This is a genomic window from Rhodoferax sp. TS-BS-61-7, assembly GCF_002943465.1.
Taxonomy (GTDB): Bacteria; Pseudomonadota; Gammaproteobacteria; order Burkholderiales; family Burkholderiaceae_C; genus Allorhodoferax.
The window spans coordinates 511,936-568,869 of sequence record NZ_PTQY01000002.1 but is presented as its reverse complement, the minus strand read 5'-3'; the positions used below and the strand labels follow the sequence as shown (position 1 = coordinate 568,869).

Here is a 56,934-nt window from a genome sequence, read left to right as displayed (position 1 = left end):
TCCCCTGCCCTGTCACCTGGCGCGCGGGCGGGCGCCGCGCCAATTTTCATGGTCAACGCAATACGTTTGCGCGCCACGTCCACTTCCACCACCTGCACCTTGACGATGTCGCCGGTCTTGACCACCTCACGCGCATCGTTGACGAACTTGTGCGCCAGCTGGCTCACGTGGACCAGACCGTCCTGGTGCACACCCAGGTCGATAAACGCGCCGAACTGGGCCACGTTGCTGACGGTGCCTTCCAGAATCATTCCCTCTTTCAGGTCGGCAATGTCTTCCACACCGTCGTTGAAGCGGGCCACCTTGAAGTCCGGGCGCGGGTCACGGCCGGGTTTTTCCAGCTCGGTGAAGATGTCCTTGACGGTGATCACGCCAAACTGCTCGTTGGCGAACAGCTCGGGGCGCAGGGTTTTGAGCATGTCAGCCCGACCCATGATCTCGGCCACCGGCTTGCCGGACTTGGCAATGATTTGCTCCACCACCGGGTAGGTTTCGGGGTGCACGCCGGTCATGTCCAGCGGGTTGCTCCCACCGCGGATGCGCAGGAAGCCCGCGCTCTGCTCGAAGGTCTTGGCACCCAGGCCGGTCACCTTCATCAGGTCCTGGCGACTGCCAAACGCGCCATTGGCCTCACGCCAGCGCACCACGGCCTTGGCCACGGTGCTGGAGAGGCCGGACACGCGGCTCAATAGCGGCACGCTGGCCGTGTTCAGATCCACACCGACCGAGTTCACGCAATCTTCGACCACCGTGTCCAGCGTCTTGGCCAGTTCACTCTGGTTCACATCGTGCTGGTACTGGCCCACGCCAATGCTCTTGGGGTCAATCTTCACGAGTTCGGCCAGCGGGTCTTGCAGGCGGCGTGCGATGGAGGCCGCGCCACGCAGGCTCACGTCTACATCGGGCATCTCTTGCGAGGCAAATTCGCTGGCGGAGTACACCGAGGCGCCAGCTTCGGACACCACAACCTTCTCCACCTTGATCTCTGGTGCACCGGCTTGCACAGCCATCTTGGCCAGCAGCTTGATCAGGTCGCCGGCCAGCTTGTCGGTCTCGCGGCTCGCCGTGCCGTTGCCAATCGCAATCAGGTTCACGCCGTGTTTGGCGCAGAGCTTGCCCAGCGTGTGCAGAGAGCCTTCCCAGTCCTTGCGCGGCTCGTGCGGGAACACGGTGGCGGTTTCCACCAGTTTGCCGGTGGAATCGACCACGGCCACTTTCACGCCAGTCCGGATGCCAGGGTCCAGGCCCATCACGACACGCGGGCCCGCGGGCGCCGCCAGCAACAGGTCGCGCAGGTTGTCGGCGAACACCTTGATGGCTACCTTCTCCGCGTCTTCACGCAGCTTGGCAAACAGGTCGCGTTCGGTGGACAGACTCAGCTTCACCTTCCAGGTCCAACCCACGCATTTGCGGATCAGGTCGTCGGCCGCGCGGCCCTGGTGGCTCCAGCCCAGCTTCAGGGCAATGCGGCCTTCGGCCAGAGAGACCGCTGGCGTTGCTACTTTTTTAGGAGCTGCTAGCGCAGTAGCCACGGGGGCTAGAGGCATATTTGACTCTGGAAGTACCAGTTTGGCGTCCAGAATGTCCAGCGAACGCCCGCGGAACACGGCCAGCGCACGGTGGCTGGGCACGCGGCCAATGGGCTCATCGTAGTCAAAGTAATCGCGGAACTTGGACACATCGGCGTTGTTTTCGTCCTTGCCCTCGGCCAGCTTGCTTTGCAGCAGGCCTTCATGCCACAGCCAGGCGCGCAAGTCCTGCACCAGCACTGGATCTTCGGCCCAGCGTTCACTCAGCAGATCGCGCACACCATCCAGCACCGCAAACACGGTGGAAAAATCGGGCTGCTTGTCGGCGATCTGCTCAGGCGTGAGCGGAGGCTTGATGTAGGCCTGCGCCGCATCCGCGGGCACCAGCGTGGGGTTGGCAAACAGCGCATCTGCCAGCGGCTCCAGCCCGGCTTCCTTGGCCAGTTGGCCCTTGGTGCGGCGCTTGAGCTTGAACGGCAGGTAAATGTCTTCCACTTCCTGCTTCGTGGCAGCGTTGTGGATGGCGGCCATCAGCGTGGGCGTGAGCTTGCCCTGCTCGTCAATCGCTTTGCACACGGCTTCTTTGCGGTCGCGCAGCTCGCGCAGGTAGGACAGGCGGGTTTCCAGCTCGCGCAGCTGGATGTCGTCCAGCCCGCCGGTCACTTCCTTGCGGTAGCGGGCGATAAAGGGCACGGTCGCGCCCTCGTCCAGCAGGGCCACGGCGGACTCGACTTGTTGCGGGCGAACCTGAATTTCTTGCGCGATTTGCGCGATGATTTTCTGCATTGCGAAAAATGGGCTGAGCCAGTGCGGCCAGCGGGGAATCAATCAAGGGCGGGAGTGTGCCACAGCCTGCCGGGCGTAAACTGCGCCCATGCTCTGGCTCCGTTCCCTGTTTGTAAGTGCCTGTTGCTGCCTGTGGGCGCTGGGTGCCAATGGCTCCGCGTGGGCCATTGACTTGCGCGTGGGCATGGGCCTGACCAAGCCGCCTTACGTCTTGGAGTCCGGCAAGGAAGGCATCGAGGTGGAGATTGCCGAGCAGGCGCTGGCCGCCGCGGGGTACAAGATGGTCGGGCTGCAGTTCCCCCCGGCGCGGGGCCTGGCCATGCAACGGGCCGGCCAGCTCGATGTGCTGCTGACCGTGGACGAAGGCATAGGCGGCAACGATTATTTTTCCGAGCCCTACATCGTCTACCAGAACGTGGCCATCACGCTGGCCTCGCGCAACCTCCAGATCAAACGCATCGAAGACCTGGCCAACCACTCGGTGGCGGCGTTCCAGAACGCAGAAGTCATTCTGGGTGAGCGTTTCAAAGCCCTGGTGCTCAACCACACCAACTACAAAGAGTATTCGCAGCAAATCATCCAGAACAATCTGCTCTACACCCAGCGTGTGGACGTGGTGGTGGGCGACCGGCGCATTTTTCGTTACCTCAGCACCCAGCTGGACCCCAAAGTGGATGTGAGCCAGCCCATCACCATCCACGCCATCTTTCCGCCCAACCCGCGCAAGGCGGTGTTCAAGGATTCGGTCATCCGCGACCGGTTTAACCTGGGCCTCAAAACCATTCAGAGCAACGGCGTGTACGACGCCATTCTGAAAAAGTACGCGGGCCAGCTGTAACCCTGCGCCTGCAGCACCACATCCACAAGGGAGTTTATGGAGCAGTTCGATCTCATCGTCATTGGGGGCGGCTCTGGCGGTGTGCGCGCCGCCCGCATTGCAGCCAACCATGGCGCCCGTGTGGCCCTGGCCGAGGAATACCGCATGGGCGGCACCTGCGTGATCCGTGGTTGTGTACCCAAGAAGCTCATGGTCTACGCATCGCGCTTCGCGCAGGAGTTTGAAGAGGCCGCCGGTTTTGGCTGGACGCTGGATGCGCCGCGTTTTGACTGGGCCACGCTCAAGACCCGGCGCGATGCCGAGGTGGCCCGCCTGGAAGGCATTTACCGCAGCAACCTGGGCAATGCCGGCGTGCAGATTCTGCAAGGCCGGGCCACGCTGGTGGACCGCAACACCGTGCAGCTGTCCAACGGTATGCACTACCAGGCCAAACACATTTTGATAGCAACCGGCGCACAGCCGGCGAGGGGGCCGGACATTCCGGGGCATGAACTGGCGATTGACTCCAATGGTTTCTTTGACCTGGAGGCCCTGCCCCGCCGTGTGGTGGTGCAAGGTGCGGGTTACATCGCGCTGGAGCTGGCCTGTGTGCTGCAATTGCTGGGCGCCGAGGTGACCGTGGTGGTGCGTGGCGAGCAAATCTTGCGCGGCTTTGACGACGAGATGCGCCGGCATCTGGCGGCCGAGATGGCGCACAGCGGCCTGCAGTTCCGCTTTGGCCGCGAGGTGCAGTCCATTGCCCGTGCGGATGGGGCCCTTCAGGTGCAACTGGACAACGGCGACACCGTGGCGGTGGACTGTGTGCTGCGGGCGCTGGGCCGTCGGCCCAACACCCAGGGCCTGGGGCTAGAGGACGTGGGTATCACGCTGGATGCCCATGGTGCCATTCCGGTGGACGACTTCAGCCAGACGGCTGTACCCGGCATTTACGCTGTGGGGGACGTGACCAATCGCGTCAACCTCACGCCCATGGCCATCCGCGAAGGCCATGCCTTTGCCGACACCGTGTTTGGCGGCACACCGCGCCGTGTGGACCACACGCTGATTCCCACGGCCGTGTTCACCACACCCGAGGCCGGTGTGGTGGGGCTGACCGAAGAACAGGCGCTCAAAAGCCACCAGCGGCTGGATGTGTACCGCGCAAGCTTCCGTCCGCTCAAGGCCACACTCTCTGGCCACACTGGCAAGATGCTGCTCAAACTGCTGGTAGACCGCGACACCGACCGCGTGCTGGGTTTCCACGCCGTGGGGCCCGACACGGGCGAGATGGCGCAGCTGGTGGGGGTTGCCCTGCAGCTGCAGGCCACCAAGGCCGCGCTGGATGCTACGCTCGCGGTCCACCCCACGGCCGCCGAAGAGCTGGTCACCATGCGCACACCTGCTGTGCGCCACAACTTGTAAGAACCCCTGACCATGTCTCTCTCTCATATCCACTGGACCGAAGCCGGCCAAGCCTGCTCCGCCCTGTGGCGCTCCGAGCGCGGTGCCGCACCGCCCAAACGCGTGGTGCTGGCCGACGACACCACCACGGCCGACGACGCCTACCACCTGGCCTGCGAAGGCACGGCCCTGCTCTGGCGCGGCGATTTTCAGAACGCCCGCCAGTTGCTGCAAGCCTTGGCCCGCCGCATTGACAAGACCCCGCAGCGCAAACAACGCGCCGCCAAAGGTGCGGCCATCCACAAGCCGCCTGCGTCCCCTGCCGACAGCTTTAACCTGCACCGCCAAGCGCAGGCGCAGCGCGCCCGCGTGTTGGCCATGGTGCTGCTGCCCTTCAACGCCGACTACAGCATCCCGCTGCGCCGCGCGCCCGATGCGCGCAAAGCCTGCACCGAGGCCTGGGGCCCGGTGGTGGCGGAAGACGGCGCCTGCGTGGCCAGCCTGCGCGACCTGCTGGGCATGACCAGCGCGCACGAATGGCGCAAAAAGGGGGTGGAGATTCCCGCCCTGGGTGCCGCCCCCCACAACCGCATCCACCCGCACTACGGCGTGTTCTCCCCCGTGCGCGGTGAATACATTGATTTGGTTGCCACCACCCCACTGCCCAAGGGCAACGCCCTGCTGGCCTTTGACATTGGCACCGGCACCGGCGTGCTGGCAGCCCTGCTGGCACGCCGTGGCGTGGCCAGCTTGGTCGCTACCGACCAAGATCCACGCGCCCTGGCCTGTGCCCGAGCCAATATCGACCAGCTGGGCGTGGCAGCTCAGGTGACGCTGCTGCAGGCCAATCTATTCCCCGAAGGCCAGGCTTCGCTGGTGGTATGCAACCCGCCCTGGCTGCCCGCCCGGCCCAGCTCGCCCATTGAATACGCGGTGTACGACGAAAACAGCCAGATGCTGCTGGGCTTTTTGAATGGCTTGGCAGCCCACCTGGCACCCGGTGGCGAGGGCTGGCTCATCCTGTCCGACCTGGCCGAACACCTGGGCCTGCGCAGCCGCGAGGAACTGCTGGCTGCTTTTGCCGCAGCCGGGCTGCAGGTGCTGGGCCGGCGCGATGCCAAGCCCCTGCACCCCAAAGCTACGGAGGGCACTGACGCCCTGCACGCTGCGCGCGCGGCAGAAGTCACCTCGCTGTGGCGCCTGGGACCTTTGCGCTGAACTGCCCTATTCCCTTCTTGCGGCACAGATGCCGCAAGCTTGTTACGCTTCGCCCTCTTTTGAAGGAACCCTGCCCATGACCGACGCCCTCTACACCGCCTCCATCCCCGTTTTCAAACAAATGCTGCAAGCCCTGAGCGGTGTGTTGCATAAGGCTGAAGAACACGCCACGGCCAAAAAGATCGACCCCAACGCCCTGCTGCAAGCGCGCCTGTACCCCGACATGTTTCCGTTGTTGCGCCAGGTGATGATTGCCACCGACTTTGCCAAGGGCGCCTGCGCCCGCCTGGCCGGTGTGGACGTGCCGGTGATGCCCGACAGCGAGCTGACCTTTGCCGAGCTGCAAACCCGCATTGCCACGGTGGTGACCTTCATCAGCGGGTTGGACGCCAGCCTGTTCGACAAGCCCCACAGCCGTGAGATCGTCATCCAGGCCGGCACGCCACGTGAACGCCGTTTTGACGCCTCCACCTACCTGCTCCACTACGGCCTGCCCCAGTTTTTCTTCCACGTGACCACGGCCTATGCACTGCTGCGCCACAACGGCGTGGAAGTAGGCAAAAAAGACTACATGGGCGTGAAGTAATTGCTATTGGTTTAGTAGCTACTCGCGCAGCATCCACGGGGGCTACAGCCACTTTGGATGCATAAAAACAAAAAGGCCCTCAGTTGAGGGCCTTTTGCATGGGGGCACCCGGTGCGGGGTGCCTGGGCTTAGCTGTGACGCTTGCCGGGATTCTTTTTGCTGCGGGTTGCAACACCACGCTCCAGGCTCACGCGTTGGCCACGGCCGGCGGTGGGCAGGGTGTAGCCAGGGACGGGCTTGGGAGCGGGAGTGGCTTTGCGGTCGGCTTCGGTAACGATTTTGTTGCCCATGGAACTATCCTGTTGGTTGGTGTGAAAACACGTATTTTCTCACTTTTTTGAAGCCCCCCGGCGTTTGCCACAATCCAGCCATGCAGGCCTTCTATTCCGACCAGTTTGTACTCCCCTTGCCCGAGGGCCACCGCTTCCCCATGGCCAAGTACCGCATGCTGCGCGACCAGCTGGCACAGCACCTGCCGGAGGTGCGGCTGACCGAGGCACCTGCCGCTACGCGCGGTGAGTTGGCGCTGGTGCACACGCAGGCCTATATCGACGCGATTCTGGAAGGCACGGCTGCGCCCGCTGTGCTGCGCGAGATTGGTTTTCCCTGGAGCCCGGCCATGGCCGAGCGCGCGCGCCGCAGCGTGGGCGCTACGGTGGCCGCCGCCCGCGTGGCACTGGCGGACGGCATTGCCGCCAACCTGGCCGGCGGCACGCACCACGCCTATGCCGACAAGGGCGGCGGCTTTTGTGTGTTTAACGATGTGGCCGTGGCGGCCCGTGTGCTGCAGGCCGAATGGGGCCGTACCCGCCTGCCTGACGGGCGCCAGCGCCCTGCCCTGCAGGTGGCGGTGATTGACCTGGACGTGCACCAGGGCAACGGCACAGCGCATATTTTTCAGAACGACGACTCGGTGTTCACGCTGTCACTGCATGGCGACAAGAACTTTCCGTTTCGCAAAGAGGCCGGCAACATTGACGTTCCGCTGCCCGATGGCTGCGGCGATGCGGACTACCTGGCAGCGCTGGAGCAGGCCCTCATCACGCTGGACGGCCATTGCCAGCCCGGCGTGGTGTTTTACCTGGCCGGGGCCGACCCGCACGAGGGCGACCGCCTGGGCCGCCTCAAAATCACGGCCGACGGGCTGGAGGCGCGCGACCGGCGTGTGATGGACTGGTGCTGGCAGCGCCGGATTCCGCTGGTGTTCACCATGGCGGGGGGCTACGGCGTGAAGATCGAAGACACGGTGGAGGTGCAGCGCACCACCTACCAGGTGGCGCTGGGTTACTGGCAACAATGGCAACGCCGGCAGGCCCAGGCCGCCCGGGCGGCCTGATACCTCTCAGACCATCTTGGCCAGGTGCTGGGCGCGCCAAGTGATGAAGTCGGGCAGCGGAATCGGCTTGCTCATGTAGTAGCCCTGCGCTTCGTCGCAGTCCAGCTCGCGCAGCTTGTCCAGGATCATCTGGTTCTCTACGCCTTCGGCCACCACGCTCAGGCCCAGGTTGTGCGCCAGGTCGATGGTGGAACGCACGATTTTTGCGTCGCTCTCATCGTTCTCCATGCCCATCACAAACGATTTGTCGATCTTCAGCTCATTGACCGGCAGGCGCTTCAGGTAGGCCAGTGACGAGTAACCGGTGCCAAAGTCGTCGATGGACAGCTTGAAGCCGCGGTCGGCCAGGCGGTTCAGCGTGGCCTCGGCGCGCTGCGGGTCGTCCATGATGGCGCTCTCGGTGATCTCCAGGCAAAACGCGTCGGTGGGGGCGTTGTACTTGGCCATCATCGCATCCAGCTTGGCCGGAAAATCCTGGTCCAGCAGGTCGCGCGTAGAGAGGTTGATAGCCACGCGCAGCGGCCGGCCGTCACTCTGGAGCTGGGGCAAGGCACGGGCCACTTCTTCAAACATCCACAGCGTGAGTTGGCGCACAAACCCGGTTTGCTCGGCAAACGGGATGAACTGCATGGGCGGCACCAGGCCACGTGTGGGGTGCTGCCAGCGCACCAGCGCCTCGGCGGCCAGCACCGTGTTGTCAGCCAGGTTGAGCTTGGGCTGCAGGTACAGGCGCAACTGGCCTTCGTCCACCGCGTGGCGCAGCTCGGTCAGCAGCGACAGGGTTTGGGTGCTGGACGAGTCCAGCGCCGGGTCGTAGACCTGGATGCCAGTGGTTTTTTGTTTGGCCACGTACATGGCAATCTCGGCCCGGCTCAGCAGCATGTCCACGTCTTGCGCGTGCGCCGGCCACGAGGCCACACCAATGCCCGCGCTGAAGTCCACCGTCTGGTCCTCCAGGGTCAGCGGTTGGTCAAACGACGCAGCAATCTTTTTGGCCACGGCCACCGCCTCTTCGGCCGTGCTGCCTTCAATCAACACCGCAAACTCATCCCCGCCCATGCGCGCCACCACGCCCACGTCAGCGGTGATCAGTGCGCTCAGCCGCTGCGCCACGGCTACCAGCAGGCCGTCGCCAAAGGCATAACCCAGCACATCGTTCACGTGTTTAAAACGGTCCAGGTTCAGCAACACCACGGCCACGGGTGGTGCGCTGCTTTCCAGCGCAATGCTGGCGCGAATAGACTGCTGCAGCAGATCACGGAACTGGGTGCGGTTGGGCAACTCCGTCAGGCGGTCCCAGTAGGCCAGCTGCAAAATCTCGCCCTGCTGCTTGCGGATGCTGGTGCGCATGTGGTCAAACGCGCGCGCCAGGTCGCCAATCTCGTCTTTGTGGCGCAGTGCGGGCAACTGGTGGTGGTACTCCCCGCGGCTGAGCTGTTCCGCTGCCCCCACCAGAGACCGCAGCGGCGTGGTGATGCGGCGCGCCAGCGCGGCGCTGCCCACCACAAACAGGCCCAGGCCCAGCGCAGTAATGCCCAGCAAGGCAAATTGCACCTGCAGGTAGGGGGCCACCACCTCGTCCAGTGAGCGCAATAAGTAGGTCTCCACTGCCTTCACGTCGGCGCGCTCGGTGCTGTGGCGCACCACCAACGTGCCTTCAGGGACTTGCAACTCGGCCCCCTGCCCCAATTGGGCCAACGCCCCTTGCTCTTTGGCTGGCAGACTGGTCAACACCAGGCCACCCTGCGGCTTGACCAGTGCAATGTGGATGCCCGAGAGGCCAAACATGTCGTTGGCCTGGGACTGTTCGATGGGGAAACCCATGAGTACCCAGCCAATGGTCAGCGGCGCCTTCAGCGGCACCATGACAAACTGGTACAGCGTGCCATTGATGAGCTGCAACTGGGAGCCTTGCTCGGTTTGGCTGAGCTGGGCGGCCAGCTGCTGCAGCAAGGGCGTCATGGCCTCTTGTCCGCCCATTTCGAACCCGGCCGCCTGCAGGGCAAACGCGGTGTCCAGCAACGCGGTAATGGGCGCGCCGATACGCGCACCGCTGTTTTCCAGCGCGGAGCGCAGGGTTTCGGTGTCGCCACTGCTCAGCGCGGACCGAAAACCAAAGTCTGCCGCGAGCACCGCCGCGCCCTGGCGCAGCTTCTGGGCGTTTTGGTCCAGCAGGCGCCACCACACCTTGTCGCCAATCGCCAGCTCCTGGGCCAGCTGGGCGCGCACATTGCTGTTGATGCTGGTGCGCACCACGCTATACACGGCAATCTGCACCAGCAGCAGCAAGGCGACCGAAAAAACGACGAACTTGGTGCCAATGCCCCATTGGGCGTAGAGGCGAAACAGGCTGGGTTTCAAATGCTGCTCCCCGCGAGCTTGACCAGCACGGGTGCTGCTGCAGCGCCTACTGCCTGGGCCTGCTCGGCTGCAGGGGCGCCAGTGGGCAGCGATGCGTGCCAGGTGCGCAGCTTGTAGTTGCCATTGGGCACGTTGTCCAGCGTGAGGCGGCCAGCGGCATCGGTGCGGCCAAAGTACGGCGTGTCTACCACCAGCACCCAGGCCACCATGTTGTCGTGGATGTTGCAGCCCAGCACCGCTACCCCCACCTTGTCGAAGGTGACCGGGTTGGCGGGCACCCCGGCGTAGAGCTTGAGCTCAAAGGTTTTGGCGGGTGAGAAGGAATAGACGTGGTGGCGCACCGTGTCCTGGTTGGGGAACAGCACCGAGGTGCCGGGGGTGACCACGGTGACGGCGGGCTTGAACTGCCGGGCCACTTGCGCCACTTCTACACCTTTGAGTGGCTTGGCCGCAGCCTTGGCCTCGGCGGACTCCAAAAACACAATTGCCTCGGGCAGGGGCTTGCCATTTTTGTCCTGCACTTGCAGCTGCAGTGTGCCGCTCCAGGCAGGCAGTAGCAGTCCCATGGCGCCAACGACAGCGACAAGCCTGCGCGAGGTTTTGTGACAACGCATGCGGCACTCCAGATGAAAAAGCGTCTGTGCCCAACGGGTGGGGCACTGGGGTACGACTCTAACCCAAGCCGGAGGTTCCGCGGTCCTGGTGGGTCAGCCGCGCAGCGCCTTTTTCAGCTCCACACCGAGCTCGGGTTTGTGGGCAAACGGGTCGGTCGGGTTGCGCGCCATCAGCACGTCTTCCAGCCGCGTCTGCACCGAACCAATTGCCTTGGGGTGGCTGTAGATGTAGAACTGGTTGGCGGCGATGGCGTCGAAAACCCTCTGCGCCACCTCGGCCGCCGTTACCTTGCCGCTGCCCACGGCCTTGTCAGTCATGGCCTGGCCGATGAGCTGGCTGCGCGTGGGTTGGGCGGGCGCGGCGTCCGCATCCGGGCGGTTGCGCTGGCTCTGGCTGATGCCGGTGGGCACAAAAAACGGGCACAACACGCTGGCACTGATCTGGTCGGTCACCAACGCCAGATCCTGGTACAGGGTTTCGCTCAGCGCCACCACGGCGTGTTTGCTCACGTTGTAAATGCCCATGTTGGGCGCGTTCAGCAGGCCGGCCATGCTGGCGGTGTTGACGATGTGTCCCGTCCAGCCCGGGTCTTTGGCCGCGGCCTCCAGCATCATGGGCGTGAACACACGCACGCCATGGGCCACGCCCATGACGTTGACGCCCAGCACCCATTCCCAGTCTTTGGCCGTGTTTTCCCAGATCAAACCGCCCGCGCCCACCCCCGCGTTGTTGAACACAAAATGCGGCGCGCCAAAACGGGCCAGCGTGGCGGCGCCCAACGCCTCCACCTGCTCGGCCTTGGACACATCCACCTTCATGGCGAGCACGGGCGCGCCCGCGGCTTGCATTTCGGCCACCGTCTTGTCCAGTGCGTCTTGCTGCACGTCGGCCAGCATCAGGTTCATGCCCAGCTTGGCGCCAATACGCGCGCATTCCAGGCCAAAGCCTGAGCCGGCGCCAGTGAGAACGGCGGTTTTGCCTTGGAAATTGCTAATCACGGGAAATGTCTCCTCTGTAAATTTTTGTTGGGATCAGACGGGCTGGCGCACCATTTCGAGGTGGTCAATGCCGTCTTCGACATAGGGTTTGCCCACATCGGCAAAGCCGTGGCGCTCGTAAAAACTCTTCAGGTGGGCCTGCGCGCCAATGCGAATCGGCTGTGCGCCCCAGTGCTGCTGGAGCGCGCGGACGGCCTCGGCCATCAGCACATGGCCCAGGCCACCGCCGCGTGCGCTTTGGCGCGTGACCACGCGCCCAATGCTGGCCTCGTCAAACGTGATGCCCTTGGGGAAGCAGCGCACATAGGCCACGAGCTCTTGAGCCCCCTTGCCAGCGAGGGCGCCGGGGAGTTCGGGTGGCAGTGGGCTCTGCGTAGGTAAAGGAGGAGCCCGCAACGCGGGCGGGGGACACGGAGCAGAGTCCGCTGACGCCCGAACTCCTAGCAAGTGCATGGCCTGGTCGTCCAGCCCATCCATATCCTGAAACACGCAGTTCTGCTCCACCACAAACACCTCACTGCGCAGACGCAGCACTTCGTACAGCTGCTCGCGGCTCAGCGCGTCAAAGGGCAGCCACTGCCAGGTAATCGTGTCGCTCATGCCGGTTGGGCCGCTTTCAACACATAACCAATGCGCGGGAAGTGCACGCGCACGGTGCCTGCGCGTTCGTCGGTTCGCTGCAGCGTGAAGCGGGTGCGCGTGGCAGCCACCAGCGTGCCGGGTGTGGGTTCTTGCCCAAAGAGTTCGGCGGCAATCGTCACTTCGCTGCCCAGGGCAATGCCGTGTTCGTCCTGGAAGGTCGTGTCCGCATCATGGGCAAATGGGGCGCTAGCGCCCGTGGATGCTGCGCAAGCAGCTATCGCTTCTGTAGCAGATAGTTTCTCGAAACTGCCATGGCCCAATGCCGCCATGCGGTCCATCCAGGCCAGCACGGCGGGTGTGGCGTTCAGGATGTCGGCCATCACCGGCACGCGTTTGCGGCTGAACCACAGCGGGTGGTAGGCCGCAAAGTCGGCCACGCAGGGCGTGCCACCCAATAAAAAGTCTTGCCCTTCCAGCATATTGGCCAGGCGGCGCAGGTAACTCTTGTAGGCGGCGGTGGCATCGGCCGGGCGCAAGCGCGTCATGCCGGTGGACATGGCGGCGCGGTCCGCGCCAAAGGCCTTGGCCGCCTCCACAGGCGCGCCTTCAAACATGCTGGCTGCGCCCTTGGGTTGCAGGTTGTAGGCCATGGCGGCCCAGAACAGCGTGGTGTCAGCCCACTGCGCCAGCACGCGGGCCACGCCCTTGTGCGATTCGGGGTACAGCGTGGGCGTGGGCTGGATGTGTTCCAGCACATCACAAATCAGCGCGCTGTCGCAGTAGATGTCGTTGCCAATCTGCAAAAACGGCGTCTTGCGATAGCCGCCGGTCAGCGCCACCACGTCGGGCTTGGGCAGGATGGCGGGAATGATGACGGACTTCCAGGCCAGTTGTTTGTAGCCCAGCACCAAGCGCACTTTTTCCGAAAAAGGAGATGTGGGGTAGTGGTGGAGGATGAGGTCGGTCGGTGTGTTGCTCATGGCATAGCCCTTTCAATAATGCTGTCAAAGTCCACCGCGGCGCCCAGGGTGCCAAAGGTGTGGCCCCAGTTGCCCGCGAGGCGGGAATCACAAAATGCGTTAAACACGGCGGCGGGCGCGCTCTGCTGCAGCAGCGCAGCCTGCACAGCCAGCGCCACGTCTTGCGCCAGGCGGCGCGCTTCCATTTCGGTGGCCATGTGCTCTACCCGGCTGGGCAGGGCGGCAGCCAGGCGGTCCAGCGCGGGGTGGGCGCCCTGGGCCGGTGCCAGCTCGCGCACCAGCGCGGCGGCTACATCGCCCTTGCGCAGCGCGCGCAGCAGGTCCAGCGCCATGATGTTGCCAGCGCCCTCCCAAATGGAGTTGAGCGGCATCTCACGGTAGATGCGGGCCATGGTGCCCTCGCCGCCCTCCTCCACATAACCATTGCCGCCCAGGCATTCCATCGCCTCTTGCGCAAAGGCCGCGCCGCGCTTGCAGATCCAGAACTTGGCAATCGGCGTGAGCAGCCGGCCCATCAGCACTTCGTGGGCGTCATTTTTATGGTCAAAAGAGCGCGCAAGCCTTATGGAAATTGCGCAAGCAGCTTCGCTTTCGATAGCAAGATCAGCCAGCACATTGCGCATCAGCGGCTGGTCCATCAACCGTTTGCCAAAGGCCTGGCGCTGCGCCGTGTGGTGCAGCGCAATGCTCAGCGCCTGGCGCATCAGCCCGCTGGTGCCCAGGGCGCAGTCCAGCCGCGTCATGGTGCCCATTTCCAGAATCTGCGGCACGCCACGGGCCTCTTCACCGACCAGCCAGGCGGTGGCGTTGAGGAATTCAACCTCCGAACTCGCGTTGGCCTTGTTGCCCAGCTTGTCTTTGAGGCGCTGGATGCGGATGGCGTTGGTGCTTCCGTCCTGCAACACACGCGGCACAAAGAAGCACGACAGCCCGGCCGGGGTTTGCGCCAGCACCAAAAATGCATCGCACATAGGCGCCGAGAAAAACCACTTGTGGCCCACCAGGGTGTAGCGTTGGCCCCAGGCGTCCTGCCCGTCGGGGAACGCTTGTGTGGTGTTGGCCCGCACGTCGGAGCCGCCCTGCTTCTCCGTCATGCCCATGCCCATGGTCAGGCCGGCTTTCTGGCTGAAGGGCTTGAAGGCCGGATCGTAGGCGCGCGCCGTCAAGCCCGGCGCCCAGTCTTTGAAGATGGCAGCGTTGCCAGGCAGTGCGGCCATCACCGCATAGGTCATGGAGATGGGGCACAGGATGGACGGCTCAGCCTCGGTGAACAGCATGAAAGCGGCCGCTCTGCGGGTATGCGCCCCCACGCTTGTCACTGCGTGTACTGAGCTGCCCCCCGAGGGGGCCCTCGCGCCTTGGGACGGCCCGGCGGCGCTCACGCCGTGAGCGTCTTCAGCCCAAGCACTGCCGTGCAGGCCCGCCTGCGCGGCGGCGGTCATCAGCGCGTGGTAGCTGGGGTGAAACTCCACCTGGTCCACACGGCGGCCCGTGCGGTCGTGGCTGTGCAGCACGGGCGTGTGCACATTGGCCAGGCGGGCGTGGGTTTGCATCTCGGCGCTGCCCATCTGCGCGCCCAGGGCGTGCAGGCTGGCGGTGTCCAGTGTGGGGGCGTTGAACTTGAGCGCGCTCTGCAGGGCTTGGTGGCTGGCAAACAGGTTGCGGCCCACCAAGGGCTCGGCCTGGTTGAACACCGTGTGGGTGTTGAGGTACTGCAGTGTCGTGGTGCTCATGCCATGCTCCTGTTAAACGCTATTCTTTTGATAGCTGCTTGCGCATATTCCACCTGGGCTAGCGCCTTGTTTTGCCTAAAAATCAGTCGGTAGACAGGCCACCGGGCTGCAGGTTCAGTGGGTTCACGCTGCGCCCCCCCGTGGCCAGGCGCTTCACGTATTTGAAGGTGCCCGTGGCATGGGCGCAAGGTTTGCCCGCCGCATCCAACACGGTGGCCTGGGTGAAGGCCATGGTGGCGGTGCGGTGCATCAGTTCACCCTTGGCCACCAGTGGCCCGTCGGCACTGGGCACGGCGGGCTGCATAAAGCTGGTTTTCATCTCGATGGTGACCACGCCCATTTCGGGCGCCACACTGCGTGCCGCAGTGGCCATGGTCACGTCCAGCAGCGTCATCAGCGCGCCGCCGTGGGTCACGTTAAAGGAGTTGAGGTGCTCGGCCTTGGGCGCGTACCGGATCTCGGAGTGCCCGTCGGCAAACAGCGTGAGATCAAACCCCAGGTGGGTGACAAAGGGAATCTCGACACCAAAGCCCACGGCCTGCTCCCACGAATCGGCCATCTTTCTAGCCACCTGTGACGACGGACACGCCGCCGTCTACCGCCAGCCACTGGCCGGTGATGTGTTTGCCTGCGTCCGATGCGTAGAGCAGCGCCAGGCCCTTCAGGTCTTCATCATCGCCAATGCGCTTGAGCGGCGCGTGGGCGGCCATCTTGTCTTCACCCAGGGTTTCAATCAGCACGGCAGCCATCTTGGTCTTGAAGAAGCCAGGGCAAATAGCATTCACATTGATGCCGTACACACCCCACTCCGCCGCCAGAGCACGGGTGAAGTTGATGACCGCGCCCTTGGAGGTGTTGTAGGCAATGGTTTTCATGGCCGTGGGGTTGCCACCCAAACCGGCGATGGAGGCGATGTTGATGATGCGACCGCTCTTGCGGGGAATCATGCTTTTCTTGGCAATGATCTGGCTCAGCAAAAAGTAGCCGCGCACGTTCAGGTTCATCACCTTGTCCCAGGCCTCTACGGGGTGGTCTTCGGCCGGCGCACCCCAGGAGGCACCGGCGTTGTTGATCAAAATATCCACATCACCCATGCGCTGCAGGGTCTCGTCGGCCAGGCGGTGGATTTCGCTTTCTTTGGCGCAGTCGGCGGCAATCCAGCGCGCGTCAATGCCGGCGGCCTGCAGTTCGGCAGTGGCCTCTTCCAGATCGGCCGCCTTGCGCGAGCTGAGCATGATTTTGGCGCCGGCTTCACCCAGGGCGTGGGCCATTTGCAGGCCCAGGCCACGCGAGCCGCCAGTGATCAGGGCGGTCTTGCCAGTCAGGTCGAATAGTTTCTGGATGGTGCGTGTCATGCGTGTCTACCTTGTTGGAATGGAGGGAAAAAACGATTGTCCGTTTCACCGCGCCACAACCATGTCTCCAGCGCGATATGTACGCCGCTCAGTCCTCTTCGCGCAGGCGCGAACGCACGTAAATCAGCACCACGCCGACCACCACGGCCAGGCAGCCCAGCTGGTAAAACAGGCTGGCGTCTTGTGCTTCCTGCTGGTCGATAAACAGGCCCAGCACGATGGACAACAGCCCACCGTAAATCAGCACCCAGATCGTGCGTTCGACACGCAGCAGGCGGGCATTGGTGGTGCCGTTGTATTTTTTGAAAAAGGCCATCAGAAAGCTCCTTCGGGAAATGATGCGCAGGTCAGATCCCGCGATTGCACCACACCCAGCCAGGCCCCGATTTTTGGCAGCTCGTAATGGAAGAAAAATTGCGCCGCACCCACATGGCCCTGGGTCGCCAGTTGCTCTTGTTTGGGGTCGTTGTCCAGCGCGCAGGCCGCCACATCCAGCCAGATCCAGGCCAGCACCGTGTGGCCAAACGCCTGCAGGTAGGGCACGGCATTGGCCAGTGCCTCGCCGGGCACGCCGGTGGCCCAGGCCTGCTGCGTGGCGGTGCCCACGTCTTGCAGCGCCTTGCCCAGCGCCCTGGCATGTGCTGCCAGCGCGGGTATTCCACTGCAGCGGTGCACCGTAGCCATCACGCGGTTGCTCAGCAGCGTCAGGCCCTTGCCCTCCTCCATCAGCACCTTGCGACCCAGCAGGTCCATGCCCTGGATGCCGTGCGTGCCTTCGTGGATCATGTTCAGGCGGTTGTCGCGCCAGTACTGCTCCACCGGAAAGTCGCGCGTGTAGCCGTAGCCGCCGTGCACCTGGATGGCCAGGCTGTTGGCCTCCAGACACCATTCGCTGGGCCAGCTCTTCGCAATCGGGGTCAGCACTTCCAGCAGCAGGCGCGCCTCTTCGGCCTGGGCGCCACCCGCGGTGTGGTGCTCGTCCACTAGGCGCGCGCAGTACAGCTCCAGCGCAAGCGCGCCTTCGCAGTACGACTTTTGCGCCAGCAACATGCGCTTCACATCGGCGTGTTCAATGATGCGGGTCTGCGGCGCGGCAGCGTCTTTGCCCGCGCCGGTGATGGGCCGGCCCTGGGGGCGGTTCTTGGCGTAGTCCAGCGCAGCGTAGTAACCCGCCATGCCCAGCATGGTGGCCGCAATACCCACGCCAATGCGGGCCTCGTTCATCATGTGGAACATGCAGGCCAGGCCCTTGCCGGGCTGCCCTACCAGGTAACCCACGGCCCCCGCCTGTCCATCCACGGGGAACTTGCCTTCGCCAAAGTTCAGCAGCGTGTTGGTGGTGCCACGCCAGCCCAGCTTGTGGTTCAGGCCGGCCAGCGCCACATCGTTGCGCACACCGGTCAGTTCGCCCTGCGTGTTCACCATCTTTTTGGGCACGATGAACAGCGAAATGCCGCGCGTGCCGGGCACCAGCTTGCCGTTTTCATCGGGAATCTTGGCCAACACCAAGTGGATGATGTTCTCGTTGATCTCGTGTTCGCCCGACGAAATCCACATCTTGTTGCCCTTGAGGCGGTAGCGTGGGCCCAGCGGGTCGTTGGCAAAGTCCACACCGTCGGGCACGGCCTTGGTCGCCACGTCCGACAGGCTGGACCCCGCTTGCGGCTCCGACAGGCACATGGTGCCCGACCAACGACCGGAAAACTCGTTCTTCGCAAACACCTCTTTTTGCAGCGCCGTGCCGTGTGTCATCAACAAGTTGGCATTGCCCGTGGTCAGCATGCCGGTGCCAATACTGACGGACGCGCAGGCAAAAAAGGCGTTGGCCGCCGCCTCCACGCTATAGGGCAACTGCATGCCGCCCATCTCGTAGTCTTGCGCGGCCGACAACATGCCGGATTCGGCATAGGCCTTCTGCGCATCGTGCGTGGCCTGTGGCAACACCACCCGCAGGCTGCCATCGGGTTCGGTCACCGTGCGCGGCTCTTCCACATCGGCCAAACGGTTGAACGGCGCGTACTTCTCGCGCGCAATACGTTCGCAGGTGTCCAGCACCGCGTCAAAAGTCTCGCGGTTGTGGTCCGCAAAACGTTCGCGTGCGGTGAGCGCTGTGGTGTCCAACCAGTCGTTGAGCAGGAAGTCGAGGGTGGTGCGTAGGGTCATAAAGCTATTTTCCTGCAATGCTGCATGCTGCCTAGCTGTGGGTGTCCGCTTGGTGACGGGGTGCAGGAGTTCAGTTATAAATTAGTACAAACAACAAGCACGGGAGGAACTTTGAACGAAATCTTCATGAAACGCTTTGGAGAGCTTGATACAGCACACACAAAAATTGTGTTCAAGGCTCACGGTACGGGTAGTGGGTATGCTGAATCGGGGCAGTGGGAAGGCTGGGCAACAAGTGCGGAGAGTCTTATCCGCGCATCATTTGGAGAAGAGACGCCTCACTACAAAAACTTCCGTGTAGCCTACGAAAATTGTCGAGGATATGACGATGAAGTGCACAAACTAATTGCTCTATTTCGTAGCGCGAAGGATGACTTCGAGGGCGGCTACGTATTCAATGTAGAGCTGCGGATTTCCGGAGAAGTATTCGGTGATTTCGTTGCCTTAGCTCGACAATCTCTGGTTGAAGGGCAAAAAGACGTTGCCGCAGTTTTGGCATGCGCCGCGCTCGAAGATGCGATCAAGCGGCTTGCCAGCGCCAACAGCATTACCGCCGACGGTAAAACCATGACTGAGATCGTGAACTCGCTCAAGTCAGCAGGTTTAGTTTCGGGGGCGCAGAAATCTCTGCTTGAGGCAATGCCACGCATTCGAAATATGGCAATGCACGCAGAGTGGTCCAAAATTACCGAACCAGATGTGAGTAGCGTGCTGGGTTATGTGGAGCAACTGTTGCTTTCCAAGTTCAGTGGTGGCTAGCCCATCGCTCAAACCAACTTGCATTGGCTGAGTGCTGTCTTCGATGAGAGAAAAAAAGGCCGCCGTGTACGGTGGCCTTTTTTTGAGTAAACGCTTGAAATCTCAGCACCTCAAACACCCCAGCAGCACCCATAACGCCACCGATACACATCGTTGCCATGACCTTCTTGGTGCCACAGCCTTTGCCTGCGATGTGAGCGTAGCCAGTTAGGCGCCGCCCCACTAAGCTGCCTGCCCATACCAATCCACCTTGCGCGTCCCCAGCATCACCGCTGCCAACAGCAAGAACATCAGCACCGAGCCCAGCAGCAGCGCGTTCTGCTCCGACTGCAAGATGCCAAACAAGGCGGCATAGAGCGTGCCCATGGCGGTGCTGAATCCCACAGCCCGTGCGGCACCACGCAGCACCGAGGCCAGGTAGACACCGACCAAAACCACCGACGCCGTAGCCGACAGGCCGTAGGCCACAGCAAAGGCCATGTGTTCCGACAAACTGGTGAGCAGCAAAAAGAACACGGCCTGGGCCAAGCCGACCAGCAGGTACTGGATGGGGTGGATGCGCAGGTTTTTGAGTTGCTCGAACACAAAGAAGGCGGCAAAACTCAGTGCGATGAATAGGAAGCCATATTTCACCGAGCGTGTGGCTTGCTGGTACACGTCCACCGGTTCAATCAGGCGCACTTGAAACCCTTGTGCGGTCGCACCACCATTGGATGCGAGCGCGGTTGTACCCCACTGGGCTGTAAAACCTGTGTCTTGCACGGTTCGTGTGCGGGGCAAAAAGTCGCCGCCAAAGCTGGGATGTGGCCAGTTGCTGCTCAGGTTGGCAGTGACAACATCACCCACGGGCACAAAACCGAAACCGCTGGTGCCCACCAGGCGCACCGTCACGGTAAATGGCAAGGTCTTGGCGCTGCCGTCCAGGTTCACCTCACTGGCGACGCTATGAAAGCCACTTGTAAAGTCTTTGACATCACTGCCGCTTTCTATGGCCAGCGTAGCCCCTGCCAGGGTAACCACAGGCGCACCGGCGATGCCGCGCGTGTCGCCCACACCCACGGTCAACACCGGGGTGCCCCACTTGAGTCGGGCGTTGGGCCCCAGCCTTGGCAAGTCTTTGGCCGTGGGCGCCACATAGTGACCGCTGAGCGTGGCGTTGAGCTCAAACACAGGGGTGCTGAACAGGCCCAGCTTGCGGCGCTCTACGTCCATCTGGCCCTTCAAATCGACTGCAGATGGGGTTACCTGCAGAGTGTGTTTGCGCGTGGCGCGGGTGGTGCCTGTCATCGCGCCAGCCTTGGACCAGCCTGTGACGGGTTCGTCAAATTCCTCGTCAACGGTGATAGTGAGCACCGGGCCCCACAGCGTTTGTTCGCCGGCAGAGCTGGCGGCAATGGCCTGCACCGCCTCCTCGCGGTAGCTGGTGCGCTCGTGGATGGTGTTTTCAATCATCAACAGCGGCACCCACAGCAATACGCCCAATAGAAACACCAGTGCACATTTCAAAAACAGTGCGTTTTTCATCATCTCAGACCCTTGTTGTTGCATGTGCTGGCAGTGTCGGCAGCGTGTGCGATGCCGATGTGATGGCACGGTGCGGGCAAAGTGAAGTCTGTGTGAAAACGAAAAAGGCCACCGTCTCCGGTGGCCTTTGTCTTGGCAGATGCCGATGCGGCGTTACAGCACTTCAAACACGCCCGCAGCACCCATGCCGCCACCAATACACATGGTCACCATGACTTTCTTGGCGCCACGGCGCTTGCCTTCGATGAGGGCGTGGCCGGTGAGGCGCTGGCCGCTCATGCCGAAGGGGTGGCCCACGGCGATGGCACCGCCGTTGACGTTGAGCTTGTCAGCGGGGATGCCCAGCTTGTCGCGGCAGTAGATCACCTGCACGGCGAAGGCTTCGTTCAGCTCCCACAGGTCGATGTCGTTGATGGTCAGGCCCAAGCGCTTGAGCACCTTGGGGATAGCGAACACAGGGCCGATGCCCATTTCGTCAGGCTCGCAACCGGCCACGGCAAAACCGAGGAAGCGGCCCAGGGGCTTGAGGCCTTTTTGCTCGGCCAGCTTCTCGTGCATCACCACTGTGGCGCCGGCGCCATCGGACAGTTGGCTGGCGTTGCCGGCGGACACCAAGCCACCGGGCACGGCAGAGCGCAGGTCCTTGATGCCGTCATAGGTGGTGCCAGCGCGAATGCCTTCGTCATCGCTGACAGTGACCTGCTTGGTCATCAGGCCCATAACCTTGTCGGCCACGCCCATGGTCACGGTGATGGGGGCGATCTCGTCCTTGAACAGTCCTTTTTCCAACGCGGCCGAAGCCTTTTGCTGGCTGCTGGCGCCGTATTCGTCCATGGCCTCGCGGCTGATGTTGTAGCGCTTGGCCACTTGTTCGGCGGTTTGCAGCATGGCCCAGTAGACCTCGGGCTTGTTCTTCATGAGCCAGGGGTCTTGCAGCATGTGCATATTCATTTCTTGCGCGGTGCAAGAAATGGCTTCCACGCCGCCGGCCACGTAAATGTCGCCTTCGTTGGCCATGATGCGCTGGGCGGCGGTGGCAATGGTTTGCAGGCCGGAGGAGCAAAAACGGTTGATGGTCATGCCCGATACGGTGACGGGGCAACCAGCGCGCAGCGCAATCTGGCGGGCGATGTTGGCACCGGTGGCGCCTTCGGGCGTGCCGCAGCCCATGATGACGTCGTCCACCTCACCGGCTTCGATGCCGGCGCGCTGGATGGCGTGTTCGACCACGTGGCCGCCCATGGTGGCGCCGTGGGTCATATTGAAAGCACCCTTCCAGGCCTTGGTGAGGGGGGTGCGTGCGGTGGAAACGATTACTGCTGATGTCATGGTGAAGCTCTCCTAAATAGGGTCAGGGTTGGGGTGCCTTGGCACCTTGCGTCAAAAGGCGGTGGTAAAAGCGGATCAGCTCCACATAGTTGCTGATGGCGATGCGTTCGTTAGTGCCGTGGAAACGTGGCAGATCTTGCGGGCCGGCGCGCACGGGCGAGAACTTGAAGATGTGATCGCTGATCTCACCGAAATGGATCGAATCAGAGCCCCCAATCATCAGGCCGGGCGCCACCAGGGTGCCAGGAAACACCTCACGGATAGTGCGGTTGATCAGCGCGTACTGGGCAGAATCGGTGGGCGTGACCTTGGAGGCTTCGGCGCCACCGGGCAGGGCAAACAGTTCGAACTTGTCCGTCTTGGTGGCGTCTGCCACCAGCGCGCGGGTGCGTTCCACCACCATGTCTTTGGTGTCGCCAGGCAACAGGCGAAAGTTGACGGTAGCCTCGGCCTGGCCGGGCAATACGTTGTCCTTGTTGCCCGCGTTCACAATGGTCAGCGCGGTGGTGGTACGCATGACCGCATTGGTGCCGGCGCCGCTTTCCAGCTGCTTTTGCACAATCGGGCCAAACAGCCACAGATTGGACAACGCCACGCGCGAAAAACCGCTCATCTCGGGTGCCACGGTGGCAAACATTTCGTCAGCCACACCGCGAATGCCCCCGGGCAACTGCTCGTCGTCAATGCGCTTGAGGGCCGCACTCATCATGGCAATGGCGCTGGTGCCCTTGGGCGGCGGCATGGACGAGTGGCCGGGCGTGGCCGACATCTTGAGCACGACCGAGAGGTAGCCTTTCTCGGCCACGCCAATCAGCGCGGCCGGGGCCTTGAGGCCGGGCATGATGCCTTCGGTAATCAGCAGGCCTTCGTCAATGACAAAGTCCAGCCGCACCTTGCGCTCCTTGAGCAGCGCAGCAATCTGCTCGGCACCGCGGTGGCCTCCCACCTCTTCGTCGGCGCCAAAGGCCAGGTACACCGTGCGCTCGGGCTGGTAGCCACTGGCCACCAGCATCTCGATGGCTTCCAGTTGGGCCATGAGGTTGCCCTTGTCGTCCCAGGCGCCGCGGCCCCAGACAAAGCCGTCTTTCACCTCGCCGCTGAAGGGCTCGGTGCTCCAGGCTTTTTCGGTTCCGGTGGCAATCGGCACCACGTCTTGGTGCGCCATCAGCAGAATGGGTTGCAGCTCTGGTTTGCTGCCAGGCCAGGTGTAGAGCAGGCTCAGCCCGCCCACCACCTCGCGCTTGAGAGCGGCGTGGGTTTTGGGAAACTTGGCCTGCAGCAGCGCATGCAGTTGCTTGAACTGGTCCGCGCTCAGGTTGGCATCGCTGCGCGAAGAGATGGTGCGCAGGCGCACGGCCTCACCCAGGCGCTGGGCGGCGCTGGCTTCGTCCACGGCCAGCACAGGCACAGGCGGCACGTCGAGCTGGCGCGAGCCCTTGCGCAGGGTGTTGATGGCCAGGACGGCCACCACACCCAGCAACAAAGCCAGCACAGCCCACGCTATTTTCTTGGCCATGGTGCAGCCGCCTGTTAGTTGAAGGTCTTGCCTTCAGCCGCCAGCTTGGCCAGCAGCGGTGCAGGTTGCCAGAACTTGGCGTCATCCAGCGGGTTCTGGGCAAAACGGTTCATGGCTTGCACCACGTTGAACAGGCCCACTTCGTCGGCGTAGTTCATGGGGCCGCCACGGTGGGCGGGGAAGCCGTAGCCAAAGATGTAGACGATGTCGATATCGCTGGCCTTGGCGGCAATGCCCTCTTCCAAAATGTGGGCCGCTTCGTTGACCAGGCTGAACACCAGGCGCTGCACGATTTCTTCGTCCGAAATCTTGCGGGGCGTGATGCCCAGGCTCTTGCGGTGTTCTTCAATCATGGCCACCACCTCGGCGTTGGGGATGGCGTCGCGCTTGCCGGGCACGTAGTCGTACCAGCCGGCACCGGTCTTCTGGCCAAAGCGTCCTTTTTCGCACAGCAGGTCGGCGGTCTTGCTGTATTTCATGTCGGGCTGCTCGGTGTAGCGGCGCTTGCGAATGGCCCAGCCAATGTCGTTGCCAGCCAGATCGCCCATGCGGAACGGGCCCATAGCCATGCCAAATTTTTCCATGGCCTTGTCCACCTGCGCGGGGGTGCAGCCTTCGTCCAGCAAAAAGCCACCCTGGCGGCCGTACTGTTCGATCATGCGGTTGCCGATAAAGCCATCGCACACGCCAGACACCACAGCAGTCTTCTTGATCTTCTTGGCCAGGCTCATGACGGTGGCCATCACGTCCTTGGCAGTCTTCTCGCCGCGCACCACTTCCAGCAGCTTCATCACGTTGGCGGGGCTGAAGAAGTGCAGGCCCACCACGTCTTCGGGGCGTTTGGTGAAGGCCGCAATCTTGTTCACGTCCAGCGTAGAGGTGTTGGAGGCCAAAATGGCACCGGGCTTCATCACGCGGTCCAGCTCCTTGAACACGGCTTCCTTCACGCCAATCTCTTCAAACACGGCTTCGATCACCATGTCGGCAGTGTTGAGCTCGTCATAGCTCAGCGTGGTGCTCAGCAGGCTCATGCGCTGCTCGTACTTGTCTTGTTTGAGTTTCTTCTTGGCGACCTGGGCTTCGTAGTTCTTGCGGATGGTGGCAATGCCGCGGTCCAGCGCTTCCTGCTTCATCTCCAGCATCTTGACCGGGATGCCCGCGTTCAAGAAGTTCATGGCAATGCCGCCACCCATGGTGCCAGCACCAATGACTGCTACAGAGTTGATAGCGCGTTGCGCAGTATCCGCGGGCACATCGGCTATTTTTGATGCTGCACGCTCAGCCAAAAACAGGTGGCGCAAGGACTTGCTTTCTGCCGTCCACATGAGCTTGATGAAGATGTCACGCTCTACGGCCATGCCCTCGTCAAACTTCTTTTTGGTAGCGGCTTCCACAGCGTCCACGCACAGGGCGGGTGCGGGGAAGTTTTTGCTCATGCCCTTGACCATGTTGCGGGCGAACTGGAAATAGGCGTCGCCCAGGGGGTGCTTGCACTTCAGATCGCGCACCAGCGGCAGGGGCCGCACATCCGCCTTTTCACGCGCAAAGGCCATCGCCTCTTCCAACACGCTCTCGGCCGACGCGGACAGCTTGTCAAACAGCTTCTGGCCGGGGGCCATAACCAGCATGTCGCTCTTGACGGTTTCACCGCTAACGATCATGTTCAGTGCGGGCTCTACACCCAGCACGCGCGGCAGGCGCTGCGTGCCGCCGGCGCCAGGCAGCAAGCCCAGCTTCACTTCGGGCAGGGCCACGCTGGTGCCAGGGGCGGCAATGCGGTAGTGGCAACCCAGGGCCAGCTCCAGCCCGCCGCCCATGACCACGGTGTGGATGGCTGCCACCACAGGTTTGCCAGAGGCTTCCAACACGCCGATCACGCTGATCAGGTTGGGCTCCTGCAGAGCGGTGGGTTTGCCAAATTCCTTGATGTCTGCACCGCCCGAAAACGCCTTGCCAGCACCAGTGATCACGATGGCCTTGACCGCGGCATCGGCGTTGGCCTGGGCCATGCCGTCTGCAATGCCTTGCCGGGTGGACAAGCCCAAGCCGTTGACGGGCGGGTTGTTCAGCGTGATGACGGCGATATCGCCATGGACTTGGTACTGGGCGGTCATGCTTTCGTTCCTTGAAAAGGTGGAGCCAGAGAAGAAAATAGAACGATCGTTCTTTTTTGCGATTGTAGGTGCTTTGCCTGCCATTCCAAGCGCTTTTGTCCCACGTGGGACAAACCAAGGGTTATCCCTTAGACCTCCAGCCACTCTTTGCGCGTGTAGCTGTCTTCGCGCAGCGCCTGGGGCGTACCTTCAAACACAATGCTGCCGTGGCCCATGACCAGGCAGCGGTCCGAGATGGCCATGGCGATGGTGAGCTTCTGCTCGATCAGCAGCACCGAGATACCGCGATCCCGCAGCGTTTTGAGGTACTGGGCGACCAGCTCCACGATCTTGGGCGCCAGGCCTTCGGTGGGTTCGTCAATGATGATGAGGTCCGGGTCACCCATGAGGGTCCGGCACAGGGTCAGCATTTGCTGCTCGCCACCGGACAAAACACCGGCTTCGGTGTGTTCCCGTTCTTTCAGGCGCGGGAACATGGCGTACATGTCGTCAAAGCTCCAGCGGCCCTGCTTTTTGCTGCGTTTTTGTCCGAGCAGCAAATTTTGCTGCACCGTGAGTTTGGGAAAGATGTCGCGGTTTTCAGGCACATAACCGATGCCGAGGTGGGCGATCTCAAAGGCCTCTTTGCCGCGGGTTTCCTGGCCTTTCCACTGCACCGAGCCCTCACACTCCACCAAACCCATGATGGCTTTGGCGGTGGTGGAGCGGCCCGAGCCGTTGCGCCCCAACAGGGCAACAATTTCGCCCTCGCCCACCGCCATGTCCACGCCATGCAACACATGGCTTTTGCCGTAGAAGGCGTGCAGATTTTTGATGCTCAACATAGTCAGTGTCCTCCCGCCTGCGCGTCGGCCACCGAGGAGCCCAGGTAGGCTTCCTGCACGCGTGGGTTGGCGCGCACGGCTTCGGGCGTGTCAAAGGCAATCACCTCGCCGTAGACCACCACGGCTATTTTTTCGGCCAGGCCAAACACCACACCCATGTCATGCTCCACCGTCAGCAGGGTCTTGCCCTCGGTCACTTCTTTGATCAGGCCCACAAAGCGCCCGGTTTCGCTTTTGCTCATTCCCGCGGTGGGCTCGTCTAGCAGGATCACATTGGCGCCGCCGCCAATGGTGACCCCAATTTCCAGTGCACGTTGTTCAGCGTAGGTCAGGTTCATGGCCAATACATCGCGTTTTCGGTCGAGTTTGATCATGGTCATCAGCTCTTCGGCGCGCTCGTTGGCGTCGTCCAGGTCCACCAGAAACTTCAGGAAGGTGTACTTGTAGCCCAGGCTCCAGAGCACACCACAGCGCAGGTTTTCGAACACGCTGAGCTTGGGGAAGATGTTGGTGATCTGGAAGCTGCGCGAGAGGCCCAGGCGGTTGATCTCAAACGGTTTTTTGCCGTTGATGCGTTGGCCACAAAGCAACACGTCGCCACTGCTGGGCTCGAACCGCCCGCTGATCAGGTTGAACAGCGTGGACTTGCCGGCACCGTTGGGGCCGATGATGGCCACGCGCTCGCCGGCCTGTACGGCCAGGTTGACACCACGGATGATTTCAGACTTGCCAAAGCTTTTGCGCAGGTCGCGCAGTTCCAGTGCCGGCGTCTGGTGGGGTGTTGCGCTCACAGGGCGTCCCTCCGCTGGGTTTCTTTTTCAATCTCTTCCTGGATTTCGCTCCAGTCGCGGCTGAACTGGCGGCGCACCAGCTCAAACAGGGCAACCCCGGTGACCAGCACCAACAGTGATCCAAACCAGCTGTTGAGACTGGTGGCGTTGAGCGTGGCCCCCAGAAAACGCAGCTCCGGCCCCAGGGCCGCATTAAGTTGCTGGTGGTAGACCATTTCGACCATGGCGCCCGCGCCAGCCAAGGCCACCAGGGCCGTGCCCGCCAAGCCCAGGTAGCTGACCCACAGGCGGCCCAGCTTGCCGAACTTTGCCACGCGCAGATTCATCATGATCAGGCTGGCAATGCCACCCGGGGCATACATCACCATGAACAGGAAGATCAGGCCCAGGTACAGCAACCAGGCTTTGGTGAACTCGCTAAGCAGCACAAAGGCCAGCACCATGAGCACAGCACCGAGGATGGGACCGAAAAAGAAGGTCGCGCCGCCCAGAAAGGTGAACAGCAGGTAGGCGCCGGAGCGCGAAGCCCCCACCACCTCGGCCGTGACGATTTCAAAGTTCAGCGCGGCTAGTCCTCCTGAAATGCCGGCAAAGAAGCCGGCAATGATGAAGGCCGTGTAGCGGATGCGCTGCGGGTTGTAGCCAATGAACTCGACGCGCTCGGGGTTGTCACGTACCGCATTGAGCATGCGGCCCAGCGGTGTGCCGGTGAAGGCGAACATGGCCGCCACGGCCACAAAGGTGTAAGCCGCAATGAGGTAGTAGACCTGCACCGCGGGCGCAAACGTAATGCCGAAGAAGGGCTGACCCACCACACGGTTGGCCGACACGCCGGCCTCGCCACCAAAGAACTCGGAGAACATCAGCGACATGGCAAACACCAGCTCGGCCATGCCCAGCGTGATCATGGCGAAGGTGGTGCCCGACTTGCGTGTGGTGACATAACCCAGCAAGGCGGCAAAGCCCATGCCGGCCACACCGCCCACCAGCGGGACCAGGCTTACCGGGATGGCCCAGGTGCCTGCACCCGCAGCATTGAGCGCGTGGATAGCCATGTAAGAGCCCAGGCCGGTGTACACCGCATGGCCAAAACTCAGCATGCCGCCCTGCCCCAGCAGCATGTTGTAAGACAGGCAGGCAATGATGGCAATGCCCATTTGCGAGAGCATGGTGATGGACAGCCCGCTGGTGAACACCCGCGGAGACACCAATAGCAGCAGGGCAAACAGGCCCCACACCAGGATGCGCCCCACATTCAGGGGTTTGAAGGCGTAATAACGCTTGGTAGCTTGCATAGTCAATCAGCCTTCCCGGGTGCCAAGCAACCCCTTGGGCCTGAAAATCAAAATCAAAACCAAAAACAGGTAAGGCAAGATGGGGGCGACCTGGGCGATGGTGAGCTTGGCCACCGAGTTGTTGCGCAGCGTATCGGTCACCTGCACACCCAGAGTGGGCAACACATCGAGCATGGAGTAGTCAAACGCCACGGCAAAGGTCTGGATCACGCCGATGAGCACCGACGCCAGAAAGGCACCGGACAGCGAGCCCATGCCACCCACCACCACCACGACAAAGATAACGGAGCCCACAGTGGCTGCCATGGCCGGCTCGGTCACAAAGGTGCTGCCACCGATGACGCCGGCCAAGCCGGCAAGCCCCGTGCCTACGCCAAACACCAGCATGAAGACGCGGGGTACGTTGTGGCCCAGGGACTCCACCATTTCAGGATGGGTCAATGCCGCCTGGATGACCAGGCCAATGCGGGTGCGCGTCAACATGAGCCAAAGTGCCAGCAGCATCAGCAGCGCAATCACCATCATGAAACCACGCGTCATGGGAAATGGCGAACACACCACGCGCACCGCAGCATCGGCTGCCGCGCACAGCTCGGCCGGTGCAGCGCCCCAGACCAGCTGCAGGCCGTTCACCGCATGGTTCACCAGCGTAAAGGCCGGGCCTTGCAGTGAGACGGGTGGCTTGAATTCGAGCGCAGTGCGGCCCCAGATCAGTTGCACCAGTTCCAGCAGGATGTAGGACAGGCCAAAGGTGATCAGCAGTTCGGGCACGTGGCCAAACTTGTGCACTTTGCGCAGGGCCACACGCTCAAATACGGCGCCCATGGCGCCCACCACCAACGGGGCCACCACCAGCGCAGGCCAAAAGCCCACCCAGCCCGACACGGTGTAGCCCAGGTAGGCCCCCACCATGTAAAAGCTGGCGTGCGCAAAGTTGAGTACGCCCATCATGCTGAGGATCAGCGTCAGGCCGGCGCTGAGCATGAACAGCAGGAGCCCGTAGCTCAAACCGTTCAGCATCGAAATGATGAAAAACTCCATCCGCTAACTACCTTTCAACCCGCGGCAGATGCACAGGGCATCCACCCAAAAAAAGGCCCGACAAGGATGACCGGGTCGGGCCTGCGTACGCTACACCGATGACCGCTTAGCCCGGGCGCTTCATCTGGCAGCTGGTGGGGGTGCTGGACACGTAAGACTCGAAGGTTTTGACCGGGGCCAAGGTCATGCCGGTGTTTTCAGGGCTGTAGGGGTACTTCTTATCCGCCTTTTGCCATACGGTCATGTACAGGGGCTGCTGCAGTTGGTGGTCGGTCTTGCGCATTTCCACCTCACCGTTGTAGCTCTTGAACTTCATGCCTTCCAGGGCCACCGCCACCTTGACGGGATCGGTAGACTTGGCCTTGGCCATGGCTTCGCTCAGGGCGGTGTAAATGTGGATGACGGAGCCGGTGTAGAAGTCGTCGTTGAACTTGGTCTTGAAGTCGGCTGTCCACTTGTCCATCTGGCCACCCATGTTGTAGTGGCTGTACGCGATCTGGTAGACACGGCCGGCAGAGTTGGTGCCCAGCGCGGTGGGCGTGCCGCTCACCCCGGTGTAGTAGGTGTAGAAGCTGCCGGTGTAGCCGCCTTCGTTGGCTGCCTTGACCAGCAGGGCCAAGTCAGACCCCCAGTTGCCGGTGATCACCGTGTCGGCACCCGAGGCCTTGATCTTGGCGATGTAGGGCGAAAAGTCGCGCACCTGGGCCAGGGGGTGCAGGTCGTCGCCGACGATTTGCACGTCTGGGCGCTTGCGGGCCAGGGTCTCTTTGGCGTAGCGCGACACCTGCTGACCATGCGAGTAGTTTTGGTTCAGCAGGTAGACTTTTTTCACGTCTTTTTTGTCGGCCATGAAGGTGGTCATGGCTTCCATCTTCATGGAGGTGTCTGCGTCAAAACGGAAGTGCCAGTAGTTGCACTTGCTGTTGGTGAAATCGGGGTCCACGGCGGAGTGGTTGAGGAAGATGACTTCCTTGCCGGGGTTGCGTTCGTTGTGTTTGGCCACAGCGTCAATCAGCGCACCGGCCACGGCCGAGCCATTGCCCTGCGTGATGTAACGCACGCCCTGGTCCAGGGCCGACTTGAGCGCGTTCAGGCTCTCGGTGGGGCTGAGTTTGTTGTCAATGCCAATGACTTCAAATTTGACGCCTGCAGGGTTGTTGGTGCTGAACTTTTCGGCAAAGAACTGAAAGCTCTTGAGCTGGTTGGTGCCCACGGGCGCCATCAAGCCGGACAAGGGGTCGATCCAGGCGATTTTGACGGTCTCGCCTTTTTGCGCGAGGGCATTTTGGGCACAGACCACCAAGGCAGCTGCAGCGATGAATTTGAGTGTGGTTGTCATGGTTTGTCTCCTGTAAAACTCAAGCCTGCGCAGCGTACATTTATTTGTGCAGTGCAGCGCAAGGGTTTCCACCAAGAGGTATCACCCATGCGACTGCGCGCACTGTTTTAGAGCGCGGGCAAGCGGTAGTCCCGCAGCATTTCACGCAACTTGCTCTTCTGCATCTTGCCCGTGCCGCCCAGCGGAATTGCATCCACAAACACCACGTCGTCGGGCACCTGCCACTTCGCTGTTTTACCTTCGTAAAAGGCGAGCAACTCATCGCGTGTGACATCGCTGCCAGGCTTCTTGACCACCGCAATGATGGGGCGCTCGTCCCATTTGGGGTGCTTCATGCCGATGCACGCGGCCATGGCCACGGCGGGGTGGGCCATGGCAATGTTCTCCACATCAATCGAGCTGATCCATTCGCCGCCGGACTTGATCACGTCCTTGCTGCGGTCGGTGATTTGCATATAACCATCGGGGTCGATGGTGGCCACATCACCCGTGGGGAACCAGCCATCCACCAGCGGCGAACCGCCCTCGCCTTTGAAATATTCACTGATGATCCAGGGGCCTTTGACCAGCAGGTCGCCATAGGCCTTGCCATCCCAGGGCAGCTCTGCACCAGCCTCGTCCACGATCTTCATGTCCACGCCATAAATACCGCGGCCCTGCTTCAGGCGCACCTTCATCTTGTCGGCCGAGTCCATGGGCAGGTGTTTGTTCTTGAGCGTGCACACCGTACCCAGGGGCGACATCTCGGTCATACCCCAGGCGTGCAGCACTTCCACGCCGTACACATCGTTAAACGCGGTGATCATGGCCGGCGGACAGGCCGAACCGCCAATCACGGTGCGCTTGAGGGTGGAGAACTTGAGACTGGCAGACTGCATGTGCGCCAGCATCATTTGCCACACCGTGGGCACACCGGCAGCAAAGCTGACCTTCTCGGATTCGATCAGCTCAAAGATGGACTTGCCGTCCATGGCGGGGCCGGGGAACACCAGTTTGGCACCGGTCATGGCGGCGGAATACGGCAGGCCCCAAGCGTTGACGTGGAACATGGGCACCACCGGCAGCACGCTGTCGCGTGCACTCATGTTCAGGGCATCAGGCAAGGCACCCGAGAACGCATGCAGGATGGTGGAGCGGTGGCTGTACAACGCAGCCTTGGGGTTGCCGGTGGTGCCACTGGTGTAGCACATGCTGGAGGCCGAGTTTTCGTCAAACTCGGGCCAGCTGTATTGCTCGGGTTGGCCCCCCATCCAGGCTTCGTAACTTTGCAGACCGGGGATGCCGGTGTCGGCGGGCAGCTTGTCCGCGTCGCACAACGCAATGAAATGTTTGATGGTGGTGCAGCGGCTGTGCACGGCCATGACGATGGGCAGGAAGGTCATGTCAAAACACAGCACCTGGTCTTCCGCGTGGTTGGCAATCCAGACGATCTGGTCCGGGTGCAGGCGCGGGTTCAGCGTGTGCAACACGCGGCCCGAGCCGCTCACACCAAAGTACAGCTCCAGGTGCCGGTAGCCATTCCAGGCCAGCGTGGCTACGCGGTCGCTGAACGCCAGGTCCAACTGGTCCAATGCATGGGCCACCTTGCGGGCGCGCACCGCCACTTCTTTGTAGGTGGTGCGGTGGATATCCCCTTCCACGCGACGTGACACCACTTCACCCTCGCCATGGTGGCGCTCCGCAAAATCAATCAGGGTAGAAATCAGCAGTTGCTGGCTTTGCATCAAACCTAACATGGGTCACCTCTGTAATTATTTGGACGATCGCTGCGCGCCGCGACGGGTGTCGCCTACGCGTCGCCGCATGGTAATCCCAGCAAGCCCCTGAAAAAGGCCTGCATTAGTCATATGCGGGACAATTCAGCCATGCCTATTTCGTCACATCTGGACGACCCACTGGAGGTGGGTCTGTCCTGGGTCAATCGCTTTGCCACGCTGGGCGATGACTTTTACGCCGCACTCTCCCCCACCCCCTTGCCTGCCCCCTACTGGGTGGGCCGCAGCAGCAGCGCCGCGCAGGCCTGGGGCCTGGGGCCGCAGTGGCTGCAGTCGGACGACGCCCTGCAAGCCTTTACCGGCAACCGCCCGCTCGCGGGTGGGCTGTCACTGGCCAGTGTTTACAGCGGCCACCAGTTTGGACAGTGGGCCGGCCAGTTGGGCGATGGCCGAGCCATCCTGCTGGGCGAAACGCCGGGCTGGGAGGTGCAGCTCAAGGGCGCGGGGCTGACCCCGTTCTCCCGCATGGGCGATGGGCGCGCCGTCTTGCGCAGCAGCATTCGGGAATTCCTGGGGAGCGAAGCCATGCACGGCCTGGGCATCCCCACCTCACGTGCGCTGTGCGTGACGGGTTCGGACGCGCCGGTGCGCCGCGAAGAGATGGAGACCGCGGCCGTGGTCACACGCCTGGCACCCAGCTTTATCCGCTTTGGCCACTTCGAGCATTTTTGCCACCACGGGCACCACGACCAGCTCAAGGTGCTGGCCGACTTTGTGATCGACACCCATTACCCCGAATGCCGCACCGATGCGCGCTGGGGCGGCAACCCCTATGTGTGCCTGCTGGCCGCGGTGACCGAGCGCACCGCGCAAATGGTTGCGCAGTGGCAGTCTGTAGGCTTTTGCCACGGGGTGATGAACACCGACAACATGAGCATCCTGGGGCTGACGATTGACTACGGCCCCTTCCAGTTCATGGACGCCTACGACCCCGGCCACATCTGCAACCATTCGGACCACCAGGGCCGTTACGCCTTTTACAAACAACCCAATGTGGCGTACTGGAACCTGTTTTGCCTGGGCCAGGCGCTGATGCCACTGATCGCCGAGCAGGAACAAGCCATTGCAGCGCTGGAAACCTTCAAAGCCATTTACCCGCTGGCATTTGCCCAACGCATGGCCGCCAAACTGGGCTTTGCCGAGCTGCAGGAGGCGCACCGCCCGCTGATCGAAGACATTCTGAAATTGCTGGCGGCCGACAAGGTGGACTTCACCATCTTCTGGCGCCGCCTGAGCCACTGGGCGCGCGAGCAGCGCGCAGATGACGCCTCGGTGCGTGACCTGTTTCTGGATCGGACCGGGTTTGATGCCTGGTTGCTATCGTATTCGGAGCTGCTCGCGCATATTCCACGAGGGCTAGCGGCCGATTTGATGCTTAAAACCAACCCCAGGTATGTGCTGCGGAACCATTTGGGCGAAGAGGCCATCCAAGCCGCCAAGCGCAAGGATTTCACCGTGGTCGCCGATGTGCTGAAAGTTTTGGAGCACCCGTTCGACGAACACGAGGAGCACGCGGCCTGGGCCGACTTTCCGCCCGACTGGGCGGGCAGCATCGCCATCAGCTGCAGCTCCTGAGGATGTGGCCCCCACGCTCCACCGCTCTGCGGGTCGCTGTCCCCCAAGGGGGCATGTCTCCCCTTGGGACGGCCCGGCGGGAAAACAAGACTTAACCAAGGAACCTCTATGACGTACCCCGTGACCAAAACCGACGACGAATGGAAGGCCCTGCTGGCCGAGAAAGGCGCCGAACCCGCGGCCTTTCAGGTGACGCGCCACGCCGCCACCGAGCGCCCGTTCAGCGGCAAGTACGAACGCCAGTGGGCCGATGGCAGCTACCATTGCATCTGCTGCGGCAACACGCTGTTTGATTCCGAGACCAAGTTCGACGCGCACTGCGGCTGGCCCAGCTTCTCGCTGGCCGTCCCCGGCGCCATTAAGGAAATCACCGACACCAGCCACGGCATGCGGCGGGTGGAAACCGTGTGCAGCCAGTGCGGCGCGCACCTGGGCCATGTGTTTGATGACGGCCCCACCGACACCGGCCTGCGTTATTGCATGAACTCGGCATCGCTACACTTCACGCCTGCATGAAAACCTTCCTCGACTTTTTCCCCATCCTGCTGTTCGTCGGCGCCTACAAGTTTTACGACATCTACGTGGGTACTGCCGTGCTCATGGGTGCCACCGTGTTGCAGATGGCCGTGATTTACGGCATGGACCGCAAGCTCCAAGTCATGCACAAGATCACACTGGTGCTGATTTTGGGCTTTGGCGCCATGACCTTGGCGCTGCACGACGACCGCTTCATCAAGTGGAAGCCCACGGTGCTGTACACCGTCATGGGCATTGCCCTGGCGGTGGCCGTCTGGGGCCTGAAGAAAAACTTCCTCAAGCTGCTGCTGGGCAGCCAGCTGGAGCTGCCCGATAGCATCTGGCACAAGCTCAATGTGGCGTGGATTGTCTATACCTTGTTCATGGCGGCCATCAATGCCTATGTGGTGCTGTACTACAGCACCGAGACCTGGGTGAACTTCAAGCTCTGGGGTTATGTGTTTCCGCTGGTGTTCATCATTGGGCAGGGGCTGTACATTTCGCCCTATCTCAAGGGGGACGAAGCATCCCAGGACAAACCCGCACCATGACCGCCACCCCCACCGCCGCCAACCTGCAGATTCGCCTGCAAGAACGGCTGGCCCCTAGCCGCCTGGAAGTGCTGGACGAAAGCTACCAACACGCCGGCCATGTAGGTGCCAATGACACGGGTTTTGGTACCCACTTTCGGGTGCGTATCGCTTCACAATTGTTTACAGGTAAGAGCCGTGTGGCGCGCCATCGCCTTGTGTATGATGCGCTGCAAGATTTCATTGATCAGGGCTTGCATGCCCTGGCCATTGAGGCCGAAGACTCGCCCTCTGGCAGCACCCCCACTTGATAAAAGTATCCCTGAAGGAAACGGTATGAAGAAGCACATTTTGACCGCCCTGGCCGCCGCTGCGCTGCTGAGCGCCGCCTCGGTCGCCATGGCCCAGAACATCGCCATCGTGAACGGCAAAGCCGTTCCCAAGTCCCGCGTGGATGCCTTGGCCGAACAGGTGAAGCGCTCCGGCCGTCCCGTGACGCCCGAAATGCAAGGCCAGCTGAAGGAAGAAATCATCGCCCGCGAAATCTTCGTGCAGGAAGCCCAGGCCCGCGGCCTGGACGCCACCGAGGACTACAAGAACCAGTTGGAACTGACCCGCCAGTCCATCCTGATTCGGGAACTGTTTGCTGACTTCCAGAAGAAGAACCCGGTGACCGATGAAGAAATCAAGGCCGAGTACGACAAGTTTGCCGCGACCAACGCTGGCAAGGAATACCGCGCCCGCCACATCTTGGTCGAAAAAGAAGATCAGGCCAAGGCCATCATTGCCAAGCTGAAAAAGGGCGGCAAGTTTGAAGACATCGCCAAGAAAGAGTCCAAGGACCCCGGCTCCGGCGCCAATGGCGGTGACCTGGATTGGGCCAACCCCAGCAACTACGTGAAAGAGTTCTCGGACGCATTGGTAGCTTTGGCCAAGGGCAAAACCACCGAGACCCCGGTGAAGACCCAGTTTGGTTATCACATCATTCGTCTCGAAGACATCCGCGATCCCCAGTTGCCCAAGCTTGAGGACGTGAAGCCCCAGATCGCCCAACAGCTGACCCAGCAGAAGATGGGCAAGTTCCAGGAAGACCTGCGCGCCAAAGCCAAGGTGGAATAATTCCCCGGGCTTTCTGCGAAGCATTACAGTCAAAGCGCGGCCCCGGCCGCGCTTTTTCTTTGCCCGTCGTTTTTATGAGCCGCAAACCCGACCTTAGCCACCCGGACGACCAGCAGCTGGTGCGCCAGCACAGCCCGCTGGTGGGCAAGATTGCGCGCTCCCTGGCCCACAACATGCCGCCCAATGTGCTGACGGACGATCTGGTGCAGGACGGCATGCTGGGGCTGATTGACGCCATCATCCGCACCACGCGGGAGACATCTGGGGCGGAGTTTGAGCATTACCTGGCCCAGCGCGCCCGCGGGGCGATGATCGACGGCCTGCGGGCCCTGGACCCCGCCACCCGCCAGGTACGCCGCAGCATGCGGCTGGTAGAGCAAACCCTGCAGCAGCTAGGCCACCAATTGGGGCGTGCCCCAGCCGAAGGCGAAGTGGCCCAAGCCATGGACATGGCGCTGGAGGACTACCGCCAGCTGCTGCAGCAAGCGCATGGGTATTTGCTGGTTTCGCTGGACGACCTGGCCGAAAACGCCGACATGCACGGCTACCTGGAGCAATGTGCAGGCAGCGATACCGACCCGCTGGTGCTGCTGGAACGCTCGGTGTTTCGCAAGGCACTGGCCAGCAGCCTGCGGGCACTTAATGCGCAGATGCAGGAATTACTCAACCTGTATTACGTGGAGGAGCACAAGATGCACGAGATCGGTACGCGGATGGGCCTGAGCGAATCCCGTGTCTCCCAACTCCACGCCAGCGCCATCGCCGGCTTGCGCGCGCAGCTGCTGGACGCCGAGCAAAACCAGCAACTGCTACAGCCGCGCCGGGCGGTACGTTAGGCGGCGAGCCACAGCAGTGCCAGCAGCACCGGCTGGTGCAGCATGTAGTAACTCAGGCTCCAGGCTCCCAGCCAGGCCAGCGGACGCAGGGCTGGCCCAGGCACCCAGGCCGGGCCAGCTAACCGCCGGCGCAGCCACCACTGGGTGGCGGCCACGCCCCACCACATGACACCCATCCATGGGACCAGCGGAACATAGTCCTCGGTGATGGGTTTGGTGTTGATCAAGCCCAACCAGTTGAGCGGTGTTTCATTAAAGAAAGTGGCCAACCAGCCCGTATCCATTGCGCGAGCAGCTATGTATTGCATAGCAATTGCCAGCGCCCCCAGCCACCAGAGCCAGCGGCCCCAGTGCACGGTAAGGCGCGCGATCAGCAGCATCACAGCCATGCCGTGCAGTACGCCAAAGTAGATGTAGCTGTTGGGAAACATGAGCGCAGAACCCGCCGTGACCAGCAGCGCACACAGGGCAATTTGCCCCCAGCGTCGCCAGAACTGGGGCCAGCGCTGGCCTTGTTGGCCGGCCAGCGCCTGCCCGGCCCCGGCGCACAACAAAAACAGGCTCAGAATGAAAGTGCGCTGCCATGTCCACACCGGATCGGTGTAAAAGTTTTGCTGTATCAAACCCGCGTTTTGCAGGTCAAAACAGAAGTGATAAACCGTCATCCACAGCATGGCCACGCCGCGCAGCACGTCAACACTGGCGTGGCGCAAAGGCTTCATGCAGCGCCACGCCTCTGCTGGGCCGTGCCCCACAGGCTCAGGGAGAGCCCGAAACTGGCGCACAGCAGCACACACAACGCCAGGCCACTGCCTCCCAGACCACTGATGGCCAATGCAAAACAGGGGGGCCCCAGCGTAGCGCCCAGGTTACCCATTTGCGCCACGGCGCCATTGGCGCGGGCCTGCTGGGCGGGCTCCTCGTTCAGAAAAGGAATCAGCGCAAACGAACTCCCCCCTGCTAGTCCGGCCGCAAACATGAGCACCAGCGCCACCGGTGCCACCCACCAGCCCGCCCACAACCCCACACCCCAGGCTAGGCCGCTCACTCCGACCGAGACAAAAGCCCAGCGCGTCAGGCGCAGCGGTGACAACCAGTACTGCGCCACCCAGCCGGCGCAAAACGTACCTGCCACCCCGGTCAGCGGCAAGGTGGCGGCAAGCCAAACCCGGTCTGCACCACCCTGCTGGGGCAAAAACGTCAGCAGCGCTACCGCCATGCCGGTGTAGCCCAGAAAACACAGACCCGGCAAAGCGGTGGTCCAGCGTGTATAGATGTGAACATGTTGTCGAAGCAGGGCCTGCAGGTGCAAGGGCATTAGGTGCCACTGGGTAGGCGCCCCTGGTGCGCGTTGGCGCAGCACATCGGCGGGCAAAAGTAGCGCGACCGCCACAGCCACCACCGCCAAGCCCAACGCATGAACCTGGAACAGGGCTGCAAGCCCAAAACGGTCAATAAAAGGCAGCCCCGCCGCACCGGTAATGGCAAAGGCCACGCCAACAAAGGTGCTCCACAGCCCCATCGCAATGGCCCGGTGCTGCGGCGCGGCGCTGGCGGCCATGAGGGTTGGCGCGGCCACCACCACGGCCAGGTGCGAGGCCCCTTCGAGTACGCGGCTGGCCCAAAACCAGGGCAAGGGCAACAGGAATGACTGGGACAAGGCCAGCAGCGCCCCCAGGCCCAAACCACCCACCAGCAGGCGCCGGTAACCGATGCGCGGGGCCAGCAGCCCCATGGTCACCCCCAGCAAGAGGCCCACCATCCCCACGGTGGACAACACCCAGCCCATGCTGGCAGCGGTGGCCGCGTAGTGGTTTTGCAACTCAACAAATGCCACGGCAATTTTGGCAAATTGCATGGCGGCCAAAATGCCGCTGAGCCATAACACGGCCACACGGGGCCAATGGGTAGAGGGTGTGGGTGTAGGAACTTGGACCATGGGAAGCGCCGCAGTGTACCGCCTGGGATCGGCGGCTGGGATAATCCCAAGCCATGTCTTTGCAAGATTTTCAACTTGAACTTTTGGCACCTGCACGTACGGCAGACATCGGCATCGAAGCCGTCAACCACGGGGCCGATGCGGTCTACATCGGTGGCCCCGGTTTTGGCGCACGGTCAAGTGCCGACAACAGCGTGGCCGACATCGCGCGACTGGCGCACCATGCGCACCGCTTCAACAGCCGCATCTTCGTCACCATGAACACCATCCTGCGGGATGACGAGCTGGAGCCCGCGCGCCAGCAGGCCTGGCAGCTGTATGAAGCCGGGGTCGATGCCCTGATCGTGCAGGACATGGGCCTGCTGGCCATCGACATGCCACCGCTGCAACTGCATGCCAGCACCCAGACCGACATCCGCACGCCTGAAAAAGCGCGTTTTCTACAGGACGTGGGGCTTTCCCAGATCGTGCTGGCGCGTGAACTCACCACCCAACAAATCGCAGCCATCCGCGCCGCCACTGATCCTGAAAAGTGCACGCTGGAGTTTTTCATCCACGGTGCCCTGTGTGTGGCCTACAGCGGCCAGTGTTACATCAGCGCCGCCCACACCGGCCGCAGCGCCAACCGGGGTGAGTGCAGCCAGGCCTGCCGCCTACCCTATCAGGTGGTGGACGACAAGGGCCGCTTTGTAGCCCACGACAAGCACGTGCTATCCATGAAGGACAACAACCAGAGCGAGAACCTGGCCGCGCTGGTGGATGCGGGTATCCGCAGCTTCAAGATCGAGGGCCGTTACAAGGACATGGGTTATGTGAAAAACATCACCGCCCATTACCGCAAGCTGCTGGACCGCCTGATCGAAGACCGCCAAGACTCGGACCAACCGTTGGCACGTAGCAGCAGCGGCATCACCACGTTCACCTTCGAGCCCGACCCGAACCAGAACTTCAACCGCGAGTTCACCGACTACTTTGTGCAGGGCCGCCAAATTGACATCGGCGCCTTCGACAGCCCCAAGAACCCGGGCCAGACCATTGGTTTTGTCACCAAAGTCAACACCGACAGCGTGGAGCTGGAACTGAACGACCGCAACCAGGCGCTCAGCAACGGCGATGGCCTGTGCTACTACGACCTGCAGAAGGAACTGGTGGGCCTGGCCATCAACCGCGCAGAGGCCCTGAACGCAGCCAAGGGCCTGTGGCGCGTCTTCCCCAAAGACCCGCTACCCGGCCTGAAAGACCTGCGCAAGGGTGTGGAGGTGAACCGCAACCGCGATGTGAACTGGACCCGCGTGCTGGACAAAAAAAGCAGCGACCGGCGTATTGGCGTCTGGGCCACCCTGCAGCAGACGGCGCGGGGCATTGCGCTCACGCTGACCGACGAAGACGGCTTCGTGGGCACGGCCCAGACTGACCTGAGGCCTGAACCTGCCAAAGACCCTGCCGCCGCAGATGCCAGCAACCGAACCCAAATCAGCAAACTGGGCGCTACGATTTTTGAAGCAACTTCCGCAGATGTGACGGGGGCTAAGGGCCTGTTTGTGCCTGCATCGGTGTTGAACCCCCTGCGCCGTGAGGCGGTGGAAGCGCTGGAGCGTGCCCGCGCAGCAGGCTTCCAGCGCCTGACGCCCACCCCACCGGTGGAGCCGCCTGTGGCCTACCCCGAGGGCACCCTGAGCTACCTGGCCAACGTGTTCAACCAGGCCGCCCACGGCTTTTATGCCAAACATGGCGTGAAGGTCATTGCCCCGGCCTACGAGGCCGTGGAAGAACTTGGCGAAGTGAGCCTGATGATCACCAAACACTGTGTGCGCTTCTCGCTGAGCCTGTGCCCCAAACAGGCCAAGGGCGTGATGGGCGTGCAAGGCCAGGTGAAGGCCGAGCCACTCCAGCTCATCAACGGCAAGGAAAAACTTACCCTGCGCTTTGACTGCAAACCCTGCGAGATGCATGTGGTGGGCAAGATGAAGACCAGTGTGGCCAACCAGAGCCGCCAAGAACTGCTGGAGGCCGCGCAGGGCGTGCCCATGGCTTTCCACAAAACCCGGCCACGCCAGGAATTCGGCCACTGAGGAGCGGTACACGCCAGACCCATGCCCATGCGGCAGAGCCATGCCTGTGTGAAGTGTTATCCGAAGGGACTGGACAGCCCCGGCCCAGACTCGCTACCCTAGGCCCTGGGCGACCCATCGGGTTTTGTCCTTTACCGGAGACGCAACATGACGACTTCGACCGCTCCCCTCCCCCAAGGCAGCCACGATGTCAGCCCGCTGGCGGCGGCCATTGCCCGCAACACGGATGAAGGCGGGCTGGGCAAATTCCTGGAGAGTTACCGCTGGAGCGTGCTCGCCCAGTACGTGCAGCCCGCCACCTTGCCACGCGGGCACCTGCTGATTGCCCAGGGTGCCCGGGAGCGAAGCCTGTACTTTCTGGAAAGCGGTGACCTCAAGGTGGACACCAAAACCAGCGCAGGCCTGGTGCACCTGGCCATTTTGGGGCCTGGCACGGTGGTGGGGGAAGGCAGCTTTTTTTCGGGCTTGCCGCGTAATGCCTCGGTGGCGGCCTATAGCGACTGCAAAGTCTGGGAGATGGGTTTGGCCCGGTTTGCCTCGCTCGCGCACGAACACCCCAGCGTGGCTTTGGCCCTAAGCCAGGCCCTAGGCGCGGTAATGGCCAGCCGCATGCTCGATGTCAGCAAACGGCTGGCGCTGACCTAGCTCATCGCGGCGGGTTGGGTGGGGTGGACAACAGCTGCCACGCCAGCCGCAAACCCAACCAGGCATTGCCAATGGCAAACACCGCAATGACCAGACTGGCCAATGCGGTGAGTGGGTAGTGCTGCACGATCCACACCAGGGCCGTGGACAGCCCATTCAGCGCCAGCATGAGCCAGAACGCAGGCTTGCGTGGCTGGAACAGGCGGCGCCAGTGGATCATGCGACTTCGGTCACAAACTGCTCACGGGCACGGCGCACCTTTTTCAGGCTCACCAACCAGTCACCCTCGTCTGCGCGGTAACCAAGCGGCAGAATCGCCACGCTGCGCAGGCCGCGGGCCTTCAGACCCAAAATTTCGTCCAGCGCCTTGGGATCGAACCCTTCCATGGGGGTTGCGTCCACCTGCTCTTCAGCTGCAGCAATCAGCGCGGTACCCAGGCCAATGTAAGCCTGGCGGGCGGCGTGTTGGTAGTTAACCTCGGCATCGCGCTGGGGGTACATGCCCAGCAGCATCTGGCGGTAGTTTTCCCAACCTTCGTTCTTGAAGCCACGCTCGGTGTTCACCAGATCAAACATGGTGTTGATGCGGTCGGCGGTGTAGTTGTCCCAGGCGGCAAACACCAGCAAGTGCGAGCTGTCGGTGACTTGCTCCTGGTTCCAGGCGATCGGTTTGATACGCTCGCGCACTTCTTTGCTGGTCACCACAAACACTTCGTAGGGCTGCAGGCCGCTGGAGGTGGCGGTCAGGCGAATCGCCTCCAGAATGCGGTCCAGCTTCTCTTGGGGCACCACTTTGGCGGGGTTGAACTTTTTGGTGGCGTAACGCCATTGCAGCTTCTGGATCAAATCGGACATGTCATCTCGAAAATTGGTTGGTAAGGCAACAGATTTTGGGCAACTTCGCCGGATTACAAGGCCAAGGAACCCAATTCACGGAGTGCGGCCTACCGCATTCCCCGGCGCCCAGCCAGGATGCCCGAAAAGTGCTACCAGTCTGCCTTGCTGAGGATCAACCCGCCGTACACCATGCTACCCACGGCGATGGCGGGCAAGTTGTACAGCCAACGGACCCTGCGCGCGGCGCCAGAAGCCAACGCCAGAAACTCCGCCACCCCCAGGCCCAAACGCTGCGCCAACAAGTACGACGCCAGCAAACCCACAACACCGGCGCCTATAAACCAGGCCCCCGTCCCTGCTTGCATCAGATGGGCGTCGCCCCAGAGCCAATCCCAAGCGAATACCACACCTCCCAAAACCATGGCCAAAGCCCACCAAGAGATGGTGGTAAAGGCTCCCAGCACCGCCACCGCCGCGGCCGGGGCCAGATAGGAGAAGCGTCGAACGGCGGCTAGTTCCAAAGCTCAGCGGCGTTTACGCCACCCACTTGCGCGCGTTGTGCCAGAGCTGCATCCACGGGCTGTGCGCGTTCTGGTCCAGGTTGGTCCAGCTCATCTGCACATTACGGAACACACGCTCGGGGTGCGGCATCATGGCGGTGAAGCGGCCGTCGGCCGTGGTCACCGCGGTCAACCCGCCGGGGCTGCCGTTGGGGTTGAACGGGTAGGCTTCGGTGGCCGCACCGCTGTTGTCCACGTAGCGCATGGCTGCAATCGCCTTGTCCGCATTGCCGCGGTACTTGAAGTTGGCAAAGCCCTCACCGTGGGCCACGGCAATCGGCAGGCGCATGCCGGCCAGGTCCTTGAAGAACAGGCTGGGCGACTCCAGCACTTCCACCAGCGAGAGGCGTGCCTCAAAGCGCTCGCTCTGGTTGGTGGTGAAGCGTGGCCAGTCTTGTGCGCCGGGGATGATGTCCGCCAGCTCGGCAAACATCTGGCAGCCGTTGCACACGCCCAGGCCGAACGTGTCTTGGCGGGCAAAGAAAGCCTTGAACTGGTCGGACAGGCCGTCGTTGAAGGTGATGCTGCGTGCCCAGCCAATGCCAGCGCCCAGTGTGTCGCCGTAGCTGAAACCACCGCAGGCCACCACGCCCTTGAAGTCGGCCAGCTTGGCGCGGCCGGTCTGCAGGTCGGTCATGTGCACGTCGTAGGCCTCAAAGCCGGCTTCGGTAAAGGCGTAGGCCATTTCCACATGCGAGTTGACGCCCTGTTCGCGCAGCACGGCCACCTTGGGGCGGTTTTTCAGGATCGCCGGCGCTATCGTTTTAGTAGCTGCTTGCGCAGACTCCACGAGGGCCAGGGCACTATTTGGCATGTAAACATGCAGGCCGGGGTCGTTTTCGGCACCTGCTGCTGCGTGCTCGGCATCGGCACACACGGGGTTGTCGCGCTGCTGGGCAATCTTCCAGCTCACGGCGTCCCACACCTGGTGCAGGTCGGCCAGTTTGGCGCTGAAGATGCTCTTGGCGTCGCGCCAGATTTGTAGCTCACCCTTGCCCGCGGCAATGGCGTCGGTGGCGGGACGGGTCTTGCCGATGAAGTGGCTGAACTTGGACAGGCCATGCTCCCGCAGCGTCGCCATAACGTCCGAGCGTTCGGCCGTACGCACCTGCAGCACCACGCCCAGCTCTTCGCTGAACAGCGCCTTGAGCGTCAGTTCCTCACGGCGGGCACCCACCTGCCCTGCCCAGTTCTTGCTGTCGCCCACATCCATGCGGCTATCGCTGATGCCGTCGCCTTCGGTGACCAGCATGTCCACATTCAGCGCCACGCCCACACGGCCCGCAAAGGCCATTTCGGCCACCGTGGCCAGCAGGCCACCGTCGCCCCGGTCGTGATACGCCAGTACTTGGCCCTTGGCACGCAAGGCGTTCACAGCGCTCACCAGGTTCACCAGGTCTTTGGCGTCGTCCAGATCGGGCACGGTGTCGCCGGTCTGGTCCAGCGTTTGCGCCAGGATGCTGGCGGCCATGCGGTGCTGGCCCTTGCCCAGGTCGATCAGGACCAGGGTGGTGTCGTCGGTGGCGTTCAGTTGTGGCGTCAGCGTGCCGCGCACGTCCTGCAACGTGGCAAAACCGCTCACGATCAGGGACACGGGGGAAGTGACCTTCTTGTCCTTGCCCTCGTCTTTCCATTGCGTGCGCATGGACAGGCTGTCCTTGCCCACTGGGATGGAAATGCCCAGGGCTGGGCACAGCTCCATGCCCACGGCCTTGACCGTGGCGTACAGCGCAGCGTCTTCACCGGGCTCGCCACAGGCGGCCATCCAGTTGGCAGACAGTTTGACGCGTGGCAGCTCAATCGGCGCAGCCAGCAGATTGGTAATCGCCTCGGCCACCGCCATACGGCCGGACGCAGGCGCGTTGATCGCGGCCAGCGGCGTGCGTTCACCCATGGACATGGCTTCACCGGCAAAACCCTTGAAGTCGGCCAGCGTGACGGCGCAATCTGCCACAGGCACTTGCCAGGGGCCCACCATCTGGTCGCGGTGGGTCAGGCCACCGACGGTGCGGTCGCCAATGGTGATCAGGAAGCGCTTGGACGCAACGGTCGGGTGCGCCAGCACGTCGATGACGGCCTTCTGGATGTCCACGCCGGTCAGGTCCAGTGGCTTGAAGGTACGCGCCACGGTCTTCACATCGCGGTGCATCTTGGGCGGCTTGCCCAGCAGCACGTTCATGGGCATGTCGACGGGCGACTCTGCGCCCTCGTCCACCAGCTGCAGTTGGCGCTCTTCAGTCGCCACGCCAATCACCGCAAACGGGCAGCGCTCGCGCTCGCACAGTGCTGTGAACTGGTCCAGCGACTCGGGCGCAATCGCCATCACATAGCGTTCCTGGCTCTCGTTGCACCAGATTTCCTTGGGCGCCATGCCGGACTCTTCGAGCTTCACGGCACGCAGGTCAAAACGCGCACCACGGCCCGCGTCATTGGTCAACTCGGGGAAGGCGTTACTCAAGCCACCCGCGCCCACGTCGTGGATCGCCAGGATGGGGTTTTGGTCGCCCTGCATCCAGCACTGGTTGATGACTTCCTGAGCACGGCGCTCGATCTCGGGGTTACCGCGCTGCACGGAGTCAAAGTCCAGTTCGGCTGCGTTCGCGCCCGTCGCCATGGAACTGGCGGCGCTGCCACCCATGCCGATGCGCATGCCAGGGCCGCCCAATTGGATCAGCAGGCTGCCGGCGGGGAATTCGATCTTGTGCGTCTGGCCGGCATCGATGATGCCCAGGCCACCGGCAATCATGATGGGCTTGTGGTAACCGCGTGCCACGGTGTCCACATCGCTGGCCACGGTCTGTTCGTATTCGCGGAAATAGCCCAGCAGGTTGGGACGACCAAATTCGTTGTTGAAGGCTGCGCCACCCAGCGGGCCTTCGACCATGATTTGCAGCGGGCTGGCAATGTGCTCGGGCTTGCCCATGGTGCTGCCCCAGAGCTTGGACACGGTAAAGCCGGTCAGGCCCGCCTTGGGCTTGGAGCCGCGGCCGGTGGCGCCCTCGTCGCGGATTTCACCGCCCGCGCCGGTGGAGGCGCCGGGGAATGGAGAGATCGCAGTCGGGTGGTTGTGGGTCTCCACCTTCATCAGGATGTGGTTGGTTTCGCTATGTTTTTCGTAGCTGGCTGCGCTTATTTCACGGAGGCTAGAGGCTGATTTGGCTACAAAGCGCTCGACCTGCACGCCTTCCATGACGGAGGCGTTGTCCGAGTACGCGACCAGCATGTATTGGGGGGCCAGTTGGTGCGTGTTGCGGATCATGCCGAACATGCTCTTGTCCTGCGCCACGCCGTCGATGGTGAACTGGGCGTTGAAAATCTTGTGGCGGCAGTGTTCGCTGTTGGCCTGGGCGAACATCATCAGCTCCACATCGGTGGGGTTGCGGCCCAGCGTGGTGAAAGCGTTGACCAGGTAATCAATCTCGTCGGCGGCCAGGGCCAGTCCGAACTGGGTGTTGGCTTTCACCAGCGCATCCTTGCCACCGCCCAGCACATCCACATGGTCCATGGGCGCGGGCTGCAGCGCGTTGAACAGCTCCTGTGCCTGGGCGCGGTCCAGCATGGCGCTTTCGGTCATGCGGTCGTGCAGCAGCGCGGCCAAGGCCTGCAGTTGCTCGGGTGTCAGCGCGGTTTTGGACAGCAGCCCGTTTTTCAGCGTCAGGCGGTACTCCACCAAGCGCTCGATACGTTTAACGGCAAAACCGCAGTTGTGGGCAATGTCGGTCGCTTTGGACGCCCAAGGACTCACGGTGCCAAAACGGGGGCTGACCACGATGCTGGCACCGTCCACCGGACCGGTGTAGGGGTCGCCATAGGTCAGCAAGGCGGCCAATTTGGCGGCCAGGGGCTGCTCCAGCGGGGTTTCGGTGGCCACCAGATGCACAAATCGGGCAGAAATGCCCGAAATCTTGTCATGCACGCCCTGCAGAAGCGGCAAAAGCTGTTGAACGCGGAAATTGCTCAGGGCGTTGCCGCCTTCGAAAGAAGTGATGTGCAGGGTCACGGTGGTGGCCTAGGAAAGATGAAGCGTGCCCGAAGGGCTGGATGGGTGAGCGGTGATTTTAACTGGCTGTGCGGCGGGCTTTGGGGCGACAGAAGGCCTTTCCCGGGCGCACAATTTAGGCAGGGCGCAGGCCCGTCCCGCCAACCGGAGAATTGTCAGTGGCGCTTTTATCCAAATTTCGCAATCTTTTCCAGGCGCCCTCGGCCCCGGCGGCCCCTTTGCCCATCATCGACCCCACCGGGCATCTGCCCGAGCGGCGCGTGCGTCCGCGGCTCAATGCCCGGCCCGATCTGCGCATTGTGGTGATTGACGACTCGGCCACCGTATGCGCGGCCTTGCGCAAGATCTTGCAAAGCATTGGCCTGAACGTGCGCATTGCCGGCGACGCCGAAAACGGCCTGGCTATGGTGATGGCCGATCCGCCGGACCTGATTTTTCTGGACATCGTGCTGCCGCAAATGAACGGTTTTTCGGCCCTGCGGGTGCTGCGCCGCAACGCGCTGACCCGCGCCATTCCGGTCATCATGATCAGCGGCAACGAGCAGGCCACCGAGCAGTTCTTTGGCAGCGCCATTGGTGCGGACGATTTCATGAAGAAGCCCTTCTCGCGGCTGGAGGTGTTTGAGCGCATCGAACGCCTGCTGGACGAGCAACACGTGCCACGCCGCAAAACCCCCATGACCATGCCCGCGCCGCTGGGCAGTTGACACTGCTGACCCAGCCCGCTTGAATGCGGCCTAAGCCCGGAGATCAGTTGCCTGCTTTGCCAGGCTTCTTCTGCAAGGCGCGCAGATCATTCGCCAGTTGTTCACTCGCCATACGCATTTTTTCCATCATGGGGCTCAACAAAGCGGGCATGGCGGCCATGACGCCCTGCATGACCTGAGGCATTTTTGCGATCATGGACTGCCCCGTCGGGCTTTGGTAGAAGGCAATCATTCCATCCACTTCTTCTTGGGTGAAATACTTGGAATACAGCTGCAGGTTGATCGATTTCATCAGCTCTGGGGTCAAGGTTTCGCCCATGATCTCTGACGATCTGGCCACGTAGCGATCCAATACTTTCTGCTCTTCTGCCGTAGGTTTTTTGCCTGCCAGGGCCTGCTCCATGCTGGACTTCATCAGGCCCTGGATTTGGGGCCGTACCGAATCCATCATCTTCTCTACCTGGACCAGGTTCAGCAGCAATTCAATAGACTGCTGACTGGGGGCCGCCGCATGCGAGACCAATGAACACGCCGCAATCAGCGACGCCACAAGAATACGTTTCATCTTCTTCTCCCTGAAAACCACAATGCTAACGGCAACGAAAGACGCAAACGCATCGGGTCTGGGATAATCCCGCCCCATGACTATCACCTACAAAGACGCTGACGGCGTTGCAGGCATGCGCGTGGCGGGCAAGCTGGCCTCCGAAGTTCTGGACTACCTCACCCCCTTCGTCCAACCCGGCGTCACCACCAACGCACTCGACAAGCTGGCGCACGACTTCATCACCCAGGTCCAAGGCGGCATTCCCGCCCCGCTCAATTACACCGGCGGCGGCAACATCCCCTACCCCAAGTCCATCTGCACCTCGGTCAACCACCAAGTCTGCCACGGCATCCCCAACGACAAGCAGCTCAAAAAGGGCGACATCGTCAACATCGACGTCACCGTCATTAAAGATGGCTGGCACGGCGACACCAGTCGCATGTTCATGGTGGGCGAGGTATCGATTGCCGCCAAGCGCCTGTGCGCCATCACCTACGACGCGATGTGGCACGGCATCAAAATGGTCAAACCCGGCATCCACCTGGGCGACATCGGCCATGCGATCCAGAAATTTGCCGAAGGCCAGGGCTTTAGCGTGGTGCGCGAGTTTTGCGGCCACGGCATCGGCCGCATCTTCCACGAAGAGCCGCAAGTGTTGCACTACGGCCGCCCTGGCACGCTGGAGAAGCTGGTGGAAGGCATGACCTTCACCATTGAGCCCATGATCAACGCCGGCGGCAAAGACATCAAGGACGGCCCTGAAAAAGACGGCTGGAGCATCGTCACCAAAGACCGCTCGCTCTCCGCCCAGTGGGAGCACACCGTGCTGGTGACTCCTACCGGCTACGAGGTGATGACGCTGTCGGCAGGCAGTCCGGCCACCCCGGCCTTCGTCAGCGCCTGAGTTCCCAAACCCCATGACCGAGCTGCAGGCCCTGCGCGCCGAGTACCGCGCGCACAAAGCGCAGTTGCTGCAAACCATTGCGGCGCCCCAATCGACCGGGCGCGCCGTGCGCAAGGTGCTGCAACGCATGTCCCAGCTTACCGACAGCGTGCTGGTGCGCCTGTGGCAGCAGGCTGGCCTGGGTGAACCCTTTGCCTTGCTGGCAGTGGGCGGTTTTGGACGCGGCGAGCTGTTCCCGCACTCGGATGTGGACGTGCTGGTGCTGCTGCCCGACGGCCAGTCGCCCGAGTTTGATAGCGAACTCAAGAAGAAAATCGAAGCCTTTATTGGTAGCTGCTGGGACGTGGGCCTGGAAATTGGCTCCAGCGTGCGCACCCTGGCCGACTGCCTGGCCGAGGCCGAAAAAGACGTGACGGTGCAAACCGCGCTGCTGGAGTGCCGCCTCATCACGGGCAACCAGGCGCTGGTGACCCAGTTCCAGCAGGCCTTTTTTGCGGCCATGGACCCCAAGGCATTTTTTGTGGCCAAAACGCTGGAAATGCGCCAGCGCCACACCAAGTTTGAAGACACGCCCTACTCGCTGGAGCCCAATTGCAAAGAGTCGCCCGGTGGCCTGCGCGACCTGCAGGTGATCTTGTGGGTGGCCAAGGCGGCGGGCTATGGCAAGGACTGGGCCGACCTAGCGGCCAGCGGCCTGGCGACGGATTTCGAGGTCAAGCAGATCCAACGCAACGAGACCCTGCTGCTGCTGATTCGCGCGCGCCTGCACCTGATTGCCAACCGGCGTGAAGACCGCCTGATCTTTGACATGCAGACCGCTGTGGCCGAGTCGTTTGGCTACATCACCCTGGCGCCCGACCCGAACAAACGCAACTTTGTGCGCGCCAGCGAAGCGCTGATGAAGCGGTATTACTGGGCTGCCAAAGCGGTGACCCAGCTCAACCAGATTTTGTTGTTGAACATTGAGGAGCGGCTCAACCCCTCCACCCATGCGCCACGCCGTATCAATGCGCATTTCAACGACAAGGCCGGCATGATCGACGTGGCCAGCGACGACCTGTACCGCCGCAACCCGCACGCGATTCTGGAAACCTTTCTGATCTACCAGACCACGGTTGGCGTGAAAGGCCTGTCGGCCCGCACACTGCGCGCGCTGTACAACGCACGTGACCTGATGGACGCCAAGTTCCGCAGCGACCCGGTCAACCGTGCCACCTTCCTGCAAATCATGCAGGCGCCCGAAGGCATTACCCATGCCATGCGCCTGATGAACCAGACCTCGGTGCTGGGGCGTTACCTCTGGGTGTTCCGCAAGATCGTGGGCCAGATGCAGCACGACCTGTTCCACGTCTACACCGTGGACCAGCACATCCTGATGGTGCTGCGCAATGCGCGGCGCTTCTTCATGGGGGAGCATGCGCATGAATATCCGTTTTGCTCGCAACTGGCCTCGGGTTGGGACAAGCCCTGGATTTTGTACGTGGCCGCACTGTTCCACGACATTGCCAAAGGCCGCGGTGGCGACCACTCGGAGCTGGGCGTGGACGAGGCACGCCGCTTCTGCAAACAGCATGGCATTGCCGCCGAAGATTCCCAACTCATCGAGTTTCTGGTCGGCGAGCACCTGACCATGAGCCGCATTGCGCAGAAGTCCGACCTGTCGGACCCTGAGGTGATTGCCGCGTTTGCCAAGCGGGTGGGCAACGAACGTTACCTGACCGCGCTGTACCTGCTGACCGTGGCCGACATCCGCGGCACCAGCCCCAAGGTGTGGAACGCCTGGAAGGGCAAGCTGCTGGAAGACCTGTACAAATACACCGCCCGCGTGTTGGGTGGCCGTGCGCCCGACCCCGATGCCGAGGTGGAGGCCCGCAAACGGGAAGCCTTGGTGATGATTGCGCTGTACGCCATGCCGTTTGAGGCGCACAAGCCGCTGTGGGACACGCTGGACGTGAGTTATTTCATGCGCCACGACGCAGCCGACATTGCCTGGCACACCAAACAACTCTCGCGCCATGTGGGCACCCCCCAGCCCATCGTGCGGGCCCGCCGCTCGCCCGTGGGCGAAGGCCTTCAGGTGCTGGTCTACACCCAAGACCAGCCCGATTTGTTTGCCCGCATCTGTGGCTACTTTGACCAGGGTGGCTTCAGCATTCTGGATGCACGCGTCCACACCACCCACCAGGGTTATGCGCTGGACACCTTCCAAGTGGTGACCACGGCCGACATGGACGAGCACTACCGCGAGATGACCAGCCTGCTGGAAACCGGCCTGTCGCAGGCCATTGCCGAGGCTGGCCCCCTGCCAGCGCCCAGCCGGGGCCGGGTCTCACGCCGGGTCAAGAGTTTCCCGATCGCGCCGCGTGTGTCGCTCAAGCCCGACGAAAAAGCGCAGCGCTGGCTGCTCAATATCTCGGCCAGCGACCGGCTGGGCCTGCTCTACAGCGTAGCCCGCGTTCTGGCGCGCCACAACATCGTGGTGCAGCTGGCCAAGGTGGCCACACTGGGTGAACGTGTCGAAGATACCTTTCTCATCCACGGCCCGCAGCTGCAGCACAACCGCGCGCAGATCGAGATCGAAACCGAGCTGCTGGACGCCCTCAAAGCCTAGGCACTGCAGGCGTGCCGTACACGCAGGCCCGCATGCGTCCACCGTGTTTGGCCGCGTACAGCGCCTTGTCGGCCTGGGCAAACAACTCCGCCGGCCCACCCGCCAGCACGGTAGACCAAGTGGCAATGCCAATGCTGACCGTGACATGGGGGGCTGTGGGGGAGCTGTCGTGACGTATGGCCAACGCAGCCAGTGCTTTCATGACCTTGTCGGCCATGGCAGCAGCACCGGCATCGCCGGTATCGGGCAGCAGCAGGGCAAACTCTTCGCCGCCCAGGCGGGCCGGCAAATCTTGCTGACGGCAACTCGCGCGCAACAAGGCGCCTAGCTGGCGCAACACCGCGTCCCCCTCGGGGTGGCCATAACGGTCGTTGTAGAGCTTGAAGTGGTCTACATCCAGCAGCAACAAAGACAAAGGCTCTGTACGCCGCCCCAAGCGCACCAGCTCGTGGGCCAGGCGCTCGTCAAACTGGCGGCGGTTGGCAATGCCGGTGAGTGCATCGGTGCTGGAGAGTGTTTCCAGCGTGCCGACCTGCTCCCGCAGCACCGCCAGCAGGCCGTTGATGCCCTGGGTCAGGGCGCCAATTTCATCCGGCCGGTCGTAGGCCAAGGTTTGCTCCCAGCGCCGGGTGGCGCTGAGTTCAGCCACATCCAGGCGCAAACGGGCAATCGGGCGCACCAGCCACCAGTGCACCGTGATCAGCAGCACCAAGCCGGTGGCCAGGGCCACCACGGCCAGCTGCACCAGCACGTCCTTGATCACGCGCTGGCCCTGTGCCATGAGCTTGCGGTCCATGTGGATGCGCACCCAGGCCAGCGGTTGGGCCTCCAGGTCCTGCAACAGGTACTTCAGGGTAATGGCTTCGGGCGCAAACTGCGCCTGCAAGTCGCCGTGTTGGAGGTAGTTGAAATCGGGCAGCTTCCAAGCCACAGCGGCCACCTCGGTCTCGGCCGGCTGGGCGGCCGTGTTCTCGACCGTGAAGGCCGCGCCGGCGTACTGGGCCATCACCTCCAGCGTGCGGGCATCCAGTTCGCGCGCCATCACCACCGTTCCCACCGCCGGGCCCATGCCGTTGCTTTGCACAATGCCGGTCCAGCAGACCACGCACAGCGCGTTTTGCAGGCGCGCCAGGCCACACGCAGTACGCCCCGCTTGCTGCGGCTGCCTGGCCCAACGCCGCAGCAGTGGGGCCACCAGATCCCCCGCCTGGGCCACGGTGCCACCGCCAAACGCCCGGGCGCCAAAGCCATGCACCTGGCCCTGCAGATTCATCAGCAAAATGGCATGGAGGTTGGAGCTTTGCATAGCCTCTTGGCCAATATTGCTGCGCTCGAAGACGGTGTCGGGCCGTTGCATGTGGCGGTAGAGCTGATCCCAAAACGCCCAGTCGTGGTTGAGCGCGCTCACGGTCGACATCTGCTCGTCAAAGCCGCTGACCACGCGCTTGGCGCTGTCCAGCGCAAAGTTGCGCTCCATGTTGTCAAAAGTGGGCAGCAGGCTGTTTTTCATCAGCAGCAAGCCCAGGCTACCCATGCAACCAAACACCAACGCAAACACCACCACGATCCGGGGGCCAATACCCAGACCGGCCAACAGGGGGCGACCGGGCTCGCTCATGGGTGGAACCAGACGTGCATCATGGTGCCTCAGCTTAGCGCCAAATGCGCCTGTGCGCCACCCTGATACAAACCCGTGGGTTTATAGTCTTTTAGGGCCCTAGCCCTCGTGGAATATGCGCAAGCAGCTACTAATTAAATAGCAACCCACCGCCTCAATCGTCTTCTGCAGCCGCGATCCCGGGGAACAGCACCTCGGTGTAGCCAAACTGGCTGAAGTCACGCATGCGCATGGGGTAGAGCTTGCCCCACAGGTGGTCACATTCGTGCTGCACCACACGGGCGTGGAAGCCATCCACCGTGCGGTCGATGGCGTCGCCATACTGGTCAAACCCGGTGTAGCGAATGTGCGACCAGCGTGGCACCAAGCCGCGCAAGCCCGGCACCGACAGGCAGCCTTCCCAGTCGCTTTCCTCGGCCTCGCCCAAAGGCGTGATGACCGGGTTGCACAACACCGTGGGCGGCACAATGGGGCGGTCCGGGTAGCGCGGGTTGCGGTCGTTGGAGCCAAAAATCACGAGCTGCAGGTCCACGCCGATCTGCGGCGCCGCCAATCCAGCCCCGTTGGCGGCCCGCATGGTGTCCAGCAGGTCGGTGATCAACAGGTGCAAGGCATCGCTGTCGAATGCGGTTACCGGTTGCGCCACGCGCAGCAGGCGTGGGTCGCCCATCTTCAAAATTTCACGCACTGTCATGGTTTGCCTTTCTGTTCGCCCGGCACAATCCGGGGCATGTTTGTGCCACCCAATCCCCCACCCGCCACAGCACACCCACCGCTACCACGCTGGCTGCAGTGGCTGTTGCGCGCGCTGGCGGTGGTGAGTCTGGCACTCGGTTTTCTGGGCATGTTTTTGCCGGTGCTGCCCACCACGCCCTTCATTTTGCTGGCCGCATGGGCAGCAGCCCGTAGCTCCCCGCGCCTGCTGGCCTGGCTGGAACAGCACCGCCTGTTTGGCCAGATGCTGCGCGACTGGCGCCAGGGCGGTGTGGTCAGTCGCAAGGCCAAATGGGGCGCCACCGGGGTTATGTCCGCCAGCGCAGTGTTGTTGCTGCTCACGGTTCCCAAGCTGTGGGTCGCCGTAGCTGCCATTGCCTGCATGGCCACGGTGCTGACTTGGCTGTGGCGGCGGCCGGAATCCCTGCCCACCCAGGCCTGAGCCACGGGGCACAGTGCGGTCACTCGGGCTGGGCCTGTAGCAGCGCCAGCATGGCCTCTTCGTCCAGTACCGGCACGCCCAGTTCTTGGGCCTTGTCGAGTTTGCTGCCGGCCTCAGCCCCCGCCACCACGTAGTTGGTTTTCTTGCTGACCGAGCCAGCCACCTTGGCGCCAGCGGCTTCCAGCAGGTCTTTGGCTTGGTCGCGGCTCAGCGTGGGGAAGGTGCCGGTCAGCACAAAGGTCTTGCCGGCCAGCGGCTTGGGCGCCTGGGCAGCGGCTTCACCCTCTACCCAGGTCACACCACAGGCGCGCAGCTGCTCCACCACCTCGCGGTTGTGCGCCTGCGCAAAAAAGGTGTGCAGGCTTTTGGCAACGATGGGTCCCACGTCACTCACACCGGTCAGGGCTTCCTCGGAAGCATCCATGATGGCGTCCAAGGTGCCGAAGTGGCGTACCAGTTCCTTGGCGGTGGCCTCGCCCACATGGCGAATACCCAGGCCAAACAGGAAACGGGGCAAGGTGGTTTGTTTGGACTTTTCCAGCGCATCGACAATGTTCTGGGCTGATTTTTCGGCCATGCGGTCCAGGGCGGCGAGTGCGGTCAGCCCGAGCTTGTACAGGTCCGGCAGGGTACGAATGACCTGCGTGTCCACCAACTGCTCCACCAGCTTTTCACCCAAGCCCTCCACCTCCACCGCACGGCGCTGCGCATAGTGCAGGATGGCCTGTTTGCGCTGGGCCGGGCAGAACAGGCCGCCGCTGCAACGGTGGTTCATCTCGGTCTTTTCACGCACCACGGCGCTGCTGCAGATGGGGCAGGTGCGGGGCATACGGAAATTGGGGACATAGGTCGGGCGGGTCGCAGCCACCACGCCCACCACTTCAGGAATCACGTCGCCCGCGCGGCGCACGATGACGTTATCGCCCACGCGTGCCCTCTTGCGTCGCAACTCAAACAGGTTGTGCAGCGTCGCGTTGGACACCGTGGTGCCGCCCACAAACACCGGGTCGAGGCGCGCCACGGGTGTGAGCTTGCCGGTGCGGCCCACCTGCACGTCAATACCCAGCACCTTGGTGATTTGCTCCTGCGCCGGGTATTTGTGTGCCACGGCCCAGCGAGGTTCACGCGTCACAAAGCCCAGCTGGCGCTGCAGGGCCAGGCTGTTGACCTTGTAGACCACGCCATCAATGTCGTAGGGCAACTGGTCGCGTGCGGCACCGATGCGCTGGTGGTACGCTATCAATTCGGGAGCGCCTTGCGCAGTATCCACCTGGGCTGCAACCGGAAAACCCCATGATTTGAGGGTTTGCAGCATCGCGTAGTGTGTGGCGAACGCCGGGCCGCCCTGCTCTGCCGGGGTCACCTCACCCAAGCCGTAGGCAAAGAAGCTCAGCGGCCGCTGGGCCGCAATGCCGGGGTCCAGCTGGCGCACGGCGCCAGCGGCGGCGTTGCGCGGGTTCACAAAAGTCTTTTCACCCTTCTCGCGCTGCTTCTCGTTCATGGCTTCGAAATCGTCGCGGCGCATATAGACCTCACCACGCACTTCCAGCACGGCGGGCACACCCTCTGGCAACTTCAAGGGAATCTGGCCAATGGTGCGGATGTTTTGCGTGACGTCTTCGCCATATTCGCCATCACCGCGCGTGGCAGCCTGCACCAGCACACCCTGCTCGTAGCGCAGGCTCATGGCCAGGCCGTCGAACTTGAGCTCGGCCACGTACTCCACCAGTGCGTCGGTCTCGGTCAGCTCCAGCTCCTTGCGCACCCGGGCGTCAAAGGCTTCGGCACCGGTGGACTCGGTGTCAGTCTCGGTGCGGATGCTGAGCATGGGCACCACGTGGCGCACCGTGGCAAAAGCGTCCAGCGGCTTGCCGCCCACGCGCTGGGTGGGCGAGTCGGGCGTCACCCACTCGGGGTGCGCGGCCTCCAGGGCTTGCAACTCGCGGAACAGGCGGTCGTACTCTGCGTCGGGGACCGTAGGCATGTCCAGCACGT

Annotated in this window: 50 protein-coding genes and 1 pseudogene (2 of these 51 cut by a window edge); 18 read left to right on the top strand and 33 right to left on the bottom strand. The window is 62.5% G+C overall.

The features are described from left to right. Positions 1–2,315: the 5' portion of a Tex family protein gene (locus C5F53_RS08500; RefSeq protein WP_105260916.1), read on the bottom strand. Its footprint begins 115 nt before the window's first position; only the first 2,315 of its 2,430 coding nucleotides appear in the window; the start codon lies at positions 2,313–2,315; its stop codon lies beyond the left edge, outside the window. A gap of 88 nt (positions 2,316–2,403) precedes the next feature. On the opposite strand from C5F53_RS08500, the gene C5F53_RS08495 reads away from it, so the two are divergent. The 4 genes from C5F53_RS08495 (at position 2,404) to C5F53_RS08480 (ending at position 6,337) form a co-directional block, all read left to right on the top strand. Further along, positions 2,404–3,153 (top strand): ABC transporter substrate-binding protein, encoded by a 750-nt coding sequence (locus C5F53_RS08495; protein ID WP_105260915.1) that lies wholly within the window; start codon positions 2,404–2,406, stop codon positions 3,151–3,153. A 36-nt stretch (positions 3,154–3,189) separates the two neighbouring features. Further along, entirely contained in the window at positions 3,190–4,554 is a 1,365-nt protein-coding gene (gene gorA / locus C5F53_RS08490) for a glutathione-disulfide reductase (RefSeq protein WP_105260914.1), read from the top strand. Positions 4,555–4,566: 12 nt separating this feature from the next. Further along, positions 4,567–5,751 carry a class I SAM-dependent methyltransferase gene (locus C5F53_RS08485; RefSeq protein ID WP_105260913.1) on the top strand — a complete coding sequence of 395 codons (1,185 nt, stop codon included), beginning with the start codon at positions 4,567–4,569 and terminating at the stop codon, positions 5,749–5,751. Positions 5,752–5,827: 76 nt separating this feature from the next. Beyond that, complete coding sequence (locus tag C5F53_RS08480; RefSeq protein WP_105260912.1) at positions 5,828–6,337, top strand: DUF1993 family protein; 510 nt, start codon at positions 5,828–5,830, stop codon at positions 6,335–6,337. Positions 6,338–6,465: 128 nt separating this feature from the next. On the opposite strand, the gene C5F53_RS20325 is transcribed toward C5F53_RS08480, so the two are convergent. Further along, entirely contained in the window at positions 6,466–6,627 is a 162-nt protein-coding gene (locus C5F53_RS20325) for a hypothetical protein (RefSeq protein ID WP_201740817.1), read from the bottom strand. An 80-nt stretch (positions 6,628–6,707) separates the two neighbouring features. On the opposite strand from C5F53_RS20325, the gene C5F53_RS08475 reads away from it, so the two are divergent. Further along, positions 6,708–7,673 (top strand): histone deacetylase, encoded by a 966-nt coding sequence (locus C5F53_RS08475; protein WP_105260911.1) that lies wholly within the window; start codon positions 6,708–6,710, stop codon positions 7,671–7,673. 6 nt (positions 7,674–7,679) lie between these two features. Here the strand turns inward: C5F53_RS08475 and C5F53_RS08470 are convergent, their stop codons facing one another. The 10 genes from C5F53_RS08470 to C5F53_RS08425 all read right to left on the bottom strand — a co-directional run bounded on the left by C5F53_RS08470 (position 7,680) and on the right by C5F53_RS08425 (position 18,460). Beyond that, entirely contained in the window at positions 7,680–10,034 is a 2,355-nt protein-coding gene (locus C5F53_RS08470; protein WP_370446713.1) for a putative bifunctional diguanylate cyclase/phosphodiesterase, read from the bottom strand. Beyond that, positions 10,031–10,600: a methylamine utilization protein gene (locus tag C5F53_RS08465; RefSeq protein WP_105260910.1), complete on the bottom strand. Its 570-nt coding sequence runs from the start codon at positions 10,598–10,600 to the stop codon at positions 10,031–10,033. The genes C5F53_RS08470 and C5F53_RS08465 overlap by 4 nt, the downstream gene beginning before the upstream one ends. A gap of 141 nt (positions 10,601–10,741) precedes the next feature. Further along, entirely contained in the window at positions 10,742–11,647 is a 906-nt protein-coding gene (locus tag C5F53_RS08460; protein WP_105260909.1) for an SDR family oxidoreductase, read from the bottom strand. A 33-nt stretch (positions 11,648–11,680) separates the two neighbouring features. Then, on the bottom strand, positions 11,681–12,247 hold the full coding sequence (locus C5F53_RS08455) for a GNAT family N-acetyltransferase (RefSeq protein WP_105260908.1): 567 nt from the start codon (positions 12,245–12,247) through the stop codon (positions 11,681–11,683). Next, positions 12,244–13,209, bottom strand: a complete 966-nt coding sequence (locus C5F53_RS08450) for a glutathione S-transferase family protein (protein ID WP_105260907.1) — start codon at positions 13,207–13,209, stop codon at positions 12,244–12,246. Before C5F53_RS08450 ends, C5F53_RS08455 begins: the two co-directional genes overlap by 4 nt. Further along, on the bottom strand, positions 13,206–14,942 hold the full coding sequence (locus C5F53_RS08445; protein WP_105260906.1) for an acyl-CoA dehydrogenase family protein: 1,737 nt from the start codon (positions 14,940–14,942) through the stop codon (positions 13,206–13,208). Before C5F53_RS08445 ends, C5F53_RS08450 begins: the two co-directional genes overlap by 4 nt. 82 nt (positions 14,943–15,024) lie before the next feature. Then, entirely contained in the window at positions 15,025–15,501 is a 477-nt protein-coding gene (locus C5F53_RS08440) for a PaaI family thioesterase (protein ID WP_105260905.1), read from the bottom strand. 4 nt (positions 15,502–15,505) lie between these two features. Further along, positions 15,506–16,297, bottom strand: a complete 792-nt coding sequence (locus C5F53_RS08435; RefSeq protein WP_105260904.1) for an SDR family oxidoreductase — start codon at positions 16,295–16,297, stop codon at positions 15,506–15,508. 88 nt (positions 16,298–16,385) lie between these two features. Then, the gene (locus tag C5F53_RS08430) at positions 16,386–16,613 is read right to left on the bottom strand and encodes a hypothetical protein (RefSeq protein WP_105260903.1); all 228 of its coding nucleotides are present in this window, start codon (positions 16,611–16,613) and stop codon (positions 16,386–16,388) included. Then, on the bottom strand, positions 16,613–18,460 hold the full coding sequence (locus C5F53_RS08425) for an acyl-CoA dehydrogenase (protein WP_105260902.1): 1,848 nt from the start codon (positions 18,458–18,460) through the stop codon (positions 16,613–16,615). Before C5F53_RS08425 ends, C5F53_RS08430 begins: the two co-directional genes overlap by 1 nt. Positions 18,461–18,571: 111 nt before the next feature. Between C5F53_RS08425 and C5F53_RS08420 the strand changes: the two genes are divergently transcribed. Next, positions 18,572–19,219 carry a DUF4145 domain-containing protein gene (locus C5F53_RS08420; protein WP_236635297.1) on the top strand — a complete coding sequence of 216 codons (648 nt, stop codon included), beginning with the start codon at positions 18,572–18,574 and terminating at the stop codon, positions 19,217–19,219. Between the two features lie 103 nt (positions 19,220–19,322). Here the strand turns inward: C5F53_RS08420 and C5F53_RS20485 are convergent. The 11 genes and pseudogenes from C5F53_RS20485 to C5F53_RS08365 all read right to left on the bottom strand — a co-directional run. Next, positions 19,323–19,439: pseudogene (locus C5F53_RS20485) on the bottom strand (acetyl-CoA C-acyltransferase); the annotation flags it as partial. A 2-nt stretch (positions 19,440–19,441) separates the two neighbouring features. Then, complete coding sequence (creD, locus tag C5F53_RS08410; RefSeq protein ID WP_161499904.1) at positions 19,442–20,746, bottom strand: cell envelope integrity protein CreD; 1,305 nt, start codon at positions 20,744–20,746, stop codon at positions 19,442–19,444. A 150-nt stretch (positions 20,747–20,896) separates the two neighbouring features. Continuing rightward, on the bottom strand, positions 20,897–22,072 hold the full coding sequence (locus tag C5F53_RS08405; protein WP_105260900.1) for an acetyl-CoA C-acyltransferase: 1,176 nt from the start codon (positions 22,070–22,072) through the stop codon (positions 20,897–20,899). 22 nt (positions 22,073–22,094) lie between these two features. Then, entirely contained in the window at positions 22,095–23,588 is a 1,494-nt protein-coding gene (locus C5F53_RS08400; protein ID WP_105260899.1) for a M20 family peptidase, read from the bottom strand. A gap of 14 nt (positions 23,589–23,602) precedes the next feature. Beyond that, the gene (locus C5F53_RS08395; protein ID WP_105260898.1) at positions 23,603–25,702 is read right to left on the bottom strand and encodes a 3-hydroxyacyl-CoA dehydrogenase NAD-binding domain-containing protein; all 2,100 of its coding nucleotides are present in this window, start codon (positions 25,700–25,702) and stop codon (positions 23,603–23,605) included. Positions 25,703–25,830: 128 nt separating this feature from the next. Further along, positions 25,831–26,526, bottom strand: coding sequence for an ABC transporter ATP-binding protein (locus C5F53_RS08390; RefSeq protein ID WP_105260897.1), 696 nt, complete (start codon positions 26,524–26,526; stop codon positions 25,831–25,833). Between the two features lie 2 nt (positions 26,527–26,528). Then, on the bottom strand, positions 26,529–27,317 hold the full coding sequence (locus C5F53_RS08385; RefSeq protein ID WP_105260896.1) for an ABC transporter ATP-binding protein: 789 nt from the start codon (positions 27,315–27,317) through the stop codon (positions 26,529–26,531). Further along, positions 27,314–28,612 carry a branched-chain amino acid ABC transporter permease gene (locus C5F53_RS08380; protein ID WP_105260895.1) on the bottom strand — a complete coding sequence of 433 codons (1,299 nt, stop codon included), beginning with the start codon at positions 28,610–28,612 and terminating at the stop codon, positions 27,314–27,316. The genes C5F53_RS08385 and C5F53_RS08380 overlap by 4 nt, the downstream gene beginning before the upstream one ends. Before the next feature lie 6 nt (positions 28,613–28,618). After that, the gene (locus C5F53_RS08375; RefSeq protein ID WP_105260894.1) at positions 28,619–29,653 is read right to left on the bottom strand and encodes a branched-chain amino acid ABC transporter permease; all 1,035 of its coding nucleotides are present in this window, start codon (positions 29,651–29,653) and stop codon (positions 28,619–28,621) included. A gap of 106 nt (positions 29,654–29,759) precedes the next feature. Beyond that, positions 29,760–30,992, bottom strand: a complete 1,233-nt coding sequence (locus C5F53_RS08370) for a branched-chain amino acid ABC transporter substrate-binding protein (protein ID WP_105260893.1) — start codon at positions 30,990–30,992, stop codon at positions 29,760–29,762. A 107-nt stretch (positions 30,993–31,099) separates the two neighbouring features. Then, complete coding sequence (locus tag C5F53_RS08365) at positions 31,100–32,728, bottom strand: 3-(methylthio)propionyl-CoA ligase (protein ID WP_105260892.1); 1,629 nt, start codon at positions 32,726–32,728, stop codon at positions 31,100–31,102. Between the two features lie 129 nt (positions 32,729–32,857). Between C5F53_RS08365 and C5F53_RS08360 the strand changes: the two genes are divergently transcribed. The 6 genes from C5F53_RS08360 (at position 32,858) to C5F53_RS08335 (ending at position 37,343) form a co-directional block, all read left to right on the top strand. Continuing rightward, positions 32,858–34,342 (top strand): YdiU family protein, encoded by a 1,485-nt coding sequence (locus C5F53_RS08360; protein WP_105260891.1) that lies wholly within the window; start codon positions 32,858–32,860, stop codon positions 34,340–34,342. A gap of 108 nt (positions 34,343–34,450) precedes the next feature. Next, entirely contained in the window at positions 34,451–34,858 is a 408-nt protein-coding gene (msrB, locus tag C5F53_RS08355) for a peptide-methionine (R)-S-oxide reductase MsrB (RefSeq protein ID WP_105260890.1), read from the top strand. Beyond that, positions 34,855–35,409: a septation protein A gene (locus C5F53_RS08350; protein ID WP_105260889.1), complete on the top strand. Its 555-nt coding sequence runs from the start codon at positions 34,855–34,857 to the stop codon at positions 35,407–35,409. The genes msrB and C5F53_RS08350 overlap by 4 nt, the downstream gene beginning before the upstream one ends. Continuing rightward, complete coding sequence (locus C5F53_RS08345) at positions 35,406–35,699, top strand: BolA family transcriptional regulator (protein WP_105260888.1); 294 nt, start codon at positions 35,406–35,408, stop codon at positions 35,697–35,699. The genes C5F53_RS08350 and C5F53_RS08345 overlap by 4 nt, the downstream gene beginning before the upstream one ends. Positions 35,700–35,724: 25 nt before the next feature. Beyond that, the gene (locus C5F53_RS08340) at positions 35,725–36,507 is read left to right on the top strand and encodes a peptidylprolyl isomerase (protein ID WP_105260887.1); all 783 of its coding nucleotides are present in this window, start codon (positions 35,725–35,727) and stop codon (positions 36,505–36,507) included. Positions 36,508–36,581: 74 nt separating this feature from the next. Then, positions 36,582–37,343 (top strand): FliA/WhiG family RNA polymerase sigma factor, encoded by a 762-nt coding sequence (locus C5F53_RS08335; protein WP_105260886.1) that lies wholly within the window; start codon positions 36,582–36,584, stop codon positions 37,341–37,343. Here C5F53_RS08335 and C5F53_RS08330 read toward each other — a convergent pair. Together C5F53_RS08330 and C5F53_RS08325 are read right to left on the bottom strand one after the other, a co-directional pair. Continuing rightward, positions 37,340–38,065, bottom strand: coding sequence for a heparan-alpha-glucosaminide N-acetyltransferase (locus C5F53_RS08330; protein WP_105260885.1), 726 nt, complete (start codon positions 38,063–38,065; stop codon positions 37,340–37,342). The genes C5F53_RS08335 and C5F53_RS08330 overlap by 4 nt on opposite strands. Next, positions 38,062–39,282, bottom strand: coding sequence for an MFS transporter (locus C5F53_RS08325; RefSeq protein ID WP_105260884.1), 1,221 nt, complete (start codon positions 39,280–39,282; stop codon positions 38,062–38,064). Before C5F53_RS08325 ends, C5F53_RS08330 begins: the two co-directional genes overlap by 4 nt. A gap of 53 nt (positions 39,283–39,335) precedes the next feature. Between C5F53_RS08325 and C5F53_RS08320 the strand changes: the two genes are divergently transcribed. Both C5F53_RS08320 and C5F53_RS08315 read left to right on the top strand, forming a co-directional pair. After that, complete coding sequence (locus C5F53_RS08320; protein ID WP_105260883.1) at positions 39,336–41,354, top strand: U32 family peptidase; 2,019 nt, start codon at positions 39,336–39,338, stop codon at positions 41,352–41,354. A gap of 147 nt (positions 41,355–41,501) precedes the next feature. Next, entirely contained in the window at positions 41,502–41,999 is a 498-nt protein-coding gene (locus C5F53_RS08315) for a Crp/Fnr family transcriptional regulator (RefSeq protein WP_105260882.1), read from the top strand. Between the two features lies 1 nt (position 42,000). On the opposite strand, the gene C5F53_RS08310 is transcribed toward C5F53_RS08315, so the two are convergent. The 4 genes from C5F53_RS08310 to purL all read right to left on the bottom strand — a co-directional run bounded on the left by C5F53_RS08310 (position 42,001) and on the right by purL (position 47,396). Then, positions 42,001–42,219: a hypothetical protein gene (locus tag C5F53_RS08310; protein ID WP_236635295.1), complete on the bottom strand. Its 219-nt coding sequence runs from the start codon at positions 42,217–42,219 to the stop codon at positions 42,001–42,003. Continuing rightward, positions 42,216–42,854, bottom strand: a complete 639-nt coding sequence (locus tag C5F53_RS08305; protein ID WP_105260881.1) for an NAD(P)H-dependent oxidoreductase — start codon at positions 42,852–42,854, stop codon at positions 42,216–42,218. The genes C5F53_RS08310 and C5F53_RS08305 overlap by 4 nt, the downstream gene beginning before the upstream one ends. Before the next feature lie 131 nt (positions 42,855–42,985). Next, on the bottom strand, positions 42,986–43,357 hold the full coding sequence (locus C5F53_RS08300) for a hypothetical protein (RefSeq protein ID WP_146097326.1): 372 nt from the start codon (positions 43,355–43,357) through the stop codon (positions 42,986–42,988). A 13-nt stretch (positions 43,358–43,370) separates the two neighbouring features. Further along, positions 43,371–47,396 (bottom strand): phosphoribosylformylglycinamidine synthase, encoded by a 4,026-nt coding sequence (gene purL / locus C5F53_RS08295; protein WP_105260879.1) that lies wholly within the window; start codon positions 47,394–47,396, stop codon positions 43,371–43,373. 158 nt (positions 47,397–47,554) lie between these two features. Here purL and C5F53_RS08290 point away from each other — a divergent pair, with 158 nt between their 5' ends. After that, entirely contained in the window at positions 47,555–48,103 is a 549-nt protein-coding gene (locus C5F53_RS08290) for a PleD family two-component system response regulator (protein ID WP_105260878.1), read from the top strand. A 43-nt stretch (positions 48,104–48,146) separates the two neighbouring features. Here C5F53_RS08290 and C5F53_RS08285 read toward each other — a convergent pair whose 3' ends face one another. Next, positions 48,147–48,746 carry a DUF2059 domain-containing protein gene (locus tag C5F53_RS08285; protein ID WP_105260877.1) on the bottom strand — a complete coding sequence of 200 codons (600 nt, stop codon included), beginning with the start codon at positions 48,744–48,746 and terminating at the stop codon, positions 48,147–48,149. Between C5F53_RS08285 and map the strand changes: the two genes are divergently transcribed. Both map and C5F53_RS08275 read left to right on the top strand, forming a co-directional pair. Continuing rightward, a complete protein-coding gene (gene map / locus C5F53_RS08280; protein ID WP_105260876.1) occupies positions 48,745–49,554 on the top strand; it encodes a type I methionyl aminopeptidase in 810 nt (269 codons plus the stop codon). The genes C5F53_RS08285 and map overlap by 2 nt on opposite strands. Positions 49,555–49,567: 13 nt before the next feature. Beyond that, the gene (locus C5F53_RS08275; protein WP_105260875.1) at positions 49,568–52,165 is read left to right on the top strand and encodes a [protein-PII] uridylyltransferase; all 2,598 of its coding nucleotides are present in this window, start codon (positions 49,568–49,570) and stop codon (positions 52,163–52,165) included. Here the strand turns inward: C5F53_RS08275 and C5F53_RS08270 are convergent. Beyond that, positions 52,155–53,783, bottom strand: coding sequence for a diguanylate cyclase domain-containing protein (locus C5F53_RS08270; protein WP_105260874.1), 1,629 nt, complete (start codon positions 53,781–53,783; stop codon positions 52,155–52,157). The two genes, C5F53_RS08275 and C5F53_RS08270, sit on opposite strands and share 11 nt — an antisense overlap. Positions 53,784–53,937: 154 nt before the next feature. Next, complete coding sequence (gene def / locus C5F53_RS08265) at positions 53,938–54,477, bottom strand: peptide deformylase (protein WP_105260873.1); 540 nt, start codon at positions 54,475–54,477, stop codon at positions 53,938–53,940. Between the two features lie 36 nt (positions 54,478–54,513). Between def and C5F53_RS08260 the strand changes: the two genes are divergently transcribed. Beyond that, on the top strand, positions 54,514–54,939 hold the full coding sequence (locus C5F53_RS08260; protein WP_105260872.1) for a YbaN family protein: 426 nt from the start codon (positions 54,514–54,516) through the stop codon (positions 54,937–54,939). Between the two features lie 19 nt (positions 54,940–54,958). Here the strand turns inward: C5F53_RS08260 and ligA are convergent, their stop codons facing one another. Then, a protein-coding gene (ligA, locus tag C5F53_RS08255) for an NAD-dependent DNA ligase LigA (RefSeq protein WP_105260871.1) crosses the window boundary here: on the bottom strand, positions 54,959–56,934 show its 3' portion. Its footprint extends 112 nt past the window's final position; the window shows 1,976 of its 2,088 coding nt (coding positions 113–2,088); its start codon lies beyond the right edge, outside the window; it ends in the stop codon at positions 54,959–54,961.

Bases quoted from the DNA above. Each gene is read 5' to 3' on its own strand.
- C5F53_RS08320 (WP_105260883.1), top strand. From the start codon at position 39,336: ATGTCTTTGCAAGATTTTCAACTTGAACTTTTGGCACCTGCACGTACG.
- C5F53_RS08380 (WP_105260895.1), bottom strand. From the start codon at position 28,612: ATGCAAGCTACCAAGCGTTATTACGCCTTCAAACCCCTGAATGTGGGG.
- C5F53_RS08430 (WP_105260903.1), bottom strand. From the start codon at position 16,613: ATGGCCTTTTTCAAAAAATACAACGGCACCACCAATGCCCGCCTGCTG.
- C5F53_RS08445 (WP_105260906.1), bottom strand. From the start codon at position 14,942: ATGAGCACCACGACACTGCAGTACCTCAACACCCACACGGTGTTCAAC.
- C5F53_RS08480 (WP_105260912.1), top strand. From the start codon at position 5,828: ATGACCGACGCCCTCTACACCGCCTCCATCCCCGTTTTCAAACAAATG.
- C5F53_RS20325 (WP_201740817.1), bottom strand. From the start codon at position 6,627: ATGGGCAACAAAATCGTTACCGAAGCCGACCGCAAAGCCACTCCCGCT.
- msrB (WP_105260890.1), top strand. From the start codon at position 34,451: ATGACGTACCCCGTGACCAAAACCGACGACGAATGGAAGGCCCTGCTG.
- C5F53_RS08485 (WP_105260913.1), top strand. From the start codon at position 4,567: ATGTCTCTCTCTCATATCCACTGGACCGAAGCCGGCCAAGCCTGCTCC.
- map (WP_105260876.1), top strand. From the start codon at position 48,745: ATGACTATCACCTACAAAGACGCTGACGGCGTTGCAGGCATGCGCGTG.
- C5F53_RS08350 (WP_105260889.1), top strand. From the start codon at position 34,855: ATGAAAACCTTCCTCGACTTTTTCCCCATCCTGCTGTTCGTCGGCGCC.
- C5F53_RS08465 (WP_105260910.1), bottom strand. From the start codon at position 10,600: ATGGGACTGCTACTGCCTGCCTGGAGCGGCACACTGCAGCTGCAAGTG.
- C5F53_RS08475 (WP_105260911.1), top strand. From the start codon at position 6,708: ATGCAGGCCTTCTATTCCGACCAGTTTGTACTCCCCTTGCCCGAGGGC.
- C5F53_RS08260 (WP_105260872.1), top strand. From the start codon at position 54,514: ATGTTTGTGCCACCCAATCCCCCACCCGCCACAGCACACCCACCGCTA.
- C5F53_RS08285 (WP_105260877.1), bottom strand. From the start codon at position 48,746: ATGGGGCGGGATTATCCCAGACCCGATGCGTTTGCGTCTTTCGTTGCC.
- C5F53_RS08400 (WP_105260899.1), bottom strand. From the start codon at position 23,588: ATGGCCAAGAAAATAGCGTGGGCTGTGCTGGCTTTGTTGCTGGGTGTG.
- C5F53_RS08455 (WP_105260908.1), bottom strand. From the start codon at position 12,247: ATGAGCGACACGATTACCTGGCAGTGGCTGCCCTTTGACGCGCTGAGC.
- gorA (WP_105260914.1), top strand. From the start codon at position 3,190: ATGGAGCAGTTCGATCTCATCGTCATTGGGGGCGGCTCTGGCGGTGTG.
- creD (WP_161499904.1), bottom strand. From the start codon at position 20,746: ATGATGAAAAACGCACTGTTTTTGAAATGTGCACTGGTGTTTCTATTG.
- C5F53_RS08395 (WP_105260898.1), bottom strand. From the start codon at position 25,702: ATGACCGCCCAGTACCAAGTCCATGGCGATATCGCCGTCATCACGCTG.
- C5F53_RS08345 (WP_105260888.1), top strand. From the start codon at position 35,406: ATGACCGCCACCCCCACCGCCGCCAACCTGCAGATTCGCCTGCAAGAA.
- C5F53_RS08495 (WP_105260915.1), top strand. From the start codon at position 2,404: ATGCTCTGGCTCCGTTCCCTGTTTGTAAGTGCCTGTTGCTGCCTGTGG.
- C5F53_RS08330 (WP_105260885.1), bottom strand. From the start codon at position 38,065: ATGAAGCCTTTGCGCCACGCCAGTGTTGACGTGCTGCGCGGCGTGGCC.
- C5F53_RS08440 (WP_105260905.1), bottom strand. From the start codon at position 15,501: ATGGCCGATTCGTGGGAGCAGGCCGTGGGCTTTGGTGTCGAGATTCCC.
- C5F53_RS08270 (WP_105260874.1), bottom strand. From the start codon at position 53,783: ATGAGCGAGCCCGGTCGCCCCCTGTTGGCCGGTCTGGGTATTGGCCCC.
- C5F53_RS08310 (WP_236635295.1), bottom strand. From the start codon at position 42,219: ATGATCCACTGGCGCCGCCTGTTCCAGCCACGCAAGCCTGCGTTCTGG.
- C5F53_RS08450 (WP_105260907.1), bottom strand. From the start codon at position 13,209: ATGAGCAACACACCGACCGACCTCATCCTCCACCACTACCCCACATCT.
- C5F53_RS08375 (WP_105260894.1), bottom strand. From the start codon at position 29,653: ATGGAGTTTTTCATCATTTCGATGCTGAACGGTTTGAGCTACGGGCTC.
- C5F53_RS08370 (WP_105260893.1), bottom strand. From the start codon at position 30,992: ATGACAACCACACTCAAATTCATCGCTGCAGCTGCCTTGGTGGTCTGT.
- C5F53_RS08325 (WP_105260884.1), bottom strand. From the start codon at position 39,282: ATGGTCCAAGTTCCTACACCCACACCCTCTACCCATTGGCCCCGTGTG.
- C5F53_RS08365 (WP_105260892.1), bottom strand. From the start codon at position 32,728: ATGTTAGGTTTGATGCAAAGCCAGCAACTGCTGATTTCTACCCTGATT.
- C5F53_RS08425 (WP_105260902.1), bottom strand. From the start codon at position 18,460: ATGACCCTACGCACCACCCTCGACTTCCTGCTCAACGACTGGTTGGAC.
- C5F53_RS08435 (WP_105260904.1), bottom strand. From the start codon at position 16,297: ATGACACGCACCATCCAGAAACTATTCGACCTGACTGGCAAGACCGCC.
- C5F53_RS08315 (WP_105260882.1), top strand. From the start codon at position 41,502: ATGACGACTTCGACCGCTCCCCTCCCCCAAGGCAGCCACGATGTCAGC.
- C5F53_RS08405 (WP_105260900.1), bottom strand. From the start codon at position 22,072: ATGACATCAGCAGTAATCGTTTCCACCGCACGCACCCCCCTCACCAAG.
- C5F53_RS08305 (WP_105260881.1), bottom strand. From the start codon at position 42,854: ATGTCCGATTTGATCCAGAAGCTGCAATGGCGTTACGCCACCAAAAAG.
- C5F53_RS08275 (WP_105260875.1), top strand. From the start codon at position 49,568: ATGACCGAGCTGCAGGCCCTGCGCGCCGAGTACCGCGCGCACAAAGCG.
- C5F53_RS08390 (WP_105260897.1), bottom strand. From the start codon at position 26,526: ATGTTGAGCATCAAAAATCTGCACGCCTTCTACGGCAAAAGCCATGTG.
- C5F53_RS08340 (WP_105260887.1), top strand. From the start codon at position 35,725: ATGAAGAAGCACATTTTGACCGCCCTGGCCGCCGCTGCGCTGCTGAGC.
- def (WP_105260873.1), bottom strand. From the start codon at position 54,477: ATGACAGTGCGTGAAATTTTGAAGATGGGCGACCCACGCCTGCTGCGC.
- C5F53_RS08360 (WP_105260891.1), top strand. From the start codon at position 32,858: ATGCCTATTTCGTCACATCTGGACGACCCACTGGAGGTGGGTCTGTCC.
- C5F53_RS08335 (WP_105260886.1), top strand. From the start codon at position 36,582: ATGAGCCGCAAACCCGACCTTAGCCACCCGGACGACCAGCAGCTGGTG.